The 56,617-nt window shown below is 48.3% G+C and carries 55 protein-coding genes, 1 tRNA gene and 1 pseudogene (1 of these 57 cut by a window edge); 34 read left to right on the top strand and 23 right to left on the bottom strand.

Annotated features, from left to right (window positions below; translation table 11 throughout):
- Window positions 1-291: the end of a type II secretion system ATPase GspE gene (gene gspE / locus CSQ88_RS06465; protein WP_099397287.1), read on the top strand. 1,167 nt of this gene lie to the left of the window's left edge; only the last 291 of its 1,458 coding nucleotides appear in the window; its start codon lies beyond the left edge, outside the window; the stop codon is at window positions 289-291.
- Window positions 292-420: 129 nt separating this feature from the next.
- On the opposite strand, the gene CSQ88_RS06460 is transcribed toward gspE, so the two are convergent.
- The gene (locus CSQ88_RS06460; protein ID WP_099397286.1) at window positions 421-639 is read right to left on the bottom strand and encodes a hypothetical protein; all 219 of its coding nucleotides are present in this window, start codon (window positions 637-639) and stop codon (window positions 421-423) included.
- A 107-nt stretch (window positions 640-746) separates the two neighbouring features.
- Between CSQ88_RS06460 and CSQ88_RS06455 the strand changes: the two genes are divergently transcribed.
- The 6 genes from CSQ88_RS06455 to CSQ88_RS06430 all read left to right on the top strand — a co-directional run bounded on the left by CSQ88_RS06455 (window position 747) and on the right by CSQ88_RS06430 (window position 4,442).
- Complete coding sequence (locus tag CSQ88_RS06455; RefSeq protein WP_099397285.1) at window positions 747-1,064, top strand: PilZ domain-containing protein; 318 nt, start codon at window positions 747-749, stop codon at window positions 1,062-1,064.
- On the top strand, window positions 1,061-1,615 hold the full coding sequence (locus CSQ88_RS06450) for an SRPBCC family protein (protein ID WP_099397284.1): 555 nt from the start codon (window positions 1,061-1,063) through the stop codon (window positions 1,613-1,615). Before CSQ88_RS06455 ends, CSQ88_RS06450 begins: the two co-directional genes overlap by 4 nt.
- 13 nt (window positions 1,616-1,628) lie before the next feature.
- Complete coding sequence (locus tag CSQ88_RS06445; RefSeq protein ID WP_099397283.1) at window positions 1,629-2,540, top strand: polysaccharide deacetylase family protein; 912 nt, start codon at window positions 1,629-1,631, stop codon at window positions 2,538-2,540.
- A 56-nt stretch (window positions 2,541-2,596) separates the two neighbouring features.
- Window positions 2,597-2,992 carry a MerR family transcriptional regulator gene (locus tag CSQ88_RS06440; protein ID WP_218963019.1) on the top strand — a complete coding sequence of 132 codons (396 nt, stop codon included), beginning with the start codon at window positions 2,597-2,599 and terminating at the stop codon, window positions 2,990-2,992.
- Window positions 2,993-3,055: 63 nt separating this feature from the next.
- Window positions 3,056-3,820 (top strand): carboxymuconolactone decarboxylase family protein, encoded by a 765-nt coding sequence (locus tag CSQ88_RS06435; RefSeq protein ID WP_218963018.1) that lies wholly within the window; start codon window positions 3,056-3,058, stop codon window positions 3,818-3,820.
- 283 nt (window positions 3,821-4,103) lie between these two features.
- Window positions 4,104-4,442: a hypothetical protein gene (locus tag CSQ88_RS06430; RefSeq protein WP_218963017.1), complete on the top strand. Its 339-nt coding sequence runs from the start codon at window positions 4,104-4,106 to the stop codon at window positions 4,440-4,442.
- A 52-nt stretch (window positions 4,443-4,494) separates the two neighbouring features.
- On the opposite strand, the gene ampC is transcribed toward CSQ88_RS06430, so the two are convergent.
- On the bottom strand, window positions 4,495-5,670 hold the full coding sequence (gene ampC, locus CSQ88_RS06425; protein ID WP_099397280.1) for a class C beta-lactamase: 1,176 nt from the start codon (window positions 5,668-5,670) through the stop codon (window positions 4,495-4,497).
- A 203-nt stretch (window positions 5,671-5,873) separates the two neighbouring features.
- Here ampC and CSQ88_RS06420 point away from each other — a divergent pair, with 203 nt between their 5' ends.
- The 3 genes from CSQ88_RS06420 to CSQ88_RS06410 all read left to right on the top strand — a co-directional run bounded on the left by CSQ88_RS06420 (window position 5,874) and on the right by CSQ88_RS06410 (window position 8,944).
- Window positions 5,874-6,641, top strand: a complete 768-nt coding sequence (locus CSQ88_RS06420; protein WP_180273556.1) for an SDR family NAD(P)-dependent oxidoreductase — start codon at window positions 5,874-5,876, stop codon at window positions 6,639-6,641.
- 92 nt (window positions 6,642-6,733) lie between these two features.
- Window positions 6,734-7,141, top strand: a complete 408-nt coding sequence (locus CSQ88_RS06415) for a hypothetical protein (protein WP_099397278.1) — start codon at window positions 6,734-6,736, stop codon at window positions 7,139-7,141.
- A gap of 165 nt (window positions 7,142-7,306) precedes the next feature.
- On the top strand, window positions 7,307-8,944 hold the full coding sequence (locus tag CSQ88_RS06410) for a methyl-accepting chemotaxis protein (protein WP_218963015.1): 1,638 nt from the start codon (window positions 7,307-7,309) through the stop codon (window positions 8,942-8,944).
- A gap of 54 nt (window positions 8,945-8,998) precedes the next feature.
- On the opposite strand, the gene mnmH is transcribed toward CSQ88_RS06410, so the two are convergent.
- Entirely contained in the window at window positions 8,999-10,042 is a 1,044-nt protein-coding gene (gene mnmH / locus CSQ88_RS06405) for a tRNA 2-selenouridine(34) synthase MnmH (RefSeq protein WP_099397277.1), read from the bottom strand.
- A gap of 151 nt (window positions 10,043-10,193) precedes the next feature.
- Here mnmH and selD point away from each other — a divergent pair, with 151 nt between their 5' ends.
- From selD to CSQ88_RS06390, 3 genes are all read left to right on the top strand, one after another.
- Window positions 10,194-11,231 carry a selenide, water dikinase SelD gene (gene selD / locus CSQ88_RS06400; RefSeq protein WP_099397276.1) on the top strand — a complete coding sequence of 346 codons (1,038 nt, stop codon included), beginning with the start codon at window positions 10,194-10,196 and terminating at the stop codon, window positions 11,229-11,231.
- A 527-nt stretch (window positions 11,232-11,758) separates the two neighbouring features.
- The gene (locus tag CSQ88_RS06395; RefSeq protein WP_099397275.1) at window positions 11,759-13,075 is read left to right on the top strand and encodes an NAD(P)/FAD-dependent oxidoreductase; all 1,317 of its coding nucleotides are present in this window, start codon (window positions 11,759-11,761) and stop codon (window positions 13,073-13,075) included.
- A 258-nt stretch (window positions 13,076-13,333) separates the two neighbouring features.
- A complete protein-coding gene (locus CSQ88_RS06390; protein WP_099397274.1) occupies window positions 13,334-14,119 on the top strand; it encodes a ferritin-like domain-containing protein in 786 nt (261 codons plus the stop codon).
- Here CSQ88_RS06390 and CSQ88_RS06385 read toward each other — a convergent pair.
- The 3 genes from CSQ88_RS06385 to CSQ88_RS06375 all read right to left on the bottom strand — a co-directional run bounded on the left by CSQ88_RS06385 (window position 14,116) and on the right by CSQ88_RS06375 (window position 16,810).
- Entirely contained in the window at window positions 14,116-14,562 is a 447-nt protein-coding gene (locus CSQ88_RS06385; RefSeq protein ID WP_099397273.1) for a hypothetical protein, read from the bottom strand. The two genes, CSQ88_RS06390 and CSQ88_RS06385, sit on opposite strands and share 4 nt — an antisense overlap.
- Window positions 14,563-14,702: 140 nt before the next feature.
- Window positions 14,703-16,277, bottom strand: a complete 1,575-nt coding sequence (locus tag CSQ88_RS06380) for an ABC transporter substrate-binding protein (protein ID WP_099397272.1) — start codon at window positions 16,275-16,277, stop codon at window positions 14,703-14,705.
- A gap of 152 nt (window positions 16,278-16,429) precedes the next feature.
- Window positions 16,430-16,810, bottom strand: coding sequence for a hypothetical protein (locus CSQ88_RS06375; RefSeq protein ID WP_099397271.1), 381 nt, complete (start codon window positions 16,808-16,810; stop codon window positions 16,430-16,432).
- Between the two features lie 310 nt (window positions 16,811-17,120).
- Here CSQ88_RS06375 and CSQ88_RS06370 point away from each other — a divergent pair, with 310 nt between their 5' ends.
- The gene (locus CSQ88_RS06370; protein WP_099397270.1) at window positions 17,121-17,693 is read left to right on the top strand and encodes a PEP-CTERM sorting domain-containing protein; all 573 of its coding nucleotides are present in this window, start codon (window positions 17,121-17,123) and stop codon (window positions 17,691-17,693) included.
- 35 nt (window positions 17,694-17,728) lie between these two features.
- Here CSQ88_RS06370 and CSQ88_RS06365 read toward each other — a convergent pair whose 3' ends face one another.
- Together CSQ88_RS06365 and rarD are read right to left on the bottom strand one after the other, a co-directional pair.
- Window positions 17,729-20,548 carry an IPT/TIG domain-containing protein gene (locus CSQ88_RS06365; protein ID WP_099397269.1) on the bottom strand — a complete coding sequence of 940 codons (2,820 nt, stop codon included), beginning with the start codon at window positions 20,546-20,548 and terminating at the stop codon, window positions 17,729-17,731.
- Between the two features lie 207 nt (window positions 20,549-20,755).
- Complete coding sequence (gene rarD, locus CSQ88_RS06360; protein WP_099397268.1) at window positions 20,756-21,694, bottom strand: EamA family transporter RarD; 939 nt, start codon at window positions 21,692-21,694, stop codon at window positions 20,756-20,758.
- Window positions 21,695-22,513: 819 nt separating this feature from the next.
- Between rarD and CSQ88_RS06355 the strand changes: the two genes are divergently transcribed.
- Entirely contained in the window at window positions 22,514-23,962 is a 1,449-nt protein-coding gene (locus CSQ88_RS06355; protein WP_180273555.1) for an aminoacyl-histidine dipeptidase, read from the top strand.
- A 51-nt stretch (window positions 23,963-24,013) separates the two neighbouring features.
- Here the strand turns inward: CSQ88_RS06355 and CSQ88_RS06350 are convergent, their stop codons facing one another.
- Window positions 24,014-24,334, bottom strand: a complete 321-nt coding sequence (locus tag CSQ88_RS06350) for a multidrug efflux SMR transporter (RefSeq protein ID WP_099397266.1) — start codon at window positions 24,332-24,334, stop codon at window positions 24,014-24,016.
- Between the two features lie 227 nt (window positions 24,335-24,561).
- Complete coding sequence (locus CSQ88_RS06345; RefSeq protein ID WP_099397265.1) at window positions 24,562-25,311, bottom strand: cytochrome c5 family protein; 750 nt, start codon at window positions 25,309-25,311, stop codon at window positions 24,562-24,564.
- 146 nt (window positions 25,312-25,457) lie between these two features.
- Here CSQ88_RS06345 and CSQ88_RS06340 point away from each other — a divergent pair.
- Window positions 25,458-25,534, top strand: a tRNA-Arg gene (locus CSQ88_RS06340).
- A gap of 258 nt (window positions 25,535-25,792) precedes the next feature.
- On the opposite strand, the gene CSQ88_RS06335 is transcribed toward CSQ88_RS06340, so the two are convergent.
- Together CSQ88_RS06335 and CSQ88_RS06330 are read right to left on the bottom strand one after the other, a co-directional pair.
- The gene (locus tag CSQ88_RS06335; protein ID WP_099397264.1) at window positions 25,793-26,413 is read right to left on the bottom strand and encodes a hypothetical protein; all 621 of its coding nucleotides are present in this window, start codon (window positions 26,411-26,413) and stop codon (window positions 25,793-25,795) included.
- Between the two features lie 188 nt (window positions 26,414-26,601).
- Window positions 26,602-27,387 (bottom strand): M949_RS01915 family surface polysaccharide biosynthesis protein, encoded by a 786-nt coding sequence (locus CSQ88_RS06330; protein WP_099397263.1) that lies wholly within the window; start codon window positions 27,385-27,387, stop codon window positions 26,602-26,604.
- Window positions 27,388-27,678: 291 nt separating this feature from the next.
- Here CSQ88_RS06330 and CSQ88_RS06325 point away from each other — a divergent pair, with 291 nt between their 5' ends.
- From CSQ88_RS06325 to CSQ88_RS06315, 3 genes are all read left to right on the top strand, one after another.
- A complete protein-coding gene (locus CSQ88_RS06325; RefSeq protein WP_099397262.1) occupies window positions 27,679-28,482 on the top strand; it encodes an ABC transporter substrate-binding protein in 804 nt (267 codons plus the stop codon).
- A gap of 220 nt (window positions 28,483-28,702) precedes the next feature.
- On the top strand, window positions 28,703-29,437 hold the full coding sequence (locus CSQ88_RS06320; RefSeq protein WP_099397261.1) for an amino acid ABC transporter permease: 735 nt from the start codon (window positions 28,703-28,705) through the stop codon (window positions 29,435-29,437).
- Window positions 29,434-30,117, top strand: coding sequence for an amino acid ABC transporter permease (locus tag CSQ88_RS06315; protein WP_099397260.1), 684 nt, complete (start codon window positions 29,434-29,436; stop codon window positions 30,115-30,117). The genes CSQ88_RS06320 and CSQ88_RS06315 overlap by 4 nt, the downstream gene beginning before the upstream one ends.
- A 171-nt stretch (window positions 30,118-30,288) precedes the next feature.
- Here the strand turns inward: CSQ88_RS06315 and CSQ88_RS06310 are convergent, their stop codons facing one another.
- Window positions 30,289-31,032, bottom strand: a complete 744-nt coding sequence (locus tag CSQ88_RS06310) for a helix-turn-helix transcriptional regulator (RefSeq protein WP_099397259.1) — start codon at window positions 31,030-31,032, stop codon at window positions 30,289-30,291.
- Between the two features lie 161 nt (window positions 31,033-31,193).
- On the bottom strand, window positions 31,194-31,451 hold the full coding sequence (locus tag CSQ88_RS06305) for a hypothetical protein (protein WP_099397258.1): 258 nt from the start codon (window positions 31,449-31,451) through the stop codon (window positions 31,194-31,196).
- Between the two features lie 209 nt (window positions 31,452-31,660).
- Here CSQ88_RS06305 and CSQ88_RS06300 point away from each other — a divergent pair, with 209 nt between their 5' ends.
- The 4 genes from CSQ88_RS06300 (at window position 31,661) to CSQ88_RS06285 (ending at window position 36,780) form a co-directional block, all read left to right on the top strand.
- The gene (locus CSQ88_RS06300; protein WP_218963013.1) at window positions 31,661-32,188 is read left to right on the top strand and encodes a DUF3302 domain-containing protein; all 528 of its coding nucleotides are present in this window, start codon (window positions 31,661-31,663) and stop codon (window positions 32,186-32,188) included.
- The gene (locus tag CSQ88_RS06295; RefSeq protein ID WP_180273554.1) at window positions 32,181-33,332 is read left to right on the top strand and encodes an HlyD family secretion protein; all 1,152 of its coding nucleotides are present in this window, start codon (window positions 32,181-32,183) and stop codon (window positions 33,330-33,332) included. The genes CSQ88_RS06300 and CSQ88_RS06295 overlap by 8 nt, the downstream gene beginning before the upstream one ends.
- Window positions 33,333-33,344: 12 nt before the next feature.
- A complete protein-coding gene (locus CSQ88_RS06290) occupies window positions 33,345-34,733 on the top strand; it encodes an efflux transporter outer membrane subunit (protein ID WP_180273553.1) in 1,389 nt (462 codons plus the stop codon).
- A gap of 613 nt (window positions 34,734-35,346) precedes the next feature.
- On the top strand, window positions 35,347-36,780 hold the full coding sequence (locus CSQ88_RS06285; RefSeq protein WP_099397254.1) for a P-loop ATPase, Sll1717 family: 1,434 nt from the start codon (window positions 35,347-35,349) through the stop codon (window positions 36,778-36,780).
- Between the two features lie 473 nt (window positions 36,781-37,253).
- Here CSQ88_RS06285 and CSQ88_RS06280 read toward each other — a convergent pair whose 3' ends face one another.
- The gene (locus CSQ88_RS06280) at window positions 37,254-38,426 is read right to left on the bottom strand and encodes an OmpP1/FadL family transporter (RefSeq protein WP_099397253.1); all 1,173 of its coding nucleotides are present in this window, start codon (window positions 38,424-38,426) and stop codon (window positions 37,254-37,256) included.
- A gap of 111 nt (window positions 38,427-38,537) precedes the next feature.
- The gene (locus CSQ88_RS06275) at window positions 38,538-40,583 is read right to left on the bottom strand and encodes an alkyl/aryl-sulfatase (protein WP_099397252.1); all 2,046 of its coding nucleotides are present in this window, start codon (window positions 40,581-40,583) and stop codon (window positions 38,538-38,540) included.
- Between the two features lie 200 nt (window positions 40,584-40,783).
- Here CSQ88_RS06275 and CSQ88_RS06270 point away from each other — a divergent pair, with 200 nt between their 5' ends.
- Window positions 40,784-41,425: a TetR/AcrR family transcriptional regulator gene (locus CSQ88_RS06270; RefSeq protein ID WP_099397251.1), complete on the top strand. Its 642-nt coding sequence runs from the start codon at window positions 40,784-40,786 to the stop codon at window positions 41,423-41,425.
- A gap of 402 nt (window positions 41,426-41,827) precedes the next feature.
- On the opposite strand, the gene CSQ88_RS06265 is transcribed toward CSQ88_RS06270, so the two are convergent.
- From CSQ88_RS06265 to CSQ88_RS06250, 5 genes are read right to left on the bottom strand one after another with little or no spacing between them, the layout of a single operon-like run.
- On the bottom strand, window positions 41,828-42,337 hold the full coding sequence (locus CSQ88_RS06265; protein ID WP_099397250.1) for a VOC family protein: 510 nt from the start codon (window positions 42,335-42,337) through the stop codon (window positions 41,828-41,830).
- A 9-nt stretch (window positions 42,338-42,346) separates the two neighbouring features.
- Window positions 42,347-43,126 (bottom strand): transporter substrate-binding domain-containing protein, encoded by a 780-nt coding sequence (locus CSQ88_RS06260; RefSeq protein ID WP_218963012.1) that lies wholly within the window; start codon window positions 43,124-43,126, stop codon window positions 42,347-42,349.
- Between the two features lie 9 nt (window positions 43,127-43,135).
- Entirely contained in the window at window positions 43,136-43,444 is a 309-nt protein-coding gene (locus CSQ88_RS23330) for an AAA family ATPase (protein WP_257212502.1), read from the bottom strand.
- 9 nt (window positions 43,445-43,453) lie between these two features.
- The gene (locus tag CSQ88_RS23325; protein ID WP_257212501.1) at window positions 43,454-43,888 is read right to left on the bottom strand and encodes an ATP-binding cassette domain-containing protein; all 435 of its coding nucleotides are present in this window, start codon (window positions 43,886-43,888) and stop codon (window positions 43,454-43,456) included.
- Entirely contained in the window at window positions 43,885-44,568 is a 684-nt protein-coding gene (locus CSQ88_RS06250; RefSeq protein ID WP_099397249.1) for an amino acid ABC transporter permease, read from the bottom strand. The genes CSQ88_RS23325 and CSQ88_RS06250 overlap by 4 nt, the downstream gene beginning before the upstream one ends.
- 382 nt (window positions 44,569-44,950) lie before the next feature.
- Here CSQ88_RS06250 and CSQ88_RS23635 point away from each other — a divergent pair.
- From CSQ88_RS23635 to CSQ88_RS06220, 6 genes and pseudogenes are all read left to right on the top strand, one after another.
- A pseudogene (locus tag CSQ88_RS23635) lies at window positions 44,951-45,589 on the top strand (peroxiredoxin).
- A gap of 564 nt (window positions 45,590-46,153) precedes the next feature.
- On the top strand, window positions 46,154-46,753 hold the full coding sequence (locus CSQ88_RS06240) for a YSC84-related protein (RefSeq protein ID WP_099397248.1): 600 nt from the start codon (window positions 46,154-46,156) through the stop codon (window positions 46,751-46,753).
- Window positions 46,754-46,962: 209 nt separating this feature from the next.
- A complete protein-coding gene (locus tag CSQ88_RS06235) occupies window positions 46,963-48,183 on the top strand; it encodes a paraquat-inducible protein A (RefSeq protein WP_257212500.1) in 1,221 nt (406 codons plus the stop codon).
- Window positions 48,140-49,930, top strand: a complete 1,791-nt coding sequence (pqiB, locus tag CSQ88_RS06230; RefSeq protein ID WP_218963011.1) for an intermembrane transport protein PqiB — start codon at window positions 48,140-48,142, stop codon at window positions 49,928-49,930. The genes CSQ88_RS06235 and pqiB overlap by 44 nt, the downstream gene beginning before the upstream one ends.
- Window positions 49,927-50,481 carry a membrane integrity-associated transporter subunit PqiC gene (locus CSQ88_RS06225; protein ID WP_099397247.1) on the top strand — a complete coding sequence of 185 codons (555 nt, stop codon included), beginning with the start codon at window positions 49,927-49,929 and terminating at the stop codon, window positions 50,479-50,481. Before pqiB ends, CSQ88_RS06225 begins: the two co-directional genes overlap by 4 nt.
- A 58-nt stretch (window positions 50,482-50,539) precedes the next feature.
- The gene (locus tag CSQ88_RS06220) at window positions 50,540-50,803 is read left to right on the top strand and encodes a DUF5710 domain-containing protein (protein ID WP_099397246.1); all 264 of its coding nucleotides are present in this window, start codon (window positions 50,540-50,542) and stop codon (window positions 50,801-50,803) included.
- Between the two features lie 182 nt (window positions 50,804-50,985).
- Here the strand turns inward: CSQ88_RS06220 and CSQ88_RS06215 are convergent, their stop codons facing one another.
- Window positions 50,986-51,486 carry a DUF3016 domain-containing protein gene (locus tag CSQ88_RS06215; RefSeq protein ID WP_180273552.1) on the bottom strand — a complete coding sequence of 167 codons (501 nt, stop codon included), beginning with the start codon at window positions 51,484-51,486 and terminating at the stop codon, window positions 50,986-50,988.
- A gap of 516 nt (window positions 51,487-52,002) precedes the next feature.
- Here CSQ88_RS06215 and CSQ88_RS06210 point away from each other — a divergent pair.
- The 3 genes from CSQ88_RS06210 (at window position 52,003) to CSQ88_RS06200 (ending at window position 54,705) form a co-directional block, all read left to right on the top strand.
- Window positions 52,003-52,458: a hypothetical protein gene (locus tag CSQ88_RS06210; RefSeq protein WP_099397244.1), complete on the top strand. Its 456-nt coding sequence runs from the start codon at window positions 52,003-52,005 to the stop codon at window positions 52,456-52,458.
- 188 nt (window positions 52,459-52,646) lie between these two features.
- Window positions 52,647-53,627, top strand: coding sequence for a 23S rRNA (adenine(1618)-N(6))-methyltransferase RlmF (rlmF, locus tag CSQ88_RS06205; RefSeq protein WP_099397243.1), 981 nt, complete (start codon window positions 52,647-52,649; stop codon window positions 53,625-53,627).
- 271 nt (window positions 53,628-53,898) lie between these two features.
- Window positions 53,899-54,705 (top strand): hypothetical protein, encoded by an 807-nt coding sequence (locus CSQ88_RS06200; protein WP_143449432.1) that lies wholly within the window; start codon window positions 53,899-53,901, stop codon window positions 54,703-54,705.
- 163 nt (window positions 54,706-54,868) lie between these two features.
- On the opposite strand, the gene CSQ88_RS06195 is transcribed toward CSQ88_RS06200, so the two are convergent.
- Complete coding sequence (locus CSQ88_RS06195; RefSeq protein ID WP_099397241.1) at window positions 54,869-55,414, bottom strand: hypothetical protein; 546 nt, start codon at window positions 55,412-55,414, stop codon at window positions 54,869-54,871.
- Between the two features lie 869 nt (window positions 55,415-56,283).
- Between CSQ88_RS06195 and CSQ88_RS06190 the strand changes: the two genes are divergently transcribed.
- Window positions 56,284-56,508: a hypothetical protein gene (locus CSQ88_RS06190; RefSeq protein ID WP_099397240.1), complete on the top strand. Its 225-nt coding sequence runs from the start codon at window positions 56,284-56,286 to the stop codon at window positions 56,506-56,508.
- Window positions 56,509-56,617 lie beyond the last annotated feature (109 nt).

Raw genomic sequence — 56,617 nt, 5'->3', positions numbered from 1 at the left:
ACGCCAGATACTTTAACCACCGAGCAATTAGGCAGCGACAAGCCGGTTTACCGCGCTGTAGGCTGCTCTGAATGCAAGCAGAGCGGCTATCGTGGCCGTAGTGGTTTGTATGAATTGCTGGTGATCGATGAAAATATCCGCAGCATGATGCACGAGCGCGCTACCGAGCAGGCAATCAAACTTTACGCTGGCAGCCAGGGCATGCTTAGCCTGCGTCAGTATGGTGTGCGCCGGGTACTGGAAGGTGAAACCACGCTGGAAGAAGTCTTGCGTGTCACTCGGGATGTATAAACATTAAAAGGCGCACCCTATTTTGTGGTGCGCCTTTTAATGATGGCGGGTAATCATAGCTAACCCCGTATTTTACAAGGCCGTAAGGCAATTCTGGCCGCGTATTCTCTGCAGCTGGCACACTGTTTGTTAAGCAAAAGTATCGATTTTATTGCGATATTCACCCAGTACTTCATTCATTGCATTTGAGCGTTGAATGCTGGCCAAGCCCACATCCGTGGCAGCTTCAGATTTTTTAGAGACTCTGTTGGCAATTTGTTCCAATTGTTGCGAGGTCTGTTGCGAGGTCTGTTTTAGCGCTTGGTTCAGGTTTACAACGTAGGATTTAATTGCAGAAATATCCGACATGATCACTCCTCCTTGGGGCATTCTCGAACTAAGATTGTGAATACGGCATGAAATAAGTTTAGCTGATATTCTTTATTTTTCGGTCGCCATCCAACAGGATTTTCTGCATGAAAGCCGGTATGAGTGATCACAATAAACGGGATGCATTACGTGTGCCCGTTGAGTGTAAAGTTAAAATCCGGCCGCTTGATTATGGGCCTGCGTATTATGGCGTCTGCACAGATTTAAGCGTTACAGGTTTAACGGTGGAAACCAATTATGTGCCAAGGCCAGACGAAAAATTTGATTTATTTGTGATGCCTCCGCTGGAGGGGGCAGGGCCCAAAGAGCCTCTGGCGGTAAGAGTGAAAGTAGTGCGTTGCCACCAGATAGAGCAGGGGGCGATGTATGAGCTGGGCTTGTTCATATTAAAGGTGATTCGATGAAATTTGCGTTTTTAGCACTTCTGCTTAGCTCGATTGCAGTGGCCAGCGAGGTCAGGGTAGATGCGCGTAAAGACGCAGATATAGTCAAAATTGATGCCGAATTCACGGTGCCGGTCAGCAAAGAGCAGGCATGGCAAGTGATGGTTGATTTTGAACATATGCCACAGTTTTTGCCGCAATTAATCAGCAGCCATATTGTCAGCCAATCGGGCAATCACCTGCGCGTATCCCAGGTATTGAGCGTGCCTTTAAGCTTGTTTAGTTATCATTACGAATCGGTGCGGGATATCGATTTAAAACCCCTCAGTGAAATTCGCGCGACATCGGTGGGCGGCAGTGAAGCCTATAAAAGTGTCGCACTACTGAAACCAGCCCCAGGGCAGACCATGATAAGCTATCACGCAGAATGGCAGCCGCAATCCAGCCTGCTTGCTGGCTTTGCTCTTGATACCATGCGTGATCAGGTTCGCCAGCAGTTCACCGCGATGCAGCAAGAAATGCTTAAAAGGCATGATCAGCAAGCAGCCGCCTCTGTCCCACAAACTCATTAAAAAAAACATCTGAATGAAACTTCTCGCTTTAAAAATTGATGTCGATACCTACCGCGGCACGCGTGAAGGCGTGCCCCGCCTTGTAGAATTACTCCAGCGCCTGGGCGCAGATGCCACCTTCTTATTCAGCCTGGGGCCAGATCACACCGGCCGCGCCATTAAACGCGTGTTCCGCCCCGGCTTTATGAAAAAAGTATCACGCACCTCGGTGGTAGAGCACTACGGTATTCAAACCCTGCTTTACGGCACGCTCTTGCCCGGCCCGGATATTGGCCGCCGCTGCGCTGATATTCTGCGCAGTGTGGCAGCAGGTGGTTTTGAAGTCGGCATTCACACCTGGGATCACATCAAATGGCAAGACTATGTAGCAGGTGAATCCGCCGCATGGACGAGGGAACAAATTGATTTAGCCGCTGTGCGCTTTGCCGAAGTATTCGGCACACCAGCCAAAACCCACGGCGCGGCAGGCTGGCAAATGAATCCGGAAGCCTACCGCCACCAGCAGCGCATGGCTTTAACTTACGCATCAGATACGCGCGGCACCCATCCATTTTGGCCTGTGGTAAAAGGCGAGCCAGTGCGCTGCGTGCAGCTGCCCACCACCTTGCCAACGCTGGATGAATTGATCGGCGTGGGTGATTTAACGCCAGATAATGTGCACGAACACCTGCTCAAACTCACCGCCGCAGAGCCAGAATTCGGCCATGTTTATACCCTGCACGCCGAGCTGGAAGGCATGAAATTACTGCCTACTTTTGAGCGCCTGCTGCAAGGCTGGCTGGATCAAGGCTATAAGCTGGTCTCAACTCTTGAGCTGTTTAATGCCCTCGACACCGCCAGCCTGCCTTATCACAGCGTAGAAATGGGCGAGCTGGCAGGGCGCAGCGGCACGCTGGCACTGCAGGGGCCACGGTTTCCTGCCTGATATATCGGCCTGCTCACTTTTCGCTTGCGCTGGAGTGCACTCCAGCTTTTATGCTGATGTCCATGGTGACCTTATCCATTTCTGAAGTTGCAATACGCAGTGGTTTATCGATGGATACGCTGCGTTATTACGAGAAAATTGGCCTGATCGATGCGGTGCCGCGGGCTTTAAATGGCCAGCGCCGTTATCGGGAGGACGATTTACGCTGGATCGATTTTTTGCTGCGTTTACGTGCTACCGGCATGGGCATCGCTGATATGCAACGCTACGCCAGCTTACGGCGGGAAGGGCAAACGCTGGCCAGTGTGCAGCCGCGGCGTGAGATGCTGGAAGCGCACGCTGCTGCGCTGGCTTTGCAAATTGCCAGCTTGCAGGAAAACCTCTCGCTATTGCACAGCAAAATCGCCACTTATCAGCAAATGGAAGCGTCACTCTCTTCAGAGCAGCATTAGCAACTGTATTTACCGGCCGTGCCGGTGTGTTGCTGAATGCGCTCTTCACTCAGGGAGAATGGCATGCAGCAGTTATCTGGTTGGAAAAAACTCAAAGAAGTAGACGATCAGGCAGGCGAGCGGGTGGTTAATAGCTTGCGTGATATTGCGCCCGATCTGGGCCGATATATTATCGAATTTGCCTTTGGTGAAATCTATTCCCGCCCCGGCCTGACTTTAGCGCAAAGAGAGCTGGCAACGGTGGCCATGTTGTCCGCCATGGGCAATGCAGCGCCGCAGCTAAAAGTACATTTAGAAGCCGCCTTAAATGTGGGGCTAAGCCGCGAAGAAATTATCGAGGTGCTGATCCAGACTGCGGTGTATGCGGGCTTTCCTGCGGCGCTCAATGCCGTGTTTGCAGCAAAAGAAATCTTTGCCCAATACCACGCACCAAGCCGTCCACTGGCTCCTCTGGCCGTTGCCAAAGCGTTTGTCGCAAGCTTTATTGCTGGTCAGCCGCCTTTAGATTATTTAAGTGAGGCCATAACCTGGCATATTCCGGGTGACCGCCAAATTGTGCCATGGGCCGGGCATTGGGAGGGGCGCGCCGAAGTTGAGCAATGCCTGAAGCAGATCGCAGCAGCCGGGCAAGCCACACAATTTGTGATTGATCGCTGGTATGACGGTGAAAACGAAGCCCTGGCCCGCGGGCATTTTGCATGGCAATACAAGAATGGCCATGCTTATCAGGGCGCATTTGTGATGCGCTTTGTGGTGCTGGATGGCGAAATTCAAAGCTATGAGATGTTTGAAGACAGCTTTGCTATTGCAAAGGGATGGCAGGCTTAGGGCTTTGGGTTAGCGATGTGCTCAGACTTTTGCATTTATTGCGTATATGTCTCAAAGATTTATTACGCAATGAAATGCTAATTCAGAGTGGGTAAGCTATTGCTAGGGCTCATCTTGACTCCGTGTTCCAAGATTCCATTTTTTTGCATACTTGTTGAGCATGAGTTGATGCTTGGCGTGGCTGACACGGATTTGGTTTAACGGCGATTAAGCTCTGACGCTTAATAAGGATGATATGCAGACCTCACTTTTGCTTGCTGCTGTCGTTGCTGCGGCTACTGGCGTGATTCATTCTTTGATGGGCGAGATGCTGATTTTTCGCCATGTTCGGCATGGTGGGTTTGTTCCCTCAGAGGGGGCGCCGCCGCTGCGCAAGCGGCATATCAGAATTCTCTGGGCCACTTGGCATCTGGCATCCGTATTTGGATGGGCTTTTTCAGGTATTTTGCTCAGCCTTGCCATGGGATACCCGGCTTCCAGTTCACTAATTTTAAGCGCAGTGATGGCGGCTAATTTTGGGAGCGCTCTTCTTGTTTTTGTGGGTACAAAAGGGCGCCATCCTGGGTGGATTGCACTTTTGGCTGTGGCGGTATTGGCCTGGCTGTCAGCAAATACTGGATGATCATTTTTGAAAAATATCCTGCCTGTATCGCTGACAGCAATTGGCCCGGTGTTTATTGATTTGGATTTTGATCCAATTGTCCGAGTATTTGATAAGCCGCCGTCACCCGTGATGGAATTGGGTAGTTTTTATTAGCCAGGATCACAATGCCTATTTTCCTGGCGGGAATAAATGCCGCGTAGGCAGCAAAGCCATTGGTGGAGCCGGTTTTATTGATCCATGCATTAGTTTGTGGGGCTAAAGGCGGGTTGATTTTATTGGCCGCATTAGCCTGATAGGCCATAGCATCTTTATTGCCCTCTAATAGAGTACTTAATTTTTCCGGATAAGCGTATTGCTCCCAGATTAAGTCTTGGGTTAGTGCTCCGGATTTAAAATAGCCGCTGTGAGTATTGATCAGCGCTTGTTGTACTTTATGGTTTATTTTGCCAATTTGCATATTGGCATTCACAAATTGAATCATATCTGCCGGGCTGGATTTTATGCCATAGGCTTCGGATGCTAAAACACCTGGGTTAACCCGGACTGGTGCGTCTTTTTTATTATAGCCCTGGGCGTAATTTTTCATTTGTGCTGCGGGCACATTGATATAGCTATTTGTCATTCCCAGCTCAGGGAATAACTTCTTTTCAATCGCATCTTCAAAAGAAGTATTCATGCTTTTAGCGGTAATTACGCCGAGTAGGCCAATGCTGGGATTGGAATAAACGCGATATGTGCCTGCAGCATATTCAGGCTGCCAGTTTTTATAATAGGCCATCAACTGATCATTGTTTTTAATCTCATCAGGCACTTGCAGTGGCAAGCCACCGGCAGTGTGTGTGGCCAGATTAAGCAGGCTGACCTTATCAAAGGCACTGCCGCGTAAATCAGGTAAATGCTGGCTGACGCTATCACTAAAAGAAAGCTGGCCATTGATTTGGGCGTATGAGGCCAGTGTGGAGGTAAAGGTTTTACTAATCGAGCCAATTTCAAACAATGTATCCTTGCTAACTGCTTGTTTTCCCTCTTTTGATGCTACGCCATAATTATAAAAGTAATTCTTGCCATCAATACTCACTGCAACCGCTATTCCGGGGATATTGAATTCTTTTTGGATGGGGGCGATTGCCGTGCTGACTGTTTTTTGAATATAGGCCTGATCTGTGTCTTCTGCTGCATGGCTTAATGGGTTAATGCATCCCAGTAGTGCCATTGTTTTTATTAAATGTATTGTTTTATTGCGCATCATTTATTACCTTCGGGTGTGATGATCATTGCATATTAAGGGGCTGTATGGCGATATTTATTAGTCAGCTGTTTTTTCTGTACTTAAATAAGCTGCATATAGTATTAAGGGCTGAGCAATTTGGTAAATATGCTCATCTGTATCCTGTGTAACCTGGCTATCGCTTATATAATCTGATGATCTCAATGTCATTGTGTGATCCCATGCAAAGTCTTCACGGCAAAGTGGTGCTTATTACGGGTGGAACAACCGGTATAGGTTTAGCTGCAGCAAAAGCTTTTTTGAAAAATGGCGCTAAGGTGGTGGTGGCCGCGCGAAACAGTGAGCAAGGGGCAGCGGCAGAGTCAGCGCTTCGCGCCATGGGGCAGGCTGTGTTTTATGGCTGTGATGTGAGTGATCCATTATCAGTTGAAGCACTGGTGCGTTTTACTGTGGAGCATTTTGGTCAGCTGAATGCGGCGGTTAATAGCGCCGCATGCGATTTTATGCCTGCCGCCACGCATGAAATGAGCTTTGAGATGGCAAACAGTGCGGTATCGACCGATGTCTTAGGTGTGTTTAATTGCATGAAATATCAGATTGAAGCGATGCTGCCGTCAGGTGGCGGCACGATCGTGAATGTGTCATCGGTGAATGGCTTATCCGGCGCACCGACTGCGGCCATGTATAGCGCCGCCAAGCACGCGGTGATCGGGCTGACCCGCTCCACTGCAAAAGAATATATCGGGCGGGGCGTGCGGATTAACGCCGTTTGCCCGGGCGCAACTGAAACACCACGCCGCACGCGCAGAACAGCACATCTGACAGAGGATCAGTTACTTGAACATCAGGCGCAGCTGGCCCAGGCGATTCCAATAGGCAGGCTTGCCCAGGCGGATGAAATTGCCAATGCCATTCTCTGGCTCAGCTCCGCTGCAGCATCTTATGTTGTGGGGCATAGCCTTGTGGTGGATGGGGGCTTACAGGCTTGAGGTGGAATAGCGGCTTGTGTGGATAAGGGTTAGGTCATCTTCTAAAGATCGTTTACTTATTAATTAATTATTTATTTATTGGTGACGAAAAGATGGGGGCAGGGCTTTCTTCGGAAGATTTACTTATACGTGCACCCGTGTGGGAAGCGCTGTCAGATTTTTGGCTGGACACAGAGTTGCAAGATTTTCAGTTTGAATACATTGCAAGGGTTATTGCTTCTTCGCCATATTCTATGGAAGAGGTACGTGCTATTCATGACTATGAGGTTGCTCCAGCCGTTTCAGCTAATCTGGCCAGCATTACTGGGGAGTGGGCTGGGTTTGATCCTGATTGCTTATTTGCACGCTGCAGCCTGTTTGCGGCTCGCCGCGAATCACCGTGGTTTCGTTTAAGAATTTGGCTGCAGAAGCCTTATTGGAATTATTTTATTTCCAATTATTGGAAGCAGATTATTCCTCTGGTTCAGCAGCTTCGCAGTGCAGAGGGCCGTTTTTTCTAAAATACGGTCGTCAAGATTATCTATGAAGATTTGTGGCTGCTCCTGCCGTACGTGCTTTCTCTTAGTCGTAGATTTACAACAAATTATAGAAAGACTGACTCTTTCAATCCTTACATCGGCATAATCCAGTGAATAAGTAATTAATAATAAACACGGGGGGATGTAATGATGGGGCAAGCTGGCATGACTTTACGCACCAGGCTGGTGTGGGTGGCAGGGATTACTTTGCTGGCTTTTATTTTGTTGGGCGGTTTGTTGTTGTCACATTTTAAAGATGAAATGCTGAGCAGCCGTAAAGATAAAGTGAGAAATTTGGCCGAGGCAGCGCAAACAATCGTGGCGCATTTTGAGCAGCAGAGCCGCGATGGAAAAATGGATCAGCCCGCAGCTCAAGCGGCGGCATTACAGGCTTTAAGAGCGATTCGTTACGATAAAAAAGAGTATTTCTGGGTGAATGATCTTAGCCCCAAAATGCTGATGCACCCCATGAAGCCAGAGCTGGATGGTAAGGATTTATCGCAGCTGAAAGATCCGAATGGCAAAGCGCTGTTTCTGGAAATGGTGCAGGTGGTTAAAAGTACTGGCGCTGGGTTTGTTAGCTATCAGTGGAGTAAGCCAGGCAGTACCGAGCCGGTGGATAAAATTTCCTATGTGCAGGGTTTTACCCCTTGGGGCTGGGTGATAGGCACCGGCGTGTATATTGATGATATCGATGCTACGTTTCACGGCGAATTATGGGTGATTTTGCCACTGGGTCTGTTGTTGATGGGCTTTGTGGCGACGGCCTTACTGATGCTGGGGCGCTCATTATTTAAGCTGCTTGGCGGCGAGCCGCATGCTGCGGTGGCGCTGGCCAGAAGTGTGGCCAATGGCCATTTAGATCAGCTTGTGGCCTGTAAAGCGGAGGATAAAGACAGCCTGATGGCCAGTTTGCGGGATATGCAGCAAACCTTACGCACCATGATTGCTGAGGTGATCAGCGGTGCCGGGCAAATGAGCGCGGCAGCCAGCGGCCTGAGCCAGAGTGCAGCCGAAGTGGCACGGCGCTCGAATGAGCAAAGCGGATCGGCATCCTCGATTGCTGCGGCAGTGGAAGAAATGTCGGTGTCGATTGATCATGTTACCGCCAACACAAGTGATGCCCGTGGCTTGGCTGAAAACGCCAGAGAGATGTCCGGGCGCGGGGCGGTGGTGATTCATCGGGCAACATCCGAGGTGCATAAAATTGCTGAGCTGGTGAAAGGCTCGGCAGTTAGTATCGAAGAATTAGGCCGCCAGTCTGACAAGATCACCTCGATTGTGGGCACGATTAAAGACATTGCCGATCAGACAAACCTGCTGGCGCTGAATGCGGCCATTGAGGCGGCAAGGGCGGGCGAGCAGGGCCGTGGTTTTGCTGTGGTGGCCGATGAAGTACGCAAGCTGGCCGAGCGCACCAGCCAGTCAACCGTTGAGATTGCCGCCATGGTCGGGCAGATTCAAACCGGCACCCGCGAAGCCATTGTGCAAATGGAAAATGGCGTGCAGCAGGCCAACGCCAGTGTGCAGCTGGCCAATGAAGCAGGCACCGCAATTGAAGAAATACGGCTTGGAGCAGAGCAGGTGCGCAGCGTGGTAGACAGCATCAGCAGTGCGATTCGTGAGCAGAGCATGGCCACCACAGAAATCGCTAAAGCGGTGGAGCAGATTGCCCAAAGGGCAGAGGCTGAAGCACAGGAAACTCAGCTTAGCGCCCGCTCTGCACAAGATTTACAAAACTTATCGACTCATCTGCATCAGTCGGTACAGCGGTTTAAGTTATAGATATTGAGTATTTTGGGATGCAAAAAGGGGAGGCCTCTGGCTTCCCCTTTCGTTTTACGCTGCTAAATCCATAATCAATTGCCTTGTACACTCATTTAAATCACCCGATGGGTCAATCAGCAGCGGCCTTGCATCGCTTAGCTTGAGGTAATTACTCTGGCTGCTGCGTTTGTAGGCTGGGTCGTAGTGTTTGCTGATCAGCTCAGCAAACAGCTCTGCTTTTTTGCCCTCATCGATCAGCTCGTTCCAGTGTGCCAGCACCACTTTGCCATGCGTTTCAACCAGCCGGGACAGCCTAGTTTTAAAGTTGGCCGGGTAATCAAACAGGCTGGCGTAGTCATCGCATAAAAAACGGATCCGGTCTTCAAAGCGGGCTTGCACCAGGATGCAATCGGCGGCACGAATGGCTAGCATCAGGCTGGCGGGCAGCTGGATTTGGCCTACGCGTTTACTTTCGGCCTCCACAAATACCGGCCGGGCAGGGTCAAACCGAGCAAGCTGGCGGATCAGCTGGCTGTCGAAGCTTTTTTGCGAGGGCTGGCTGGTCGCAGGAAAGCTGCCAAGGACAGATCCTCGGTGCCTGGCAAGGCCCTCCAGATCCAGCGTTTGTGCGCCGTTTTGGGCCAGCGCATGCAGCAAACGGGTTTTGCCGCAGCCAGTGTGCCCCGCCAGTACAATAAAGCGTGAAGCCGCAGGCAGTGTTTCTAAAAGCTGCAATACCTGGCAGCGATAAGCTTTATAGCCACCCTCTAATTGCCGGGCTTTCCAGCCAATAAGGTTAAGCCAGGTGGCCATCGATCCGGAGCGCTTGCCGCCACGCCAGCAGTAAATCAGCGGCCTCCAGTTTTGTGGTTTGTCTTTAAAAGTGCTTGCAAGGTGAACGCCAATATTTTTGGCAACGAGGCCCGCGCCCAGCTTTGTGGCGGCAAAGGGGTCTTGTTTATAAAGAGTGCCAACAATCACGCGCTCTTCATTGCTGAGCACAGGGGCATTGATTGCACCGGGGATATGATCATCCGCAAATTCAAGCGGGGTGCGTACATCGATTATTTCTTCAAAGGCGGGCAGGTCAGCCAAGCTTACCAATAAATTTTTCACGTTATTTCACTTTAGGCTCGCGATTAGTTGAATTGTCCCACGCCCGTGCCAGCGCCGTGGATAAATCCGCGCTTACTGCATTTATCCCGCGCTCGTCAAAGTAAGGGCAGGCTGATAAGGTAGGCCATAAATATTTGTTCAGGAGTATGTAATGAGCACAAAGTTAACGTCTTTATCGCATGGTGGTGGCTGCGGCTGCAAAATCGCCCCGGCCGTTTTATCAGAAATGCTGTCTAAGCTACCCGCAGCGGCCATGTTCCCCAAGCTTTTAGTGGGCACTGAAACCTCGGATGATGCCGCCGTTTACTGGCTCAACGATGAGCAGGCCTTGGTCGCCACCACCGATTTCTTTATGCCGATTGTGGATGATGCTTTTGACTTTGGCCGTATCGCCGCCACCAATGCGATTTCTGATATTTACGCCATGGGCGGCACGCCGATTATGGCTTTGGCGATTGTCGGCATGCCCGTCAATTTGCTGCCGATCGAAGATATCCAGCAAATCTTGGCCGGTGGCGTGGCGGTATGTAGCGATGCGGGTATTCCGATTGCGGGCGGGCATTCGATCGATGCTCCCGAGCCGATCTATGGCCTCGTGGCGATGGGCTTGGTGCATCCTAAGCAGCTTAAAAAAAATAGCGATGCCAAAGCGGGCGATGTGCTGATCTTAGGCAAGCCGCTAGGCATCGGTATCTTAGGCACGGCCATGAAAAAAGGCCTGCTGGATGAGGCCGGCTATAAGCAGCTGATTGATACCACCACGCAGCTCAATAAAGTCGGCAGTGATTTGGCTAAATTGGCGGGCGTGCACGCGCTGACCGATGTAACAGGCTTTGGCCTGCTTGGCCATCTTTTAGAAGTTTGCCGTGGCGCTAAACTGACTGCCAATGTGGTGGCCAATGATTTGCCACTACTCTCTGCCGCTGTTGGTTTTGCTCAGCAAGGCATAGGCCCCGGCGCGATCGAGCGTAATTTAGCAAGCTTTGGGCTGCATGTGGATTTTGCCGAGCAAGTGCCGGATTGGCAGCAGCGCATCATGGCCGACGCACAAACCTCCGGCGGCCTGCTCGTGGCCTGCTCTGCTGAAACCGTGGATGAAGTGATGGCGCTATTTAATGCACAAGGCTTTGCACAGGCTGCGGTGATCGGGCAGCTTGCTGAGGGCGAGGCGAGGGTGTTGGTGGCTTAGGTTTCAATTATTTGGTGGCTTAGGTTTCAATTATTTGAACAAAATCCAAATCTTGAACAACAGAGTGCACAGAGGACACGGAGAAAACCAAGAGAATAATCAGTTTTTTTATAGGTATCTATTTTTAGCTTCCCTCTCTTTAGTGGAGAGGGGGTGGGGGCTATGTGCTAACCAAATTGTTTTTTTATTAGCGAACAGCGAAATACATAACAACCACGCTCTTTACATAGGGCTTTTTATCGTCCCATTGAAACACGCCGGAGCGAGGAAGAAGCGGGGCGGGGGATCGCTTGGGAGCGAGGAACGAGCCAATCCTGCTCGCCGCCGACTCGATTGTCCGCAGCGCAGGGGACTTCGTGGTTTTGACTTTGCTTAGCGCACATGGGGGCAGGGCGCGAGGGTTAGTTGGCGCTTGTAAGTAGCGTATTCCACCCATGTAATCAAGCCTCTTTAAATGGTTGTTTTACATGCCCTTTTCATGACAGCTTCACGCATAATAAGGGCAGTTAATCAACGGGAGGATGGCTATGACTGCATTGCAACGCATCGTCATTGTAGGGGGAGGTGCTGGTGGTTTAGAGCTGGCGGTTAAATTAGGTGAAAAGCTGGGCCGCAAGGGCAAAGCGCATATCACTCTGATCGATGCGGCACGCACTCATATCTGGAAGCCCCTTTTACATCAGGTGGCAGCAGGCACTTTAGACAGCCATGCTGACGAGCTGGAATATATCGCGCTGGCCCGCTGGCATCATTTTGATTTTCGCCTTGGCCGCATGACAGGGCTGGACAGAGAAACAAAGCAAGTGGTGCTGGCCCCAACGCTGGATGAGGAAGACGGCAGCGAGCTGGTGCCTGAGCAAACCATTGCTTACGATGCGCTGGTCATGGCGCTGGGCAGCCAGACCAATGATTTTGGCACACCGGGTGTGGCAAACCACGCCATTATGCTCGATACCCCGGAGGCCGCAGAGCGCTTCAATAAACGCTTTATTAATAGCTGCTTACGCGCGCAGGCAAGACGTAAACAGGCTGGTGAAGGGCGTTTTACCGTCACTATTATTGGTGGCGGTGCCACAGGCGTAGAGCTGTCGGCCGAGCTGCATATGGCGACGCGCATTATGAGCAGCTTTGGCTTTGCCAATATTCACCCTGAGCGCGATTTAAAAATTGTGATTGTGGACGCCGCGCCAAGATTATTGTCGGCCCTGCCAGAGCGCTTATCAGATGCCGTGGCACTTGAGCTGCGTAAAATGGCGGTGGAAATTCACGCCAACGAGCGGGTGGTGGATGTGTCTGCTGCCGGGGTACAAATGGCCTCAGGCAAATTTATCCCTAGCGATCTGGTGGTTTGGGCTGCGGGGATTAAAGCGGCAGATTTCCTGAAAGAGATCGCCGGGCTGGAGAGCAATCGTCTGAATCAACTGGTAGTCAGCCGCACATTACAAACTTCGCGTGATCCAAGTATTTTTGCACTGGGTGATTGTGCAGCCTGCCCGCTTGGCGATGCAGGCGCCACGGTGCCGCCGCGCGCGCAATCCGCGCATCAGCAGGCGATGTTACTGGCGAAAACCATTCCGCTTTATTTGGCGGGTAAGCCCCTGCCAGAGTTTAAGTATCAGGATTACGGCTCGCTGGTTTCCCTTGGGGAATACAGCACCGTGGGCAGCTTAATGGGCGGCATCGCCAGGGGCAGCGTATTTATCGAGGGCCAGTTTGCCAAAATGATGTACTGGTCGCTCTATAAAAAGCATCAGGTGGCGGTGAATGGCTGGTTTAAAACCTGGCTGGCCACATGGGGCGAATACATTGATCGTGTGAGCAAACCAAGAATTAAGCTGCATTAAGTATAAATGCAGCTTGCGTTTAGCTTATTTACATCGCTGTTGTAAGCGATGTAAATAAGCTAACCCAACACTTGAAAGAACGTTGGGTTACACGATATATCGCTGAGTGAGGTAAACCTTACACGCAGACCGCTAACCCAAACTACAAGTGCTGATCTCTGTGTCTGCAGATCTTTTTGAGAGCTGGCGCACAGACGATCTATTTGCCAAGCCACGCCCGACTGTCCAGAATACGTTCTTTGCTTATCGTTGCCTGTTATGAAATCCATCCGCCATCAAGCCTTGCTCGCGCTGCAAATGGCCAGTCACCAGGATAAAATCGCCCTTGTGCGTGCGATCGAAGATCTGCACCCTCTTGCTTGCGATGAACACATTATCAGTACAGAACAAACGCCGGGCTTGAGTGATCGCCCGCCTTTAGTGCCGCCTGTGGATGTGCCGCGTCGTAAAATCAGCACGCCAGAAGGGCATGCTGCTTTGATCCATGCGCTGGCGCATATTGAATTTAATGCGATTAATTTAGCCTTGGATATTCTTTGGCGCTTTGCCGGCCAGCCCGAAGATTTTTACCGCGACTGGCTGAAGGTAGCCCGTGAAGAGGCTTATCATTTTGAGCTGTTGCAGAACCATCTGCTGACGCTGGGCTACGCCTATGGCGATTTCACTGCGCATAACGGCTTATGGGATATGGCAGAAAGAACCAGGGATGATTTACTGGCAAGGCTGGCGCTGGTGCCCCGTACTCTGGAGGCGCGTGGCCTCGATGTGACGCCGCAAATCAGGGACCGGCTCAGGCATTGTGGTGATAAGGCTGGCGCTGCTATTTTGGATATCATCCTGAGGGATGAAGTGGGCCATGTGGCCATTGGCAATCGCTGGTATAAGGCGCTGTGTGAAGAGCGGGGTTTGGATACGATTGCGGCCTATGAGCAGCTGGCTTTGCAATATCAAGCTGCAAAGCAGCGAGGGCCGTTTAATTTAGATGCGCGCAGGGCCGCAGGCTTTAGTGAGGCCGAGTTGTCAGCCTTACAGTCCGCGGATTAATGTTTGGTTTTGGGGCTGACCGGAGCGGGCGGCGGTGGAGGCGGCTCAGGCTTGTTGCGCCGCAGTTTGGGAATGAGTTTTTTAAGATCAAAAGCACCGGTTGCCACCACACCCAAGCCACCTGCAATGATTAATACATACCACAAGATCAGCGTGCTGCCCGCAGGCTGCATCAGCGTGCTGGCATAAAGCATTAATTCGGCTGCTGCGGCTGCAGCCAGTAAAAGCAGTAAGCTGGATAAAAACCAGGCCAGCAGCCGCAGTTTTGCAAAGCGGGGCGTCAGCGTCAGCAGAAAATATCCGCCAATACTAAAGACAGGGAATAAGAGCCAAAGGCCTATTCCCGGTGTGATTTCAAGAATGCCGAGCGGGGCGATCAGTAAGAGGCAACCCGCTAATAAGCCAAAGACAATCAGCAAACTGCCAAATAATAGTAATGCCATTGGGTTATACCCCATTCCAGATAGCTGCTATTTGTCTTTATAGACCAAGCACCCAACGCTCATACTTTTCATCTGAAAAATAAGGGCGGTTAAAACTCTGTTTTAATGAGTTTTAACCGCCCTTATTGATGTCATAAAATTTACTTCACAATCACATTACTAAAATCCTGGCGGCTGAATGGATTGATTTTATAGCCGCTGATATTGGGTTTAGTCAGCACAGCGGCAATTGGATGCGCTAATGGAATCCACAATGCCTGATCATGAATGATTTTTTGCGCTGTTTCATAAAGCCTTGCTCTTGCCGCCTGATCGGCTATTTTTTTGCCATTGCTAATGAGCTTATCCAGCTGCGGGTCGCAATAGCGGGCAAAATTCAGCCCTGATTCTACGGATGAGCAGGCAAATTGCGGTGTTAAGAAATTATCCGGGTCTCCATTATCGCCACTCCAGCCCATAAATAAGAGATCGTGCTCGCCGGCCTTGGCGCGTTTAATCAGCTCGCCCCATTCAATTACTTTCAGCTCGGCTTTCACACCGATTTTAGCCAAATCAGCCTGCAGTAATTCCCCGCCTGCCCGTGGATTAGGATTAAGTGTACTGCCTGCCGGGCGTATCCAGATAGTGGTGGAAAAGCCATTGGGAAACCCTGCTTCCGCCAGCAATTGCTTTGCTTTAGCGGGGTCATATTTGTAATCTTCTAAGTTGATATAGCTCCAGGTATTGGGCGGATAAGGGCCATCTGCGGCGGTGGCTGTACCGTCAAAAACCTGCTTTAGATAGGCTTTTTTATCAAAGGCATAATTAAGTGCCTGGCGCACTTTTACATTATCAAAAGGTTTGTGCTGGCTGTTAAAAGCAATAAAGGCGGTAGAAAATGCAGGGGTTTCTATCACTTGTATGCTTTTATCCTGCCTTGCCGCCAATACATCCTGTGGTTTGGGTGAGAGCGCAATCTGGCATTCGCCTGCTTTTAATTTTTGCACCCGCACGCTGGCATCAGGGGTAATGGCATAAATCAATTTATCTATTTTAGGTTTATTGCCAAAGTATTGGGCAGAAACATCAAAGCGAATTGTGCTGTCTTTTTGATAGCTTTTTAATACAAAAGGCCCTGTGCCGATTGGTTTAGTATTTAAATCACCAGTTTTGCCTGCTGCCAGCAATTGATTGGCATATTCGGCCGAGTAAATCGAGGCAAAGCCCATGGTGAGCAGGGCAGAGAAAGTGGCTTCGGGCGCGTTTAATTCAAAGCGCACCGTTTGTGCGTCTATTTTTTTAACGGCCTTGATATGTTTGGGTAATTGAAAAGTTTGCGCATGGGGATAGCCGTTGGGCGCACTCTTATGCCAGGGGTGATTGCTGTCCAGCATGCGGTTAAAGGTAAAGACCACATCGTCGGCATTGAGCGCGCGTGTAGGTTTAAAGTAATCGGTGCTATGAAAAGAGACATTCTTTTTTAAGGTAAAGGTATAGCTCAGGCCATCAGGGCTGATTTCCCATTTCTCTGCAAGGCTGGGCACCAGCTTACCGGTAGCGGCGTCATAATCAATCAGTCGATTAAACAATACGTCAGCAGATGCGTTGGTGGTGGTCAGTGAATTGTATTGCACAACATCAAAGCCATCCGGGCTGGCTTCGGTGCATACCGTGAGCGGCTTGGCTTCTGCGGTAACAGCCCAGAGTAAAACAAAAAGCGATGAAATCAAACGCATGGCAGATTCTCGATGTGTTGCGATGCTTAGATAATACCGTGCTATCTATGGTTTAAAAATAGCTTTTTTCGCATATCGTTAGTTAAAAAAAGCTTTTTTGACTCTAACCAATTATTTCGAATCACAATCAATAAACTTACTGCGTATGTTTTTTAACACAACTCCTTAATGGCTAAACCAAAAGAGCTGTCTTCGTTCTTTTTGATAAAATCCCGCCCGCCACGTAAATTCACAGAAAGCTCTGCGCTGCCCTGATCATCAAATAAAAAGGTTCTAATCGGAGATACTGTTTTTTTGCTGCAATTAATTTGTAAATCGGCCTCAATGCGGGTGATATGGCCATTTTCTGTTTGCTTAGGCTCGGATAAATCATTTCGAATACGGGTGGTGATAATGTCACCTTTACGAATTTGGGTATCAAGTACAGAAATCAGATTGCCATTGGGCGTATTGCCTAATTCCCGCCAATGGCTGGCAAAGCATGGATGAGCAAGGCTCAGCATCAGCAGGCTTAGCAGGGTAAAACGTTTCATAATTTGTGCCATGTCAGTGTGAACCGTCTAATCATAAAAGAATGGCAAGATGGTTGCGTGCGGCAAAGTACCTGAGGGGAAAAAGACCACCAGGGACTTTGAGTATACATTTCAGTTTGCTTAGCATTTTTTGTTTTTTTAATATTTTGTCATAAATTTTTTTTTGCTTGCATAAGTCATTGCTTATATTTCAATGTGTAAATTCAGATGGTAAAAAATTAATTGCTGCTATGATATTTCAATAAGAGTAATTGATTTTATATTTATATGTAACTTTATAAATATATTAGCGTAATCTTCTGGAGGGGCCATGAATACTTTTAAATCTTTTGCACTAGCCGGCATATTTGCATTATCTGCTTTATTATCTGCACCTGCGGCCGCTCAGCTGATTGATTTTGATACGCTGGGGCCAGATAGTGCCCCGATTGCAAATGGCTATGCGGGCTTTAACTGGTCTAATTTTGCTTCTTTAGCAGGGGCATATATTCCGGGCTCTGGCTTTGAGGCGGGTGTGGTTTCCGGGCCAAATATTGCTTACAACGATGGTGGCACTGCGGCCTCTTTTTCCAGTGATACGGCATTTACGCTGCTTGATCTTTACGTCACCAAAGGTTATGAATCCGGCATTACGCGCTTTCAGGGTTATGTGGGCGATACGCTGACTTTTACTCAGGATGTTTTTTCAACGACAACTGCCCCCACGCATGCAGTGTTTAACTGGGCGGGCTTAAGCAAAATTGTGCTTACTTCTGAAACAGGCGTTGCATATTCTGCCATTGATAATATTCATATTGCTGCAGTACCAGAGCCGGAAAGCTATGCCCTGATGGGGATGGGCGTGTTGGGATTACTGGCCGCCAGAAGGCGTAAAACCAGATAAATAAAAAATGGCCGGTTTAAAACCGGCCATATTTTTTAGCGCTGTAATCGAATCAAACTTGGGTTTAAACCATCAGACAGCGATAGTTCAAATTGCCCCCCGGCAGGAACGCCTGCCAGATCAATCGCTATTTTTCCGCCTTGCACCTGATGCGCAAGCAGCTGGCGGGACTGCCCAAGGTGCATCACGCTCAAATAAGGGTAGCGTTTGCTATCCCAGTTCATTACTAGCTTACCTGCTATTTCCTGCCACTGTACTTTTGCACCACTTGGGTTTCCGGCCATTGCACCCGCCCGTGTCTGGCCTTGCTGGCTGCCGATTTTCTTGCCTTTATGCCATACCTCAATGCCTGTTAAAGCGCCTGTTTGGGGGATGCTGACAAAAAAGTGCGTTACAGCGCCTTGGGCATCGGCAACTTCAACCGGGTTAAAGCGCTGAATAATCGCTTTGCCATTGCTTTGAATTAAATGCAGCTCGTAATCGCCCTGGGTAACCGCTTTGGTATTGCCGCTGCGAAGGGTGATCGGATCAAAGCTCACGCCTGTTGCACTGATGCTGCCAGAAATATCCATCAGCTTCATTGGGATAGAATATCCCGCTGCCATTGGTGCAAGAGCGTAGTTATGCTGCTCTAGGAATTCCTGAACCTTTGCGTAATTGTAGTCAGAGAACCAGCTGCCATTGCAATAGCCCATGATGTCTGAATTACTATTTTCATCCAGTGTGAGCAGGCGATTGCTTGTTGGATCAAAAGGCAGTGTGTCGCCAATTTTTCCACCCGCATAAGGGAAGCTGCGGTCTGGGTTGCCTACGCCACCGCAAGGTGCGTGGGGTCTGCTCAGATTGTGGCCAAGCTCGTGGCCCATAGTGGTTAAATCTTCATCGTAATTTGCATCAAGGCCAATGGCCGTGGTGTTTGCATTGCTTGAGCTGGTTGGATTGACATAGCCAAGCCCTGCAATGCCGCCGCTAAAATTGGGGTCTGGCACGAGGCCATAATAGTGACGGCCACTGCCTTCTTTGATACGTAACTGGCTCAGCTCTGAAAGAGCACGGCTCCAGCCTGCCGAGCCTGTGTTTGCTTCATCAATGCTTTTCATTTCTGTGGTGGAGCTGACTGTGGTCAGTGTATACGGGCTGCGAAAGCTGATTTTGAGCGAGCTTCCAGCCAGCGGGAATAACCTGCTCAGCATTTGCCGCACAGAGGCCTCATCAGGCGCTTTGGCGCTAATGCGGTTGCCCTTGCCATCGTTATTAATTTGTAAGGGCACCAGCACCAGATCCATATTCGTGGCCAAGCCCACGGCCGGGCTGATGCTTTTGCTGGAGCCGTTGCTTACTTTTTGATCAGGATCGACATCTACCCGCAGGTTCAGCCCTTGTTTGATCCATTTTTCAGGCAGTTTTACATTAAAACTTTGATCAAGCTGGTTGCGGGCAACGGATGAAGGCACAAAAGCCGGCCCGCTCATTTCTAAGGGCTGCCCCTGGGAAACGCCATTCAGTGTGGCACTGAGCAATACGCGCGGGCTGCTCAGCTTATTGGCGCTGGTGGTGAGGCTGGCACGAACAATTGTCGTTTTACCAAGTACCAGCCGCTGATAGCTTTCTCCCACTAATTGTGAGTAGTTTTGTACTACGGCTACGCTTTCTAAATTAATGGTTGGCTTCACCGGGGCCACTACGGTTGGCGGAAGAACAACTAATTTAAAATTGCCGGCAGATACCGTTTGCGTGCCCGATTTTAATACCACTTCTCCATTGCCATTCGCAGGAATTTGCACCAGCAGCTGCGTGGGCGTTTTGCTGATGATTTTTGCGCTGATGCCTGCCACGCTCACACTCGTCACCGTGTCTAAGCCCTGGCCAGAAAGCGTAATTTGGCTGTCGGCCTGGCCGCTTAAAGGGCTCATGGCACTGACGCTGACTAAGGGCGTCACTTCAAAACGGGTATTACTTTGTAAGCTGCGTTTCCCCCAGATCAGTGTGATCGGGCCGCTCTGTGCATTGTCAGGAACGCTTACGCTCAGCTGGCCTTCGCTGCGGCTGCGAATAACCGCAGTTTGTTTATTGGCAAATATCACTTGTTCAATTTGCTCAATCCCTTGGCCTTGCAGGCTGATGGTTTGTCCGGGTAAGCCCGCAGCCGGTAGCAAAGCAGGCTGGGCAACGGTTTGCCAGATTTGAATGGCTTGCGCCAGAGTGATCATGTCGCCGTTTTTGTCTTCAAGGCTGATAAACCCTGAGCGTGCGCTTGCAGGGATGCTGACGATATATTGATTATTAGTCTGGCTGACCTTAGGCAGAATCACGCCGCCCAGACGAATACTTTTTACCTGATTTAATTGCTTGCCACTCAGCACCAGCGTATCGCCGGTGTTAAGTTCTGTGCTTGAAAGCGTGTCGACCCCAGGACCTGCAATGGTGATTTTTTGGGCAGACTGAATCACAGAGCCCTCTTTTTGCAGCGTGACTACGCCTGATTGGGCTTCAGAAGTAATGGTGGCTTCAATTTGCTGGTCGGAAATAACTTTAAATGGCAGCTCTGCCTGATCAATTAATACTTTTTTGACCTGAGACAGGCCAAGCCCCCTGATCATAATCGTGACACCTTCGCCCGCTTCAAGGGGGCTGATGGTATCGATGTTAAAAGGTGATGCAGGAGGAAGTACGGGAACGACAGGGGGTGGGGTAGTGCCTACCAGCCCCGTAGAATTGCCCGGTGTGCCAGGATTGACCGGCGCATCACTGCCGCCCCCTCCGCCGCCACATGCGCTGATTGTCAGTATAAGGCTTACGCTGAAAAGTGATCGTATGGTTTGCTTGGGGGCGAGTTTTGCAATGCTTGAAAACACAGAGAATCCTGAGGCGTATTTAAAATGAGCTCAGTCGATCAGGGATGGTTTCGTATGCCGAATGAGTGCCCAGGATTCTATGCAAATCAAACAATTGTTTATGTAACACGTACTACGTAAGTAATTTCTAATATGTGGATTTTAAACAGATGCGAATATGGTTTTATCCAAATCTGATAAGCAGATTAAATTAAAGAATGATTCAGTTTAATGCCCGTTTTCAGGAGCTTTTTTTTCCTGAGCACTGATGTTGATGCCGGATTTTCTTTGCTGGTGCAGGGTGTGTGCGCTTTGCCAGCAGGTCAGCATAATACCCAGCCAGATTGGAATATAAGTCCCTAAGCCTGCAGCACTGAAGGGCTCTCCAAGTACAAACAGCGAGATAAAAAAGAGTAAAACCGGTTCAACATAGCCCAAAATACCAAGCAGGCCGATTGTCAGTAATTTGCTGGCCATTAAATAACACACAAATGCTGTGGCCGTCATGATGCCAAGGCAGGGCAATAAAACCCAGAGCATGGGCGTTGTGTGCAGGGCGTCTGTTGCAGCAGGGTGCAGATAAATCATCAGCGCCGCTACGGGTAAAATAAACAGGGTTTCTATTAAAAAACCACTAAACGGGTCGAGGTGTAAGGCGCGTCGTATCATTAAATAAGGCGGGTAGCCAAGCGCGGTTACTAAAGTTACCCAGGAAAAAGCGCGCGTCAGCCATAATTCATGCATCACACCGAGTAGTGCAAAAAAAACAGCCAGCCATTGCAATTTGCTTGGGCGTTCTTTGTAAATAAAAAAACCGACCAGCACCATCACAAGCGGTAATAGAAAATAGCCGAGTGATACTTCTTGCAGGCGCCCCTCTAGGGGAGCCCACATAAACATCAGTTGCTGTATGGCCAGTAAAAGTGCATTTACAGGAAGAGCCAGCCACAAAATCGGCTCGTGCCTGAAGCGCTGCAAGGTGCTGCGCATTTTTTTACCATGTTTTAGCAGGGCTAAAAGCAGCAACATAGCCGGGACAGTCCAGACTACGCGCCAAGCAAAAATGTCTAAGCCTTGAAGAGGAGTGAGCTGAGTGCTGTACCAGCCTAATACAGAGAAAACCAGCGAGGCGATGAGGGAGAGAAATAAACCTTGGCCAGACAGCATAGGTGATCTTTTTGCAGTGAAAATGGATGTTTGGTGTGTTTTTTTGCAATAGGGGAATCTAAAAAAGCAGCCCCCTAGTTTTTCTGAGAGGATCACCAATGGCCGGGCTGATCCTGTGAAAAACACTGCTGATAATACCACTTGTCATGAGATGTTAGCAGTGTCTGTTATCCCTTCTTTTAAATGGAAAGCCGCTTCATATATAATGCGCGCCTGCTTTTTGATGAATAAACAGGCTGCTCAGCGATTTATCAGAGAATGGTTTTTTAATGCGGATGCTCATCATTTATAAGAATAATAATGTTTATGCAGGTTCTGAGATAAATTGTCTCTTCAGTGATTTAAGAATTTATTGGCTGGAAAAATAAATAAAACAGATATAAAGTGAAATTGAATCAGCGATTTCTGCATCCGGTTTTTGTCAATTGGCTGCAAGGGAAAATACAGTCTGGTAAAAGTTCTTTTTCTGTTGAATGTTTAGCATTTTTTCTGCATGACGAACCATTTCGTCTGTGGCATGCTGTTGTTTTGAAGAATTTGCAATTAAAACAGAGCCAGGGGCCGTTGTTGTGATTCTTGATTTTTAGCAGCATTTATTCAGAGTAATTAATCATTTACTCCCTGATTTTTATATAAATGGCCTGTATCATTTGTCATTTTTTTGTAAACAGACCGTTTTCAGAAAATTATTTATTAGAAAACAAACGGGCCTCCTTGCATACTTATTATCCAAAGTCGCCGCAGATTGCTTAGAAATTCTTTATAACCCCGTTTGCCTGCCCGGCAATTTGCTGTATCTGTCATTGACTGAGATTAATCATGGTAATTACTGATCTTGCTCCAAACCTATTGTGGTGTCATTTTGATACGATTTGCCGCTTTCCACGGCCATCCCGGCATGAATCGGCCCTGCGTGATCATATTCAGGCCTGGGCTACAGCGCGTGGCTTGCATGCACAGCTGGATAAGGGCGGAAACTTAATTATCCGTAAGCCAGCCTCTGCGGGCATGGAAGACAGGCAAGGCGTGGTACTGCAGGGGCATCTGGATATGGTTGCACAAAAAAATGCCAGCCATAGTCATGATTTTATGAAAGATCCTATCCAGACCCGTATTGAGGGGGGCTGGGTGCATGCCGAGGGGACAACCCTTGGTGCAGATAATGGAATTGGTGTGGCTGCAGCACTGGCCATGCTGGAAAGCAACTTACCTCATGGCCCGCTGGAAGTTTTACTGACGATCGATGAAGAAAGCGGTATGACCGGCGCGCGCGCGCTGGAACCGGGCATATTGCAAGGTCAGTTGTTATTGAATCTGGATACCGAAGAATGGGGCGAAGTTTACGTTGGCTGTGCGGGCGGGGTGGATATCAGCCTGTCGCGCAAACTCAGCACCGAGCCTCTTGCCGCTGGCTTTGATGTGTTTGAAATTTCTTTAACCGGCCTCGTGGGCGGGCATTCAGGGGTAGATATTCACCTTGAGCGCGGTAATGCAATTCGCTTGCTGGCACGGGTGATTAATGCAGCCTGCCGTGATATTGAGGCCAAATTAGTTTCATTTAATGGCGGCACTTTACGCAATGCCCTGGCGCGTGAAGCCTTTGCTAAAATTTCGGTAGCGGCTTGCGATGCCCCGCGTCTGGCTGAAATTGTGGATAGTCATCAGGCTTTATTCCGTGATGAATTAGCTGGCACCGATCCTCATTTATCTATTGCCCTCAAACCATCTGTGGCCGATCTGGTGCCGGTGGCCGCTCATGCACGTCTGGCGCTGGATATGCTGCTGGCACTGCCGCATGGCGTGCGCTGCTGGAGTAAATCTTTACCTGGCGTAGTAGAAACCTCAAATAATCTGGGTGTGGTCAGTGTTGATAATGGCCGCTTTGAGGCCGTATTAATGGTGAGATCGCTCAAAAATATCCGCATGCGTGAGCTGGCCGATGCCATTACTGCAGTGGGCCGCTTGGGGGGATGCCTGGTTGAAGAAGAAGGCGAATACCCTGGCTGGACGCCTGATCTGAAATCGACTGCTTTAGCGCTTATAGAAAACGTATATCAGCAGCGCTATGGTGAAAAGCCAAAAGTTCAGGTTATTCATGCTGGCCTGGAATGCGGCTTATTGGGCGCTGCTTATCCAAAGATGGATATGGTGTCTTTTGGCCCTACCATTCGCGGAGCACATTCCCCTGATGAGCGCGTTGAAATTGCCTCTGTGGCTTCTTTCTGGGAATTGCTGGTTGATACTCTGGCTGCAGTACCAAAAGCCTGAGTAAACGCCATGCAAAAAGGCCAGCTTATTTAAGCTGGCCTTTTTTTATGATTAACTCGCCATTTTCAGGCCGACTACGCCGCTGACAATCAGGCATAAAAAGAAAATTCGGGTAGAGCCCAGCGGATCACCAAACAAGATAATCCCGCCTATTGTTACACCCACAGCACCCAGGCCTGTCCAGATTGCATACGCAGTACCTGCAGGTATCCCTTTCATTGCATAAGACAGCAGCGCCATATTTAAAAACGAAAGGGCAACAGAGCCTGCAATTACCCAAGGATTGGGGTTTAATTGAACATACTTAAGTGATAAAGCCCAGACAATCTCAGTAAATACAGCAACACCTAATACCAACCAATAACTAAACATAAAAAGTGCCTTGCACACCACGGGCTGACAGATCACACCATATCGGAAACCCGGAAGAAATACGGTGCGGGCCATACAGATTTAAACGAGCGATTGCCGAATTAAACCAATGGCATAGACAAGCCGTTATTTTCGGTGAAGCAAGGGGAAGCAACAAGGGAAATTATTACTCGTAAGGCAAAAAAAGCGGGCAATCAATGCCCGCTTTTTATTTCCAGACAGCAAGCTTACTTACTGCTATTGATCAGATACTGTGCAGCTGCAGTAAATTCTGCATCAGAGCCGCTATAACCGCCTTTCGGTGGCATCGCGTTCAGGCCTTTTGTTGCAATTGCAATCGCGCTGTCAACACCATCTTTCAAGCGTGGAGCCCATGCTGCTTTATCGCCAAACTTAGGCGCGCCTGCCAGACCCGCTGCATGGCAAGCCATACATACTGAATCGTAAATTTCTTTACCTTTAGTCGCAGGGTCAACCGCGCCGCCAGCTGCTGCGCCTTCCACTTTAGGCTCTTCAAACTTAGCGCCGGCTGCATTGCTCATATAAGCCACGGCACGTTTGACTTCATCATCTGTTAAATCAGCTGCGCCGCCTTTTACCGGCATGGCGTTAAAGCCTTTGATCGCATGAGTCCAGAGTGTTTCAAAGCCTTTAGAAATACGGGCACCCCAGGCACCAGCATCAGCAAACTTTGGTGCACCGGCTAGGCCAGTGCCATGACAGGAAACACAGACTGCTTCGTAAACCGCTTTACCGCTTTTTGATCCGGGAGGGCCACCATCTACAATCTTGATGCTGCCCACTGGCTGCAAGCGCGCTGAAACTGCCTCAGTCGTCATGGTCGAGCGAGTGATATCAACACCACTGCCTGACGTAAACAGCTTGATAAGCAGATAAACAAATAGCGGCACCCCAATCACTGCCGCCAGAATCATGCCAGCAATGCCCTTTGACGCTTTCACGCTGCTACCGCTCATTGTCATCCCTTTTTATGTAAGTTCATGAGTTGGAAATAAAACCATATACGATTGAGGGTGATTATACCGACATTTTGCAGCAAGGAACAAAGCCTGCACGTAGACTGGGGCGCATAAACACGTTATTATGCGGTCCTTCCTGTCGTGCGCTCATAGCTCAGTTGGATAGAGTGTCAGTTTCCGAAGCTGAAGGTCGTAGGTTCGATTCCTACTGGGCGCACCAACTAAATATCAATAAAATCAAGGTTTACGGTTATCTGGCTGAATTTAAACTGCATGAAAAAGTGGTTTAAGCTTACACTTTACCTTGATTTTTTTTGCTCTGATGTATTTCCTCTTCTGCCTTAAATCTAGGCAAATTTCTTGTTTTTCTCTTTTTATTTTTTCCTGATCTGTCGTTATTTATCTTGTTTCTTGTAAATTTACATGTGACGGATACGCCAAGGTCGGGTTATTTCTATTGCATAGAGCAGGCAGGGGCTTACCTGTAGATATGCAGATCCAGCCCGACTGATGCCCAGCCCCGGCTGAAGTAGCCGCCGGAAAGGTATTGGTCTTTATTGGGGCCGATCAGGATCACGCCATTGGGATCCATAATACGGTCAACTCCGGTGTGCACAATAAAGTGCCCTTCGTAATAAGCGCTTGAGAATAACGGGCATGCAAGGGATTTGCTGATCATGCTGATGGTCAGATAATTAACGCCTAAAACCCCGCCCGGAAGGGCACAAGCGCAGCCGCAGGACCAATTCAGATTGCAGCTTGTTTGTAAGCCTAAGCGTAATGCAGGGTACCAGGGGCGGGTAGACCAGTTGCTTAGCATTTCTGTTGGGGCGTAAATCCGTGCATGGGGGTGCAGCCTTTTAAGATAAGCCGCTATATTGGCGGGTGTGCTGCCAAGGTTATCAGTACAAGAGCAGGTACGTGTGGCGTCCATGGCCAAGCGGATTTCATCGGCAACCGTCCCCCCCAGCAGAACATTTGGATCAACTGGGATATTCAGATCTTGATTTGCCAGCCAGTGTGAGACAAATACAGCGCAGGCCGCACCACATAAAGGGCCGTTTCCCTGATTGATTGGGTTGTTGATATTAAAAGGCATTTCTAACTCCTTGTGTCAGATATTTGAATGAATTGACAAAGTAATCAGAAGTATAGGTGACAGTATTTGTTTATCGGCCCGCACACAGCTTCGTACCTGAATAAAGCGTGTTTAGGGTTTGCTTATTATATTGGAAGAAAAGTGTTCTGCTTCTTTGGGATGTGCTGCTGTTTCTAGTCCTGCCTTGTTTACAGGCTCTTACGCCACTCTGCATCCTGCTGCTGCATCAATTTGTGCCACTGCTGGCGCATGGCGGGAAGAAAAGCCGGGGGCGCTCCGGCAAAATCCTTTTCATCTGCGTAGCAGCCTGGTAAAGGCAGCTCGTCAAAGCCCGCTGTCTTCTTGCTGTTAAGCAGAGCTTGCTGGCTGCTGAGGCTGCAGTCAGCAAGTAGTGGAGTACCTGACAGCTGCCCTGTATCTTCATCCCGCCATGTCACACCGAAACGGTCTGTGCCCCGCAACCCGTATTTAGCCTTGCCTGCATGCAAAATAAGCTTGTAACTATGCGGGCTGACATCGCTGGTGCAGGTCTGGCTGTATCCAAGTATGGTTTCCATTACCCCGTCACTATCCAGATCGGCCACGCGGGTTGCGGCCGGATCAAATGCTGCAGCCACATCAAACATGCACTGCTCCACACCGTCCTGAAGCAGCCATAGCCGCCTTGGTTTACCGGCACTGAGTACGTAATGGGCCGCGTAGACATGTGCATCACGCACATCATTAGATCCATCTTTTGATGGCTGAAAATCACCCTCAGCCTGGCTGAGCAACAGCAGATTATCGCCACTTTTATCCTGCCAGCGTAATGCCTGCAGCAGCTTGCCCTGAATGCTGATTCCGGCGGGAATATCTTTCACTTTGCTTAGCAATGTAAGTGGGGCAGAAGCAGGGCTGCGATCTGCCTGCACCGGCTGGCTGGGTTGCTTGCATGCTGTAAGGGCCAGAAGCGCTGCCGCTAATAAAAATCGCATCTGGATATTCTCCTTATGCCAAAACGGATGATCCAAACTTTCATGATTCTTGTATCAAAAAAGCGCTTTGAGCGCATTTTACGCAAGATCAGCTAAAGCCACGGATCTCATCAGGGTGTAAAGATCGCGGGGATTTAATATTCAATATAGTTATATAAATCAAATTTTAAAGTCTTATTAAATATTTAGACCATCAGGCATGATGCATTCATTGCGGTTGATTACCAAATTCTGAATCTTAAATCCAAGATTCACCTCAGTTTTCAATAAAAATTGATAAGAGAATAAATCATGAAACGCTCACTATTACTAGCTCTGATCCTTACAACTATTGCCGGCCCAGCCTTGGCTGATAAGCTGGACGATATCAAAAAAGCGGGTGTACTCCGTGTAGCCGCTTTTGACAGCAACCCGCCTTTTGGCTTTGTAAACGAAACCAGCCGCCAGCTGGTGGGTTTTGATGTGGAAATCGCTCAGGCGATTGCTAAAAAGCTGGGCGTAAAGCTGGAGCTGCTGGCAACGAATCCGGCCAACCGCATCCCATTGCTGACTGCAAATAAAGTGGATTTGGTAGCAGCTAACTTTACGGTTACCGAAGAGCGCCGTAAGCAGGTTGAATTCAGCACACCCTACTTTGCCACCGGGCAAAAATTTATCGCCAGAAAAGGTGTGCTTAAAACTCCTGAAGATATCGCCAAGCTGCGTATCGGTGTAGATAAAGGCACCACGCAGGAAACCCTGCTGCGCGAAAAATACCCAAGCACTCCTGTAGTGGCTTATGACGATACGCCTTTAGCTTTCACCGCGCTGCGTAATGGCAATGTGCAAGCCATTACCCAGGATGACGCCAAGCTGCTGGCATTGCTGGCCAACGCGCCGGACAAAACCAAATACGAGATTTCCCCTTTTGCATTAACGCGTGAATATCAGGCCATTGGCATCCCGCGTGGCGAAGAGCGCCTGAGCAAAGAGGTGAACGACGCCTTGCTGGAGCTGGAAAAATCCGGCCAGGCGAAAAAGATTTACGATCACTGGTTTGGCCCAAAAAGCCGCGCAGCCTTACCGCGTGATTTTAAGATTGGTGACAAGGTTTAATTAAGCGATTCTCTCTCTGAGCCTTGCAAACATGGTGTTTGCAAGGTCGCTGGAAGTATTTTTTTGTAGGCGTAGTAAACAGGTATTTGTAATTTTCGGATGAAGCAGGAAGTACCGTAATGAGCTTTACCTGCGTTTTAGACATTGTTTTATCTCCTGGTATCGACATTTTTTAGCGCAAGGGTTCGCCCTTGCGCATTTTTTTATTGGAGTAAGGGAAATGAATCCCCCCGCATGGCTGGGCAATGGCTGGCTGGATTGGCCGCATATTCTGACGCTGGGCCTAGGCTTGCTGATTACCTTATTACTTTCTGTGGCTGTGATTTTCACCGGCACTGTTGCTGGCGTGCTGCTGGGTATTGCCCGGCATCAGTCAGGCAGCCGGATTCTGGCACTGCCACATCATCTGATCCGCAATATCCCGCTGCTGGTGCAGGTGCTGTTCTGGTATTTTGCCGTGGGCTCCTTGCTGCCCGAGGCGTGGATGCTCTGGCTCAATAGCCCGCATGTGCTCTGGCAGGCCGGGGATATTTTTCTTGGGCTGCCCTCGTTTGAGTTTATCGCCGCGTGGGTGGCTTTATCTTTTTATGCTATGGCGTTTATTGCCGAGGATATCCGCTCTGGCATGAATGCCGTAGGGAAGGGGCAGTGGGATGCTGGCCGGGCCTTGGGGCTGCGCCCACTTGATGTTTTACGCTGGGTAGTCTGGCCGCAGGCGATTAAAACCGCGTGGCCACCGCTGTTAGGGCAATGGCTGAACACCATTAAAAACACCTCACTCACCATGGCGATAGGCGTGATGGAGCTCTCTTACCGCTCCCGCCAGATCGACGCCCAAACCCTGCTTACATTCCAGTCTTTTGCCGTGGCCAGCGTGTTCTATGTGCTGCTGATTGTGCTGGTGCAGCGCACTTTAGCTGGCCCCGTGGCCAAACCTGTGCGGAGGTGGGCATGAATACCGCCGTAATTAGCAATAATCTGCTGTTCTTTTTTGTCGGCGCTTGGCCCAACGGCCCGCTGGGCGGCATCGCCCTGACGCTGATTCTGGCATCCAGCGCCGCCATCCTCGCCAGTATTTTAGGGCTGGTTTGGGGCATCAGCCTCACGCTAAGCCAGGGCTGGCTGCGGCGAATTTTGCTGGCCGTCTGCGAGCTGCTGCGCGCTATTCCGGTTTTGCTGCTGATTTTTTGGTGCTACTTTTTACTGCCGATTGCCTTTGGCATCGATATCCCTGGCGTGCTCACCGTGATTGCCGCGTTGTCGCTTGTTTCTGGCGCCTATCTGGCTTACACCGTGCAATCGGGCATACGCGCCGTGCCGGATGGCCAGTGGGAAGCCGCTCACGCCAGCGGCCTGAACCGCTATCAAGTCTTGCGCCTCGTCATCCTGCCGCAAGCCCTGCGTATTGTGCAGCCCTCTTTTGTAAATCAGTGGGTGGTGCTGGTGAAAGACACCTCGCTGGCCTATATCGTTGGCGTGGCCGAATTTACCTTCGTCGCCAGCCAAGTCAACAGCCGCGAGCAAGTCTACCCGCTGGAAGTCTTCGGCTTTATTGCGCTGGTTTATTTACTGCTCTGCAGCGCTGTGCAATGGCTGGGAAAGCGGGTGTTGGCTGGGCGTTTGGGTACGGCCTGAATGGAGAAGTGAGGCTTGAATATCTCGTTGGCGTTTTAACTTACGCTTGTATCAATTCCAGCTTTACAATCTATAAAGCTGCTTTTATCGCAATCTGTACCGGCGAGCAGGCTGCAGCAATATTGTTAATCACAGCTGCCGGGCTTGGGCTGAATAAGGCACGCAGCTGCTTCAAGCGGGCTGGCGCTTCAGTGCATCAAATATCTCTGGTCCCCAGGGGCGCATGGCAATCAGCAAACCCATGGTCAAACGCTCACTATTATCAGGAGCGTTGAGCGCGTCCTGGTGTAAGTCGGAAAATTCCTGCAGTAATCGGCTGATACGCTGCTGAAAGCGCTTGGTTTCAGCTTCGTTTAAGGTGGCCTGCTGAAAACGGATGAGCTCGTTTGAGCTTTGAAAATCAGATTCTAAAAAGTTGGCTTGAACATAAGAGCGAAAAAATTGATGGATCGGGCCACCCGGAAGCCATGAAAATCCCCTTGCAATGATCAACTTAACCTTGTTTTCTGGCTGCAAACGAATCATGCCAAGCCGGTCAAGCTCTAACAAATAGCCAATACATTCTGATTCGCTCAGGGTGTAGCTGCTTACAATTTGATCCATTGTCCAATGCTTAAGCACACACACGGCAACCAAAACCCGTTTTGGGTCTTCCACGATGTATTTTTCCTGAGCTTCTGTTAGCTGGGTCAGCTTGCTCTGCGTTTGGCTTGCCGCCAGTACCAGCTCATCCAACTCTAAACCGATGAAACTGCAGATCGATTCTAAAGTGCGCAAATTGATGCTTTGCCGGGAAAACTGACGCTTAACGCTTGCCTCGCTCAGCTCTAAATGCCGGGCAAGCTGCGCATACGTTACGTTTTTTACTTTAAGCAAACGCTTCAGGGTTGTGATCAGCTGATGAGTTTGGGACATGATGGTAGCGTTTTTTAATACTCAAGGTTTTGTATTATGCCAAAACCAGCAAAGAAGTTTTATTTTTTAACCGGCTCACGTAAAGTGTCGCTGGCCCTTCAATCTATCCATATGTAAAAAATATGCATAAACCTTATAAATAAGGTGGCTGTACTGCTCATTTACTGAGCCAAATTTTTAGCTGGCAGAATAAAACCATCAGTCTGCATAAAAAGCGCTGCGTGTTTTTTTAAAATATACGGCGTTGCAAGCCAGCTAAATTTCACCATGGCCAAAGAAACAGTGAGCACGCAGGCATGTTTGGTGAATAGTCCACCATTTATTAAACCCTGAGGGCCTGACGATGAAATAACTTCTATTTTTTTAGGAACACAACTTTCAGCGTTTAGCCATGCAACAGAGTATGCAACACCAGACATCAATTTTTTATAAATTTCATCTCCATCGAAATTAAATATATTTTTATAAAAAAGAAATTAATGCATTTTTTAAAGTTAATAAAAATTAATTTTATTTTTTTCAAAAAATTTGTCTAGAAACAAAGTTTTTATATTTGGTAAAACGATGAATAATGCATTAATTTTGTCTTATGCTAGTATTTGTAATTAACTTAAAGAAAAGGACTTATATGCCAAAACTACAACGATGGGTTGGTAGTGGAGGGGTAGCCCTCTTCTTATCGCTCTTGCCCACATCTGCCTGGGCTATGGCCGGCATGGAAGAAGCCATTGCCGATGTAATGGTCTGGGTTGTTTTAATTGCAGTGCCCATTGTGGCCATATATTTATTCTGGAAAGTACACGTACTGCCGGAAGTCTTTGCTGAAAAACATAATCATCCGCAAAAGCACGCCATTCAGGTGCTTTGCCTGTTGTCGCTGGCGGTTGGTGGCTTGCTCTGGCCACTTGCGTGGTTATGGGCGTTTACCAAACCCACCTCTTATAAACAGGCATATGGCACGGATAAACACGATGATTTTTTCCGCAAACCCAACGGCGAGCACAGCGATAAACCTTTAGATCTTGCCATCGTGGATGATGAGCTGCTGCTGTTAAAAGAAAAAATGGAAGGCTTAACTCAGCAGCGCGAGTTAATTCTGGCGAAGCAAGCGCCTGTGCCTGAGGCCATTCTGATCGAGGAAGATACCCGTGCTTGAAATTATCATTGGTGGTTATGCTTTTTTGGTTTGGCTGTTTTGTATCAAACTAAAAATTATTCCGTGGAATATCAAAACGCAGGTGGGGGCTGTGACTGGCGCGCTTGCGCTGGCCGCCACAATTATATTTACCATTAATGTGGTGACGCCTTCATCAAGTGATGTGCGCGTGATTAATCATGTGGTTGAGGTGATTCCCCGCGTGCAAGGCACGGTGACCCGTGTTGCAGTGGAAGGCAATCAGCTGATCAAAAAAGGCGAGGTGCTGCTGGAAATCGATAACACGCCTTATCGCTTAAAAGTCAAAGAACTCGAAGCCAAGCTGGCCGATGCAACGGCAACTTCGAAAACGCTGTGGCAGGATCTGGATAGCGCCAAAAGCAATCTGATTGCAGCACAGGCACATCTTGATCTGATGAGTAAACGCCTTGGCGAATCGCGCGAGCTGGCTAAGCATGGGGCGGGCCCGCAATTTGATGTTGAAAGCTTTACAACCGAAGTTAAAAAAGCTGAATCTGCTGTCGCCAATGCCAAAGCAGGTGAAGCCAAGATTCAGACCAAGCTAGAAGGCGTGGTAGGCCCTGATCTGGCCAGCGTGGCGCAAATCAAGGCTCAGCTGGAAGCGGCGCGTTATGATTTGCAATCTACAGTGGTGCGTGCGCCCGCTGACGGCTATGCCGTGAATGTATCCGTGCGGCCTGGTAATTATCTGGTGAGCATGCCCTTTAAACCTGCGCTGAGCTTTGTTGAACATGAGCAGCGCATCTTGGCGTTTTTTGAGCAGAACGAGCTGCGCTATGTTAATCCGGGCGATAAGGCTGAAATAGCTTTTAAAAGCCTGCCTGGCGATGTTGTGCATGCAAAAGTGGATTCAATTGTCTGGGCAAATGGTCAGGGGCAGCTGGTTCAGGGAGGCGTTGTTCCTAATACGCCTGCTGAATATCTCTCTGCACCTTTGCCGCAAAAATATGCTGTCAAGCTGACGATAGAGCCACGTGAAGGCGATGAAAACCTGTTTATACCGATGGGTGCACGCGGCGGTGCTGCCATTTATACCGATAAGCTGGCTGCGCTGCATTTGTTAAGAATGGTGATGATTCGTGCGCAATCTAAGGTGAATTATCTTGTGCTGAAGCTGCACTAAGGAATGCGCCTGATGAGAAAAGAAATGATTAAATTAGGGCTGGCCGGGTTTTGTGCACTCACACTCGCAGCTTGCGCGATTACCCCGGCCCCCGATCACGCCGCCCTGAAGCAGGCTGCTTTGGCAGAGCTGCAGTTTCCGGCGAATTGGAAATTTGCCCGCAGTGCAGGTGAATTTGATGCAGCGGCTCTTGGTTTTGCATTACCCACTGAAGTGTTGCAACTGATCCGTGAAGCTCAGCAGAATAATCCTGATCTGCGGCTGGCGGCTTTACGTGTGGAGCAATCGCACAGCGCAGTAAAAGCCGCCGGAGCCGCACTTTATCCAACCTTAGGCGTGGGTGGGCAGGCAGGGGATGCAACGATTCCCAGCTCGTCGCTGGCAATGAATGGCCTTGCGCTGGTCACCAATTGGGAGATTGATGTTTGGGGTAAAACACGCAGCAGTCAGGCGGCAAGCCGTGAATTATCAGTGGCTGCAGAGCTCGATACCCTCTATGCCCGTCAGTCTGTTGCGGCGGCTGTGGTCAAAGCCTGGCTGGCTGCCGCCGAAGCTCAGCAGCAGATTCAGTTGGTGCAGTCTATGGTGGTGCTGGCAGAAAAGCAGCTGGCATTGATTGAAAGCGCTAAAAAAATTGGCCGCAATACCCAGCAGGATGTGTTGAATAACCAGATCCTGCTGAAGAATTATCGCCAGCAATTATTGCAAAGCGAGCAGGCATTCAGCTCGGCGAGGCGAGCTCTGGAAGTATTGCTAGGCCGTTATCCAGCGGCAGAAGTGGCGGTGGCTCATTCACTGCCCCGTGAGCTGCAGCCGATTCCAGTGGGCCTGCCTTCTGATTTAGCCGAAAGACGCCCTGATATCCGTGCCGCCGAAAGCCGCTTTCGTGCTGCTTTTTATCAGGTGGAAGCAGCTAAAAAAGCCAAACTTCCTTCTGTCAGCTTAATGGCGGGTTTGGGCGTGCTGGATAACAGCCTGCTGGTGCTGCAAAAAGACTTAAGCAACCCGCTTTGGGGCGTGAATAGTCGTCTGCTTGCTCCCATTTTTACCGGTGGCGCGCTGGATGCGCAGGTAGAAGTTAAAACGCTGCAGCAGCAGGAAAGCACGGTGAATTACGCCAAGACGGTACTCAATGCCCTGGCTGAAATTGAAGGGGGCCTGTATGCCGAGCAAAAGCTGCTTGAACGCGGTGATTTGCTGGCTGCTTTACTAGCCGATCAGCAAAAGCTGATCGATTTGCAAGGCGTGATGATTAAAGTAGGCAAGGGCGATCGCTATCAGCTGCAACAATTGCAACTTAATCTGGCAAACAGCCAGATGTCGATGCTGCGTATACAAAACGAGCGCCTGATTCAGCGCGTTAATCTCCACCTGGCATTAGGAGGGATTTATCCCGTCTAGTGGCTAAATCAATCCGGGGTATATCTGCACACATCGAATTTTCGCATCATCGCTATTCATATATTGTTGATTGCATTGAATACCAATCTGGCAATTTGATTCGTGCAGAGCCTGCCCTGGCGTATTAAAAACACACCCCAAATTTGGACACCCGTCCCGGATTTGGGGTGTTTTTGTATCTAACTACGAAAGGCAATTGAAATATGAATGATTGCCCCCTCCCTGAATTAAGCAAGCGTCTTATATTCAGCAGGTTTAAAAGACGGCTATATGCGAGCTTTACAGATATTTCGAAATCTTACCCAATTTATCCACCAAATTCATGAAATGTCACCACCCCACTTAGCAATTGCGCGATAATTACACAAGGGCTAATGCGCTGTTGTAATGATTGGGGTAGACTGTGCGACGGGCTGCTATCGGCCAGAAGCGGAAATTGAATTTGTAGGTTGGCGCTAAGCTTGCCAAGCCCAACCTACGTACTAGTCATGATAAAAACAAAAAATGTAGTGAGATTTTTAATAAACAAACATTAGTCAGCTTCATTCAGAATTAATATGATAGTCAAAAAGCACAAAAAATAATTTATTATAAACCACCTGGATAGAAAAAAATGAGCATTGAGCTACTGGAAGAAATAGAAAATTGGAAGCTAGAAGCAAAATTAGAAGATAATGAGAGATACTTTTATCACACAAGAATAGTGCATAAAATTTTAAAAGGACAAAAATTATACGTAGTCGGAAGAAAAGGAACAGGAAAAACCGCGATCAGTGAATATTTGAATTCTATTTCAGAACCCAATTACTTTGCACAAAAGCTGACATTCAAAAATTTTCCATTCAATAAACTATACGAACTTAAAGACAAAGGGTTTACTGCTCCTAATCAATACATCACACTGTGGAAATACGTAATTTACTCAACAGTCTGCCAGTTAATGAAAAACAACCCAAGTATTGATCTAGATTCTCGAGATAAATTACGTGATATTTTTAATGATGATATTGAGAATGCACTTCCAAATGCCGTTGAGCGCTGGACAGGATTTAAATTCGACTTGAAGATCCTAGGGAGCGGAATCGGTTTCGGAAACAACAAAGAAACAGTTGAGTTTGATGGAGATAATTGGATTAAACGCGTTGATATTTTAGAGAGGTTTCTTTTTAATCAAATCGGCGTAGATAAATATTTAATTATGTTCGACGAGCTTGATGAAGACTACAAAGACATTGTTGCTTTAGAAAAGTACAATCAATACACCGAGCTATTGACTAGTTTATTTAAAGCGGTTCAGGACATTAGAGCACGTTTTAAAGATCATAAATTTTTTCCTGTTATTTTTATTCGTGATGACATATATGACATAATGCAAGATCCAGACAAAACAAAATGGATCGACTATAAAGTAGATCTTGATTGGGATGAGGCATCAATAAAAAATCTTTTAGCATTTAGAATTGCAAGGGCAATTGATCCAAATGCAAAACCACAAAATTTTGATCGCGTATGGAGTCAGCTTTTTATTCGTGGACTGGTAAAATATGGTCACAAACAGTTAAGAGGCATGCCCCCGTTTGAATACATAACAAGAAGCTCTCTCCTTAGGCCTCGTGATTACATTCGTTTTTTACAGGTTTGTGCAGGAATTGCATTAGAAAATAATTCACTAATGATAAAACCTGATTACTTAAACGAAAGCGACAAATCTTTTTCAAATTACTTAAGAAGTGAATTGGAAGATGAAATACATGGAATAATTCCAGACATTCACAGGATACTTGATATATTTACAATATTAAGAAAGCAAACCCTAAAAATAGAGGAATTTAAGGTCGAGTTTGATAACGCAGTCAATCAAGGATTAATAAAAACCAGAGACTACCAATTTGTCTTACAAATGTTGTTTCATTTCAGCGTCATAGGTAACCAACCTAAACAGGCAAGCCATCAAGTATTTCGTTATAAGAATAAAGAGGCTCGACTAAATATGAAAGAAAATATAATTGTTCATCGAGGGCTGTTTAGGTCATTGCAGATTTTATAATAGGCAGTGCGTAGGTTGGGCTAAATGAAATGCAGCCCAACACCAACCTACAGATCACTTCCGCTGTGGGTCGGGTGCTGCCACTCAAGCATTCTGGATAAATTGATAAAATTCGCAGTCATTCGTCAAATGACAAAAAGCGTGCACATGCATGCACTTGTGCTGCTGCACCAGCAGCACGCTGCTATTTTGTAATAGGAATAACAGGATGATTTGCTGCTGGATGGTTTTATTACGCGCCCGATATCGCGGCGTTTCTAAAACAATCAGCTTATGAAAAATGGGCTTAGATCAATTCAGCGCTGAGCAGAGCGGGCCTGTTATTTTTAACAATTCATGATGATCGAAATGGGTATTTTTCTGGCGTAACACATCAGGCACATAGATATACCCAATTTAAATGACAGGCCCGGCTTATGCTTTAAATCTGTGCGTTTACAGATTTGGCTTTATTGAGCAAAAGAATGAATCGCTCAGAATTTTTTGCTGTAATTGGCAGTGATGAAATACATTTTGGGGGAATGATAAGCGCCACTTAAAAGAGGGCTTTGTACGTAAGAGCTATCAAAATGCACATACTCAAACGCCACGCCTAAGCTATCTGTTTTATTCAGCTGATATTGCCCGCCAAAGCCAAAGCGCCATGCCTCACCGGATGGCATGGTCAGCGAGGTGTTTTGCTGGTCTTTGTAAAAGCTGCTGTCATAGGCAATACCGGTATTTAAGCGTAATGCAGGCGTGGCCTGATATTGCAGGCCCAGCGCGGTATGCCAGGTGTCTTGCATACGGTCTGCATTGGGCGCTTCATTATTGCCGAGCCAAAGCTGATTATCGTTATACGCTCCCCAGTTTTGCCAGCCCAGATTGGCCATCACCGCCCATTGGGGGGCCAGCTGGTGAAAGGCACTGAACATCAGTTGCTGAGGCGCATTGATGCTGCCATTCACCGGGATTTGCCCGCCCAGCGGGTTATTTATATTGCTGTTGAAATTGTATTCAGTTTCGCTGGTGTAAGAGAGGCCCAGGCGGGTGGCGGAATCAGGCTGATATAAAACCCCCAGTTTGATGCTGGTGGACCAGTCGGTGTCGTTCAGCTCCACATCGCCGCCGGGTGTGCTGCGTGTTAATGAAAAGACACCATAATTGGCGTTAATACTTCCGCCAACAGACCATTGATCATTGATTTTATAAGCAACGGTTGGCTGAATGGTCATGCCGACTAAGGTGCTTTTTTTAATGAGGCGGCTGCCCGACCAGTCACCAAAATCCAGCCCAAGCCCAAAGTTGCCATATACGCCAATCCCCACTTTCAGCTGCTCATCCACGCTGTGGCTGTAAAAAGCACTCATGCCAGGAAACCAGCCCACTACATTGCCCGCTTCATTGCCACTTAATGCCCCGCGGCCGTCCTGCTGATATTTGGCATCGCCATATAAACCTTGCAGGCCAATCGTCAGCTGATCGCCTTCCAGCAGGGTCATACCCGCCGGATTGGTGGCAATCGTTGTGGCATCCTGTGCTCGTGCGGCGCTGCCCGCCCCGGCGAGGCCCACATCTTCGGTGCCCAGCTCATACAAATACAGCCCGCCAGCCCAGCTGCTGCCGCTTAATCCGGCCAGTAATAATGCTAATAATTGGGGTTTCATTAAACAACTCCTGATTGCAGGGTTTACCTGCGCACTCAATTAAAACCGCCGCTCCAGCCTGGGCTGAGAACGGCGGTTGCGTAATCATTTCACATCAATCAGCCTGCTGCTTTATTTGGCTTTTTTAGTGCCCGGCAGAATCTCAAAGCGAGGGTCAAATTTTTCCTGGGTGCTCATCAATTGCTTCAGTACCGCTGTATTACCAGTCAGCTGTACTTTGCCATTTTGGGTGAGCTGCTCAAAAGTGGCGCTGCCAGAGATAAAGGTTTCCAGGTCACTGCGATTGATGGTGATGGTCAGATCCGCATCTTTTGCGGTGAAGCCTTTAATATTGCTGAGGGTGGAGTTGCTCATTTCCAGCACGTATTTCTCACCATTATCCGGAGTGATAAAGTTAATCTTGAACTTCATGCCGTCTGCTTTTTTGCTGTTCATGGTGACGGCCAGATAATCCAGCAGCAGATCAGTGGACATAGCACGCGCCATATCCGGGCTGGTTGCACTTGGAGAAGCCCCTTCCGGAATACCATTACGCAGCTCATAGGCGCCGGCGAGGAAGCTGTTTCTTAAGGCAACACTTTCTTTCTGGTAGCCCAGCTGCTCATATACATCGGCCAGCAAATCTTTAGCCGCAGTATTCTTTGGCTCTGCCAGTGTCAGCTTATTCAAGATTTCAACGGCTTCCAGATACTTGCCCTGGTCATGCAGTTTTTTGGCCTTGGCCATAATCTTTTTACTGCCCCCCATCATTTCCACATAAAGCGGGGCAGAATCACGCGGCGATAAAGGCATTAAAGTAGCCGGGTTGGCATCCCAATAGCCAAGGTAGCGGTTGAGCACCGCACGGCTGTTGTGCTCTTCAGAGCCATGATAAGAGTGGGCCGCCCACTGGTTTTGCAGCGATTGCGGCGGTTTGTACACATTATGAATTTCATTAATGGTGACGCCTTTATTGGCCTGATGCAGCACTTCATTATTCAGATTGGCGTAAATATCACGCTGGGTGCGCATGACTTCCTGCACACGCTCTTTACCCCAGCGCGGCCAGCTGTGCGAAGCAAACATCACATCGGTTTTATCGCCAAACAAATACAAGGCGTTATTGATGTTTTTGGACCATGCCAGCGCATCCCGCACCAAAGCGCCGCGCAGGGTGTAGATATTGTGTACGGTGCCGGTGATATTTTCAGCCGCCCAGAAGGCTTTAAACTGCGGGAAGTAGGTATTCATTTCTGAAGGTGCTTCGGTACCCGGTGTGTTTTGGAACACCATTTGCACACCATCAACGGTGATCTCTTCAATATCCTGGCTTACCGTGCGGGTTGGCGGAATCAAACCCAAATCGCCTGCGGCAACATTCTTACCAATAGCCTGATCAACGTGACCAAATGGGCTGCGTGGTAACAGCGTGCCGTAGGTCAGCAGCATGCGTCGTGTCATTGCATTGCCGGCATACACGTTTTCAGAGATGGCATGTTCCATAAAGCCTTCAGGAGCAATAATTTGAACTTTGCCGCTGATGACATCTTTTTCATCAACCACACCACGAGCGCCGCCAAAGTGATCGCCATGTGAATGTGAATAAACCACAGCCACAACCGGCCTTTGGCCCAGTTTTTCATTCACAAAGGCCAGCGCGGCACGGGCGGTTTCTTTGGCTGTTAGCACGTCAAATAAAATCCAGCCGGTGTCACCCTTAATAATGGTCATATTCGCGAGGTCAAAACCGCGTACCTGATAAATCTTACCCGGCACAACTTCATACAGGCCGTAGCCCATATTTAAAATGGCCTGGCGCTGCAGGGAAGGGTGAATGCTGTCAAAGTCTTTGCCCTGCAGCAGATAGTCATAGCTGCCTATATTCCATGCGACGTGGCCGGCATCAGCCATGATTTCTTTGTAAGAAGGGGCGGCAATAAAGCCTTTTTTGGATTCTTCAAAATCACGCGTATCTTCAAATGGCAGGCTGCTGCGTTGCGCTTCGATCAGCGCTTTGGTGTACTGGGAAGGCATCTTGCCTTTTGCATCAAAGTGCTTGCCCAGCGCTGCATTTGGGTCTGTTGCTGCCACCCCGCCACCGCCAGCTGCAATAGAAACAGCGCTGACCCCACCCATGAGTGCCATAGACAGTACAAGTGATAGTGTTTTGATTCGCATGATATTTATCCTCTGGAAAGTCATTTTTTAACTCCGGGCAGCCTTCTTTATAAGCTGTGGAGTAGTCAAGCAAAGCAATTCACCTAGCCAAACAAAAAGCTTAGCGATAAAATTAGTACAGATGAACTATTTGTCGCTAATTTAGTACACTTGAACTAATTAGGTCAATGCAAAAAAGTACCGAATAAAGAGGCTGTTTGATGTCAATACAAAGAAAATCCAGGTCGCCGGATCTGCCAGGCGATGCGGCCAAAAGCAGTGTTTCGCAAAATACGATTAACCATATTCTTGAGTGCGCGCAGCAGGTGCTGATTGAGTTTGGCAATGCCAAATTTACAACCAGAAGGGTGGCCGAAGCGGCGGGAATTTCACCGGGCAATCTGACTTATCATTTCCCTAGTAAAAATGAGCTAATCAACGCGATGGTTGCGAAAATACTGGAGAAATACTTTATTCATTTGGAAGAATCGCTTTCCCCGGAAGGGCAACTCTATGCAGAAGGCCTGAGGGGGCTGGTGCGCTGGATGATGATGGATGCCATTCAAAATGAAACGACGCGCACTTTCCGTGAGCTATGGGCGATGGCGCTGCATGATGAGCAGATTTGCCAGACAGTGGATGCGTTTTATGATGCCATGATCAAAAGATCAGCCGCTTTAGTCAGTCTCAGATACCCCGCAGCCAATACCCTGGCGATCAATGAGCTGATCCATTTATTAGCCATTGTGATGGAGGGCAGCAATGTGCTGTATGGCACCTGCAATACGCGAGCCGTTAGCTTTGAGCGCATTATCGAAATGACTATGCCCATAGTTGAACAGATTGCGCCTCAGGGCGTTTGATGCAGTTTCTTGTGTAAAGCAGCGCCCCCGGCTGGTCATGGTAAAGGCTGCGCTGATCGCCCTGAGGATATTTGTCCAAAGGGCAGAGGGCTTTGCCAGGCGATAAAACCCCGGCAAAGCCCGGTGTACTACAGCAGAGGTGGTGTGGGGATGTTTTCCAGTACGCCGGTTTCGTTCACATATTGCTGCCACTCTTGCATCAGCTCCGCCAGGATATCGGGGCGGGCTTGGGCCTGATCGTGGATTTCGCCCGGATCGATATCCAGATCGTAAAGCTGCCATGCTTCCGGGCCAGCGGGGGCGGGAATATAGACTGCTTATTCTGCGCCGTTTTTTTGTTTGGGCAACATTCCGTGGGCCGGATTTTTGCCCAAACGGGCGTCATGTTAAATCGGCGTGTATTTATGCAATCTCTGCAAAGCGCTGCAGTTCTTTTTCCAGATCAAGCGTTCCGCTTGTTTGTGATTTATCTTCATCTGTAAGCAGATGCGGCGGCACAAACCAGGCCACTTCAAATAAGAGCCCGTCCGGATCATGGCCATAAATGCTTTTGTGCACACCGTGGTCTTCTTCCAGACCTAATCGCCCCTGGGCCTGCAGTAAATCGCGGATGCGGCTTAATTCGCTGAGTTTGTCCACTTCCCATGCCAGGTGATAAAGACCGGCAGGCGGCTCGCTTGGGTCGGCTGCTTCATAGCGCGAGCGAAACACGCCTGCGCGCTGCTGCCCCAGGTTTTTGCTGAATAATGCCAGGTCATGATCGTTATCTGATTCTGCTGCCTGGCTAAAAACGGCTTTATCGGGTGAATCGCTGGGTTTGAATTTAAAGCCCAGTGTGTCTTTATAAAAAGCGCTGCTTTGCGCTACATCGCTCACATACAGCACGGCATGGTTAAGGCGTTTGATTCCCATCTGGCTTCCTTAGTTTTTTTTAGTGACGTCGGCTTTAAGCCATTGCAAAGAGATTTTTTGTAAGATGCCGTCTTTTTTTAGCTCGCCCAGTGCTGCGTCTACCTTGCTTGCCAGCGCCTGGCCACGGGCATTGCGTGCAAAGGGCAGGCCAATTTCGTCATAGGCAGCAGGCTCACCCAGCAGTTTCAGCGGCAGTTTGGCGCGGCCAATGGCGGTACGTACCGCTACCGCGCCATTGTAATAGCCATCCACTCGGCCTAAAACCACCTCGTTTAATTCGGCAACAGGATCTTCATCAAAGGTTTTGATGGTGACATTTTTTCCTGCCAGCAGGCTGCGTAATTTACGCTCATCTGCCGTGCCAAAGCCCACGCCTATCGTTTTACCAGCCAGATCCTGAATGCTTTTGATGCTGTTATTGTCTTGTTTAATTACAAAAACATCGCCGGAAAACTCATAGGGCTGGCTGAACTGATATTTCTGCTGGCGCTCTGGGGTAATGCTGAGCTGATTGGCGACAGTATCAATCCGGCCAGAATCAAGTTGGCCAAACAGGCCGACAAAATCTGCGACTTCCCATTTCACCTGATAGCCGATTTTTTTGGCAACAGCCTCAACAACAGCAATATCAAAGCCTGTTACTGCGCCTTTTTCCTTGTATGTAAAAGGCGCGTAATCGCCACTGGTACCCACGCGCAATACATTGTTAGCGTCGGCAGAAAACGCATTCTGGCTGATGGCAAGGCTGACTGCTGCAATGCCGTACATAAACGAGTGAGGCAGATACATAAAAACTCCTTAGCTAATCACGGGGGAAGGGGTCAGTTGCTGCAAAAAGCGGCGGGTGCGTTCGTGGCTGGCGTCATCCAGCACGGCTTTAGCCTGGCCACGCTCGATAATTTGCCCATCGGCCATAAATAAAATCTGATTGGCAACCTGGCGGGCAAAGCTGATTTCATGGGTTGAAATAATCATGGTGATGTCGCGGTGCGCCAGGCTCTTGATTACGCTCAGCACTTCGGCCACCCGCTCCGGATCCAGCGATGAGGTGGGCTCATCAAATAAAATCACTTCAGGATCCAGCGCCAGAGCTCTGGCGATGCCCACCCGCTGCTGCTATCCGCCCGAAAGCGTGGCCGGGTACTGGCTGGCTTGTTTCGTTAAATCAACCCGCTCGAGTAACTGAAAGGCCCGCTCCCTGGCTTCTGAACGGCTGAACCCCTTGGCGCTGATTAAGGGCAGGGCGATATTGTCGAGCGCGGTTTTGTTTTTAAACAGGTTGTAGTTTTGAAACACCATTGCCGTAGCCTGGCGTAATTGCTGCAGCGTTTTGCCTGGCACCCGCTGGCTGCAATCGATATTTAAATCACCCACACGCAGTAAGCCCGTATCGGGTGTTTCTAATAAATTCAGGCAGCGCAGCAGGGTGGATTTACCCGCGCCGGACGGGCCGATCAGCGCCAGTACATCGCCCCGTGGCACTTCAAATGAGATTTGCTGCAAAACGGCCTGTTTGCCAAATGATTTACTCAGCCCGCTAACCTTAATCATGCGCTGGCTCCTTGCTGATAAGGGATATTCAGCCGGGCTTCAAGCCGCCGCTGTGCTGCGCCAAACAGCACGGTAATCGCCCAGTAAACCAGTGCCACGGCTAAAAAAGCCTCCATATAGCAGTAAGTTAAAGAGGCATACTGCTTGGCCTGGGCCAGAATTTCGGTCACGCCAAGGGCAAAAACTAAGGAGGATTCTTTCAGTAAGCCAACAAAGCTGTTCGCCAGCGAGGGCACGGCTACTCTGGCCGCCTGGGGCAGCACCACATGATATAAGCCTTGCAAGCGGCTCATTCCGGCGGATAAGCAGGCATCCATTTGGCCGCGGTCAACTGCATTAAGTGCGCCGCGTATAGATTCAGATAAATAGGCCGCCATATTCAGGCTCAGGCCAATCAGCGCGGCGCTCACTGATTGCAAGGCGCTAAATACCGGAAACAATTGCGGCAGGCCGTAATACAGCACAAACAGCTGAACTAAGAGCGGCGTGCCGCGGAAGAAAGAGATATAAACATGGGCCAGCTGTGCCAGCACGGGGATTTTAAAGCGGATCAGCAGTGCCAGTATGGTGCCCAGCAACAGCCCGGCCAGCATGGACGTCAGCGTAATTTGCAGGGTAATGGGCAGGGCCTGGGCGATTTCCGGAAAGCTTTTCAGAAAGCCATCAAAGTTAAAATTCATCAGTTTGTCAGCTCATAAAAATGACGGAGGAGGCCGCTGCTGCAGATAACCATGCGGCTGAGTAATGGCTTACGTAGTTGACTGGCTTAAATAAAGCTGGTGTTGGGAGCAATGCTTTTTTGCTGTCTTCAATTTATCATAATGATTAAATATCAATATGTAATTAAAACTTACATTTATATAGTATTTTGTTATATTGATGGGGTTGTATGAGCTTGGTGGTATTTGGCTGCTGCAAGTTTTATGCATGAAGGGTTTTAAAATTTATAACAAAAAGTAATAATGATATTATTATATATTACTTTTTGTTTTTAAAACTTTAGGTAGAATCAGGGCAAAGCAAGGCGTGTTGCTGATGCTGTTTAATCAAAGGAATGATCAAATGACACTGCGTTTAGGTGATGTAGCTCCCGACTTTACACAGCAATCGTCTGCAGGCGAGATTAGCTTTCATGCATGGGCGGGGGATAGTTGGGTGGTGCTGTTTTCACACCCGGCTGATTTCACGCCGGTTTGCACCACCGAGCTGGGCAAGACCGCCAAGCTGGCTGAAGAATTTAAAAAACGTAATGTAAAACCACTGGCGGTCAGCGTAGACACGCTGGAATCGCATGTGGCCTAGATTAACGACATTAATGAAACGCAAAATACCTCGGTTAATTTCCCGATTCTGGCCGATGCCGATCGTAAGGTGGCCGAGCTTTACGACATGATTCACCCAAATTCTTTGGCCAATCTCACTGTGCGCTCCGTGTTTGTGATCGATCCGGCCAAAAAAATCCGTTTAACGCTGACTTATCCAGCCAGCACAGGCCGCAACTTTAATGAAATTCTGCGTGTGATTGATTCCCTGCAACTGACGGATCATCACAAAGTAGCCACACCTGCTGATTGGGTGGATGGCGACGATGTGGTGATTATTCCTTCCCTGCAGGATGCAGATGAAATTGCCCAGCGCTTTCCTAAAGGCTATAAAGCGATTCGTCCTTATTTGCGCTTAACGCCACAGCCAAACCGTTAATTTAGCCTCATAACAAAGCCCCCGTTTTTATAAGAAAAGCGGGGGCTTTGTTGCGCCTAATCGCGGGAAATTAAGGGTTTACATGCTCTCCCGTAATCACCAAAATAACCGGGGATAGTGTGTTTTAAGGTTAATTCCATTTTTTTTAAATGGATGAATAAATCTGGTTCTTTAAAATATATTCGTCAGGCTGATGGTTTTAAGAATAAGCATAATTTAATCATAGTCAGTATTTTTTTGATTGCTATTCTTATATTAATAGTGCCGTATCTTTGATTTATTTAAGATGTTTTCCTTCCTTTTTTATCAGATAAAAGCTATTTATTGCACAATGAATGGATGTGCAGATTGAATGCTTTGTGACATATTTACGCCGTATATAGGGATTAACCGACATACCTTTTTAATTTTTTGTGATTAACTGGTAATCGCTTTAAACATGTTAGCGTGTCTGCCTGCTGATGCTGGGGCTAATAGTTAAAAACTGAATCATTATTAAATACTTAAATACGATTAATTTTTGTAAGTAAGTTTCTTAAATTTGATGAAATCAGGAGTTTAATTATGCAACTAAAATCAATTATATTTGCCGTGAGTTCACTGCTTGCTTTACCTGTGCTGGCCGATTCAGCGGTAAAACAAAACAGCGCCGCATCATCTGCTGAGCAAAAAACACCTGCAGAGCGCAGGGCAGCAATTGATCAGGCGGCGCAAGACACGCTGGCTCAGGTTTATAAAAAATTCCCAAGTGCAAAATCGCAGATTGCTAAAGCATCAGCCTATGCGGTATTTCGCACCGGCGGGTTTCAGGCTGTCTTTGTAGGGGCGGGCGGGGGTGACGGGGTAGCTGTTGCCAGCGGAAAACGTACCTATATGGATATGCTGCAGGGTAAGGTAGGCTTAGGGCTGGGGGCGAAGGAAACCCGCGAGGTTTGGGTGTTTACCAGCAATAAAGCTTATAACAAGTTTGTAACCTCAGGCTGGAGCGCCAGTGGTGAGGCCGGCGCAGCTGCCAAGGCAGGTAAAACAGGGGGGCAGATTGCCGGTGCTAAGCATTTAGGGAAGGATGTCTATGTTTATCAATTCACCGAAAATGGCTTAACCGCCGAAGCCACTGTGAATGGGGCTAAATATATGGTGAATAGCGATCTGAATAAAAAATAAGCCAGTACCGACGCTTACTTCGACGCTTACTTTGCAAGCCTGTCATCTGCCTTTTATGCATATAGGGCAGATTAGGCAGGCTTTCAGCAGGCATCCGTGCTGATTTTTATGGGTATTGATTCAATTTGTCAGAAAAATTTAAATCTCTATTGAAGCGCTTTACCAGGCAGTACGCTGTTGCACGATCTTTGGATCAGCAGGAGCCGGGTTTGCCTGCACATGAAATACACTGCGCTCAGTGCGATTTACTACAAAATATGGATGAATTGCGCGCCGGGCAAGGTGCAAGCTGCGTACGCTGTGGCCATCATCTTTGCAGTGTGCCGCCGCATCCCTTTGATACTCCGCTGGCCTATGCGCTGACTACGCTTATTTTACTGATCTTAAGCTGTGCTTTTCCCCTGCTTAATTTGCATATTGCCGGTGTGGAAAGCCAGATGACCTTTTTTAGCAGCGCCAGATCATTGGTCGAGGCCGATTTTGGCATTGTGGCCAATGTGTTGCTGAGCTGTGTGCTGCTGACCCCCGCTCTTTTTTTATGTGCAGTGATTTATTTATCGCTGGCGCTGAAATGGTCTGTGCACTGGCCCGGGCTTCGCAGCGTGCTGCGGCTGGCCATACGGCTGGAGCCATGGATGATGGCGGATGTCTTTGTGATTGGTATTCTGGTCAGCCTGATTAAACTGGCCGCACTGGCGCAAATTGGCCTTGGCTTATCATTTTGGGCCATGTTGCTGTTTTCGCTAGCGCTGATTAAAACCGTTACCGTATTTGATGTGCACTGGTTTGGTTTTCAGCTGGATCAATTAGCGGGCTTGCCCGCCCAAAAGCTCAGAATGAATGGGGCAAAAGCCTGCACCGTGTGCGGCTTTTTTAATGCCCGGCAAGCCCGGAAGTGCGGGCGCTGCCATGCCCGCCTTTATGATCGCCGCCCGCACAGCTTATCAATGACCTGGGCCTTGCTCATTACCGCCATGCTGCTTTATCTGCCTGCCAACCTGTACCCCATGATGATTACAGAGTCTTTTGGCGAGCGTACGCCTTCCACCATTCTGGAAGGCGTGCTGCTGTTGTGGCGTATGGGCTCTTATCCTGTGGCGACGATTATTTTTGTGGCCAGTGTGGTGGTGCCGCTGGTGAAATTTATTTCCATCGTGGTGCTGTGTATTGCGGCTCAAGGCAAATCAAAGAGAAGTGCGCTGCACTACACCCGGCTTTATCGCATCACCGAGCTGATTGGACGCTGGTCTATGGTGGACGTGTTTGTGGTAGTGATTCTGGTGGCTTTAATCCATATGGGTAAATTGATGTCGGTATTTCCCGGCGTGGCCGCGGTTTCTTTTGCAGGCGTCGTGGTGTTTACCATGTTGTCTGCATTGAGTTTTGATGTGCGGCTGGTTTGGGATGCTCAGAGCAGGGCAGACCCGTAAGCCAGCAAATTTAAATCAGCAGGATGCACGTTTATGGGCAAGGCCCAAGCATGACAGGATAAAGCGTATGGAAGAGCAGGCAGAAAATAAGGTGGAATTACCCAAGGCAAAAATAAGCTGGCTGCGCAGGATATCTTTAGTGTGGCTGGTGCCGTTTGCCGCGCTTTTGCTGGGGGCATGGATGGTGTTTGATACATGGCGGCATCAGGGGCCGGAAATCGTGTTGTACATGCCTAATGCCGAGGGAATTGAAGTGGGCAAAACCACCGTCAAAGTGCTTTCGGTGAATGTGGGCAAGGTGACCGATGTGCAGCTTGATTCTTCAGGCCACCGGGTGCGCGTTACGGCAAGGCTGGATGTGGAAGCGGGTAGCTTGTTAAACGAAGACAGCCAGTTCTGGATGGTAAAGCCAAGGGTGGATCGCAGCGGGATCAGTGGCTTATCCACGCTATTGTCCGGCTCTTTTATTCAGCTTAATCCGGGCAAATCCAGCAATATGAAAAGCGCTTTTACGGTGCTCAATGATCCGCCGGTGACGGCTGCCGATGTGCCGGGTCTGCGCTTGCAGCTCTCTGGCCGCAGCGTGAAGGTACTGAGTGTGGGCGACCCGATTTTGTATCAGAACTTTGAAGTGGGCCGTGTAGAGAAAGCTGAGTTTGATCCAGAGCAGCGGCAAATGAATTACCGCCTGTTTATTCAGCGCCCCTATGATCGTCTGGTTACAGAGAACTCACGCTTTTGGGTGGCCAGTGGTGTGCAGCTGGCACTCAGTGCAGATGGTATTAAGCTCAATGCTGGCTCGCTGGAATCGGTATTGTCTGGTGGCGTTGCTTTTGGTGTGCCGGAAAATATGCCCTTGGGCGAGCAGGTTAAAGATCAGAGTGCGTTTACTTTGTTTTCTGATGAAGCCAGCTCGCTGGAGCGCCAGTTTGAGCGCCGCCTGCCTTATATCGCGCTTTTTAGTGACTCGGTGCGCGGCTTAAAGCCCGGCGCTCCGGTGGAGCTAAGGGGGCTGCGGATTGGTACGGTTGCTGCGGTGCCTTATGCCATTCCTAAGCTGGAAAATAAAACCCGCAAATATCATGGCATTCCTGTGCTGATTTATTTAGAGCTTGGGCGTTTGGCTGCTGGGGCAGAAAACGAGAGCGATGATTACTGGCGTAAAGTCATTGCCACCCAGGTGGGCAGTGGGATGGTTTTAAAGCTTAAAAATGGCAATATGCTGACGGGTTCTTTATATGTTGACGTTGATTTTAGTGGCAAGCCGCAGGCAAAAGTGTTGGATAAATACGCCGGCCTGCCCATACTGCCTACCGGCGATGGTGGTCTTGCCCAAATTGAAAACAAAGTTATTGCCTTGCTTGATAAGCTCAATGGCCTGAAGCTGGAAGGCGTGCTGGAAAAGGGTAATAAAACACTGGATGAAACCGGCAAGCTTGCTGGTGATATCCGTGTTCTGGTTAAAACGCTGGATGATTTTGCCCGTCAGCCCCAGGTACAAGGCTTGCCTGAAGAGTTGCAGCATACTTTAAGCAAGGTGCAGGACACTTTAAATACCGTGCGCAGCACCATGGATGATTTCTCCGGGCAATCGCCCGCCTATGGCGAATTAAACCGTGCCCTAGGCAGCTTAAATCAAGTATTACAAGAGGCGAGGCCCGTGATTCGTACGCTGAATGAAAAACCAAATGTGCTGCTGTTTGATCGCAAGCAGGAAGATGTTCAGCCGAAAGGGGCCAAGCCATGAAACTGCGTGTCGCCCTGATCGGGCTGTGTTTACTGAGCGCGTGCAGCAGCGTGCCCGTTACCCGTTATTATCGCCTGCCCGATGTTGCCCTCCCGCAGCAGACAGCCGGGCCAGAGCGGCCGGTAGTACTGCTGGATATCCGGCTGGCTGATTTTTTATCAGCGGGAGGCATTGCTTATCAGCAGGGCGAAGTGGGTATTACGCTGGCCCAGCAAAACTTATGGGCAGAAAGGCTGCAAGAAGGTATAAAGCGCGTCCTTGTGGCCAGAATGCAGCAGCAACAACCCGGCCAGCTTTGGCTGGGATCGGCGCCTGATGCCAGAGTGAATACGCTAAGCCTGGAAATAACGCAGTTTAATGGCCGCGATGATGGCAAAGCCGTATTGGCAGGGCGCTGGTATTTGCGAAATGCAGCGCAAAAGTTACTGATGCAATCGTCTTTTCAGCTTGAAGTTGCCCAAGAAGGTGCAGGCTACGAGGCGCTGGTACTGGCTTTGGCTGAAGGCTTAAATCAATTAAGCCAGCAAATAAGCAAGGAATTAATTTTTTAGCTAAAACTGATTTAAGCGGTTTTATCAGATTAAATAAAATACTAAAGAGCGATTAAACATGCGGGTGAATTTAAAAGTGCCTTTTGCTGAAAAAGACAGCGCAAAGGCTTTGGGCGCACGCTGGGATGCGGCTAAAAAAGTGTGGTATATCGTGGATAAGGCCGATCTGAGCCCATTTTTGCAATGGATAGATGTAAATGCAGCGCCTGCTGCCGCTTCTTCGCCTGTAAAACCCGCCACCAAGCCACTGCCCATACAGGAAGGGGTTAATTACGGTGAGCCGCCCTGGGACGTTACAGACCACGACATTATTTTAAAATAAATGGCCAATTCCCCCCCCCGGCGTCTGGGGGAGAATTGAGCTGTATTGATTTATGTATTTGCTAAGGCTGCTATTGCCGTTGTTTTTGGCAAAAAACCTGTTGCCTAGCGCTCTTTTTGATAAACCAAGGAATGAAGATTTACCATAGCGGGATTTGTTGCCAGCTTAGCCCCCGGGGGGATTTACTGAGCAGGAAATGTCTGATCCTTTTGTAGTTTGGCAAACCACTTTCTGATCATTTTTTCTTCGTATTCAAATTCTGTTCTCTGGCTGGATCGGCCCACGCCCGACATAAAATTTAAATCACGCAAGTTTTCTGCACCGGAAACAATCTGGTCTTTATAGCTAAAGACATAATTAAATGTGATTTTGGGGCTGTAGATTTCTTTGATAATACGAATGTCATTATACCGGCTGCCAGGGCGGGGATTAATCTCACCGGCCAGATCAAAGTCTGTTACTGTGATTTCCAGCTTTGCATCACTGGGTAATTGCGCAGCCAGATCGGTAAATACTTTATCAAAATGTTTAAACAGCCTTTCTTGAAAACGATCCTCACGCTCATGCGAGGCGCGGATATCGCTGTATTTCTCAGGGTTTTGCCATGTGATTTTGGCCTCTCCGGCCCATACATTACTTACTGTCAGTGCCAACAGGCTTAAACTCAGTAATATTTTCTTCACTTTTGAATCTCCGATGATCGATATGTGTCGATGGATAACTGGATTTAATTTGTAAATAAATACTTTTAAAACAAAGTGTTGCCAGAGTTTCATGCCGGATAACTGAATGGGCTGATTTAAATATCAGTAAATAGCAGGCTCAATAAGCTGCTATCGTGATTATAGGCACTGATTGATCTGCTTATCGGGCCAATAATGGGATAAACTTAATGTTGTTTTTGTGGCTGAACAAGTAAATTCTCCACACTGATCTGAAATTTTCTTTAGCAAGTCGCTGTTTGTATGACTGAATGCTTCAAAATTACACCGTATTTGTAAGGTCTGGGCACAGGCTTCTGATGATTAAACAACACAATCCGGCTGTCATTGGATTGGTTGACGCTTTTTAAAGTTGCCTTATTAAAAACAGAGGGATTAAACCCGCGCTTAGGGATTTAAATAAGCCAGGTTTGATTCATCTTGCCAATCCGGCCTGCAAACGATGCAAGTATTTAACGAACTAAGGAAGTCTTCAATATGGATGTTCTGTACTATTGGAAAGATGTAAAAGCAGACATGGCTGCCGGGCATATTGGCTGGTTTCGTTCATCCCGCGGCAAATTGGCCGAGCTGAGCGAAAGCTTCCCCGATCGCATCTGGGTCGTTAAAACACCAACAGGTAAAAAGGGTAGTGTGCAATTACTGGCCTGTGTTCGCTGGAGCGATAAAGCGGCAGTGAAAGTGCCCTTGGTGGATGTGCACTCAACCATATTCTACGACCCTGCACACGCACAAAGCATGTGGTTTGAAGGCTCAGAGAGTGATGAAGCCGTTGAGGCAACCAGTAAATGGCTGCGCGAGCATTTTTCTGCCGCAGTACGCGCTAATTTTCAAGGTGATAACGGCATTCACGCCTTGCGTGGCGATACCTTGCGCCAGCTGGAAAAAATAGCCCAGAATTTTGCAACGCGACCATTTTTGGCCACTGAATAAAGATTAAATTCGCGGAGCTTGCCTCCGCGAATATGCAAAAGCCATTGCCGCACGAATGCAGTGGCCATTTTTGAGTTTTACGCCTCCGATTATCCCGCCCAACAGATCTGAATGCCGGTTTACATATTGGCAAGCCTTCATTTCTGTTAAGGTTCGGCCAATGATTACCCCGTACGGCAGCAGCTACAATGTCTGAAAAAAAAGAATTCCCCGCTATAAAAAATAATCTTCACCCGCGTAACCCGCATCGCGGCCGCTATGATTTCCCTGCGCTGATTGCCAGCTGCCCCGATCTGGCTCCCTTTGTGGCGCCGAACGCCTACGGCGATGAATCGATTGATTTTGCTGATCCGGCGGCAGTAAAAACGCTGAATCGTGCCTTACTCAGCCACTTTTACGGCATTAAAGAGTGGGGCTTGCCAGAAGGCTACCTCTGCCCGCCGATTCCGGGCCGCGCAGACTATATCCACACCATGGCCGATCTTCTTGCCACCAGCAATAAAGGCGTGGTGCCGCGTGGCGCTGCCGTGCAGGTGCTGGATATTGGCGTGGGCGCTAATGCCATCTACCCCATGCTGGGCAAAGTGGCTTATGGCTGGCAGTTTACCGGCAGCGATACCGATGACCTGGCGCTGGATAATGCCTATGAGATTTTTGAGCGCAATGAAGTCTTAAAAGACGGTCTTGTTTGCCGCTACCAGGCCGATGCAGAAAACATCTTTGAAGGCCTGATCAAGCCAGCCGATTTATTTGAATTCACCATGTGCAACCCGCCATTTCATTCCTCTGCTGCAGATGCTGCGGGTGGCACACGACGCAAATTACGCAGCTTAGGTACTGGCCACGCCAAGGGCAAAGGTCTGCCGCCACCGGTACTCAATTTTGGCGGCCAGAGTAATGAGCTGTGGTGCGAAGGCGGCGAAATGCGCTTTGTACGCACCATGATCTCGCAAAGCCGCCCGTTTAAGCAGCAGTGCCTGTGGTTCTCTACCCTGGTTTCCAAGCAGGATAATCTGCCGCTGGTATATCAGGCGCTGGAAAGAATCGGCGCGATTCAGGTTAAAACGCTGGATATGGCCCAGGGCAATAAAATCAGCCGCGTAGTGGCGTGGAGCTTTATGACTGAAGCCGAGCAAAAACTTTGGGCAAAAAGCCGCTGGCGCAGTTAACAGCCGGTTTATTTTTGCCCAAATAAAGCCCCAATTAAAAAGCCGCCAGGATAATACCTGGCGGCTTTTTTTGGGGCTATTTATTCCGGTATAAAGTCATACTGCCTGAACTTCACTTTTTTACTGGCATCTAATGCTGAAGTGTATTTTTTCAGCATATTGGTTTGATCAATTTGCTTATTCATCGTGGCCAGCATAAAAGATGCAAAGGATCACCAGCTTTGGTCAATGTGATCAGGCCGCAATAAATTGATAATAAAAGGTAATAAACATGAGGCCAATTTCTATCTCCACAGCAGCAGCGGCGGTATGCGCTGTTTTACTTTCAGCCTGTGGAGGAGGGGGAATATTTGACGATTCAACCACACCTGCTCCTGATCCTTGGAATGGGCCGAAGAACTACCTCTCTTATAAGCCAGAAACCGGAAGTAATGCGATTCCTGTTACAGTAAAAAGTACAAATGGTGAGGTCTTTCTGGATAGGCAAAAGCGCAATTTTCAATCTAAGCAAGGCAGCTTGGGTTTTATCTTTACTGCTGGCCGTCCGTGGAATCTGGATGGGGATAACTTTACCGGCGGCTCTGAACAAATAAGTGGTAATCGTATTGATTTCTTGCTCTATGCAGATCAAAAATCACGCGCAAATATAGGTAATGGGTCAAAAGGTATAGCTAATCCGGCAATGGATTTTATTTCTTTATGCTCGCCTGATCAGCAGTATTTTTTGATTAATGCCGCTGCAAACCGCCAGTACGACAGCAGCCTGTTTGCAGGCAAAAGTTTTCTGAGCAAGCGTTATGAGCGTGGCAGCTGTTCAGAAGAAGGCAGCAGAAGGGCAATGGTATTTGATGCAAGTGGCGGGGCAAGCATTAAAAATGGCAATAAGATCGAAGAAATCTTTTCAGTGACAGAGCTGAATAAATTAGCCATGGGGCAAAGCCTGCCCACACTGGATAATACGGGTTTTCGCAATATGCAGTTTTATCAGCTCAGAGATCTAAACGGCATACGTTACGTTATTCAGGAGTTGGTATCCTATCCAAATAGTACTAAAAATTATATCCGTATCTGGTACTAGGGGGCACTGACGTTTCATTTATTGCGCTGCATTTGCTCTGTTTTACGGCGCAGCGCAATTGTGAAGGAAACGCCAACAGACCCTGAGATTTATCCGCTCACAGCGACAAAAGCAATTTTATGATCAAATAAAAAAGACGCTTAGAAAATAAGCGTCTTTTTTATTATTGAATGGCGTAGATTGTAAACTGCGCGACACGGCTTAGCGGGGTTGCTGCATCAAATCTGAAATCAACATAGGCTGCATCATCAGCAGCAAGATTTTGCTCTACTTTCTGGCTGCGCCCAATTTCTGAGCCTTTATCATCTGAAGCCCGTAATTGTAATTTACCCTTAAAAGCCTGCGTACTCTGCACATAGACTTTTAAACCCTTCTGCCCCTCTGCATTTTTTTCCTGCAAAACGGCACGCTCGGCTTTTATCTGCTGGCTTTTAGCGCTGTCGCTTAATTGAATCTTAAAATCAGCCTCTAATGAATCCACGCCCTGAGCCATGCCTTTTACCACACCGCCAATGCCCTGAGTAAGACTGCGCGCAGCATCTTTACCATCTTTTTGCAGCGCATCCCCCAGCCCCTTGGCCATGGCCGCCTTATCTTCAACCAGCTCTGCGCCCTTGCTATGCTGCTCTTTTAATTCTTCCTCACGGCTTTTGCCACAAGCACTTAACAGCATACCCATCACCAACACCACCAAAATACGACTCTTCATAAAACATCCTCCTTTGACGTGTTGCTGCTGTGAAAATTGATATTAAAAGGGATTTGCTGGCATTTTATTCAAAAAAATTATAAAAAACAATGAAGTAATCTATTTGGTTTTTTGATGGTAAGAATGTATGATTGTGGTGTGGTGTTTTTACTGTATTTTAATTTTATTGGTTAAAATTAGCAGAGTAATTTCTTGTGTTAATAAATATTAATTAGCATGGGTGGTGGATTGTTTTTTAAAAAATTAATTTATATTTTTGTTATTGGTTTTTTATTTATTTGTTGGAGATTTTTTGTTATTTTTTTAATTTTGTATTTGCGGTAAATATTTGGTGGTTAATTATTTAAATAATCTAAATATTAATTGTTATTTTTGAATTTATATTTAATAATTATAATATTTTTGGCCAAAAGGGCTGGTAGTAAACTTGAAAAAAGTAATCAACTTAACTTGATTATAACGATAATATATTTTGTCTTATGTCAAATGTAATAACTACCCTCATTGCTTCATTGCTTTCCTCCTGCTTGATAAAAACCTCAGCATGACGAAAAAGGAAGTGGCGTTTAGATGGTAGGGCTAGGCGCTTACGCTGTGTTAATCTGCCACGCGTTCAAATATAGCAAATACGTGGTTCATCACTTGGCTGAAATACAGTATGGATATAATCGGCGCTTTGATTTGTGTGCTCAGATTCTGCGTATGCTGAACGCCTAAATCAAGGCTCGCCCGTATGAGCGTTTGGCTGAGCAAGGGACATAATCAGGATAATTTAATTAAAATTGTTGTAATTACATTTAGGCTCTGTTGACGTTTCATTCACTGCCGTGAACGAAACGTCAACAGAGCCTAGTCACAAGGGGAATTGCATGGAAGTTATTCGTTTTGCTTTTCTTTTGATGGGATTGTTTTTAACAATCAACGTCCGGGCACAAACACAGCAAAGTACTGATATGATCATTTTGCGTTCCGAAAGCAGTCAGTGCCTTAAAGTCGATCATGCAGTTTTAGGAGCTAAAGCTTTTGTAGGTCTCTGTGATCTCGACCAACCTCTTCAGCGCTGGGTTGTCCAGAACCCCCCTGTGTCAGGATAGTTGAGATACTCCCTTTTCAGGGATTCTAACTTACTCAGGGGGCTGGTTACTTATCATGTCGCGTATTCCCAAGGCTCGTAAAGATGCCATTTTAAGCAAAATGCTTGCT

Origin of the sequence: Iodobacter sp. BJB302 (genome assembly GCF_002735645.1) — a bacterium.
Lineage (GTDB): Bacteria > Pseudomonadota > Gammaproteobacteria > Burkholderiales > Chitinibacteraceae > Iodobacter.
This window is presented reverse-complemented; position numbering and strand designations above follow the sequence as displayed.

Coding starts and splice junctions, on each gene's coding strand:
- CSQ88_RS06460 (WP_099397286.1), bottom strand. CDS start 639: ATGTCGGATATTTCTGCAATTAAATCCTACGTTGTAAACCTGAACCAA.
- CSQ88_RS06455 (WP_099397285.1), top strand. CDS start 747: ATGAAAGCCGGTATGAGTGATCACAATAAACGGGATGCATTACGTGTG.
- CSQ88_RS06450 (WP_099397284.1), top strand. CDS start 1,061: ATGAAATTTGCGTTTTTAGCACTTCTGCTTAGCTCGATTGCAGTGGCC.
- CSQ88_RS06445 (WP_099397283.1), top strand. CDS start 1,629: ATGAAACTTCTCGCTTTAAAAATTGATGTCGATACCTACCGCGGCACG.
- CSQ88_RS06440 (WP_218963019.1), top strand. CDS start 2,597: ATGTCCATGGTGACCTTATCCATTTCTGAAGTTGCAATACGCAGTGGT.
- CSQ88_RS06435 (WP_218963018.1), top strand. CDS start 3,056: ATGCAGCAGTTATCTGGTTGGAAAAAACTCAAAGAAGTAGACGATCAG.
- ampC (WP_099397280.1), bottom strand. CDS start 5,670: ATGCGCAATAAAACAATACATTTAATAAAAACAATGGCACTACTGGGA.
- CSQ88_RS06420 (WP_180273556.1), top strand. CDS start 5,874: ATGCAAAGTCTTCACGGCAAAGTGGTGCTTATTACGGGTGGAACAACC.
- CSQ88_RS06415 (WP_099397278.1), top strand. CDS start 6,734: ATGGGGGCAGGGCTTTCTTCGGAAGATTTACTTATACGTGCACCCGTG.
- CSQ88_RS06410 (WP_218963015.1), top strand. CDS start 7,307: ATGATGGGGCAAGCTGGCATGACTTTACGCACCAGGCTGGTGTGGGTG.
- selD (WP_099397276.1), top strand. CDS start 10,194: ATGAGCACAAAGTTAACGTCTTTATCGCATGGTGGTGGCTGCGGCTGC.
- CSQ88_RS06395 (WP_099397275.1), top strand. CDS start 11,759: ATGACTGCATTGCAACGCATCGTCATTGTAGGGGGAGGTGCTGGTGGT.
- CSQ88_RS06390 (WP_099397274.1), top strand. CDS start 13,334: ATGAAATCCATCCGCCATCAAGCCTTGCTCGCGCTGCAAATGGCCAGT.
- CSQ88_RS06385 (WP_099397273.1), bottom strand. CDS start 14,562: ATGGCATTACTATTATTTGGCAGTTTGCTGATTGTCTTTGGCTTATTA.
- CSQ88_RS06380 (WP_099397272.1), bottom strand. CDS start 16,277: ATGCGTTTGATTTCATCGCTTTTTGTTTTACTCTGGGCTGTTACCGCA.
- CSQ88_RS06375 (WP_099397271.1), bottom strand. CDS start 16,810: ATGAAACGTTTTACCCTGCTAAGCCTGCTGATGCTGAGCCTTGCTCAT.
- CSQ88_RS06370 (WP_099397270.1), top strand. CDS start 17,121: ATGAATACTTTTAAATCTTTTGCACTAGCCGGCATATTTGCATTATCT.
- rarD (WP_099397268.1), bottom strand. CDS start 21,694: ATGCTGTCTGGCCAAGGTTTATTTCTCTCCCTCATCGCCTCGCTGGTT.
- CSQ88_RS06355 (WP_180273555.1), top strand. CDS start 22,514: ATGGTAATTACTGATCTTGCTCCAAACCTATTGTGGTGTCATTTTGAT.
- CSQ88_RS06350 (WP_099397266.1), bottom strand. CDS start 24,334: ATGTTTAGTTATTGGTTGGTATTAGGTGTTGCTGTATTTACTGAGATT.
- CSQ88_RS06345 (WP_099397265.1), bottom strand. CDS start 25,311: ATGAGCGGTAGCAGCGTGAAAGCGTCAAAGGGCATTGCTGGCATGATT.
- CSQ88_RS06335 (WP_099397264.1), bottom strand. CDS start 26,413: ATGCCTTTTAATATCAACAACCCAATCAATCAGGGAAACGGCCCTTTA.
- CSQ88_RS06330 (WP_099397263.1), bottom strand. CDS start 27,387: ATGCGATTTTTATTAGCGGCAGCGCTTCTGGCCCTTACAGCATGCAAG.
- CSQ88_RS06325 (WP_099397262.1), top strand. CDS start 27,679: ATGAAACGCTCACTATTACTAGCTCTGATCCTTACAACTATTGCCGGC.
- CSQ88_RS06320 (WP_099397261.1), top strand. CDS start 28,703: ATGAATCCCCCCGCATGGCTGGGCAATGGCTGGCTGGATTGGCCGCAT.
- CSQ88_RS06315 (WP_099397260.1), top strand. CDS start 29,434: ATGAATACCGCCGTAATTAGCAATAATCTGCTGTTCTTTTTTGTCGGC.
- CSQ88_RS06310 (WP_099397259.1), bottom strand. CDS start 31,032: ATGTCCCAAACTCATCAGCTGATCACAACCCTGAAGCGTTTGCTTAAA.
- CSQ88_RS06305 (WP_099397258.1), bottom strand. CDS start 31,451: ATGTCTGGTGTTGCATACTCTGTTGCATGGCTAAACGCTGAAAGTTGT.
- CSQ88_RS06300 (WP_218963013.1), top strand. CDS start 31,661: ATGCCAAAACTACAACGATGGGTTGGTAGTGGAGGGGTAGCCCTCTTC.
- CSQ88_RS06290 (WP_180273553.1), top strand. CDS start 33,345: ATGAGAAAAGAAATGATTAAATTAGGGCTGGCCGGGTTTTGTGCACTC.
- CSQ88_RS06285 (WP_099397254.1), top strand. CDS start 35,347: ATGAGCATTGAGCTACTGGAAGAAATAGAAAATTGGAAGCTAGAAGCA.
- CSQ88_RS06280 (WP_099397253.1), bottom strand. CDS start 38,426: ATGAAACCCCAATTATTAGCATTATTACTGGCCGGATTAAGCGGCAGC.
- CSQ88_RS06275 (WP_099397252.1), bottom strand. CDS start 40,583: ATGCGAATCAAAACACTATCACTTGTACTGTCTATGGCACTCATGGGT.
- CSQ88_RS06270 (WP_099397251.1), top strand. CDS start 40,784: ATGTCAATACAAAGAAAATCCAGGTCGCCGGATCTGCCAGGCGATGCG.
- CSQ88_RS06265 (WP_099397250.1), bottom strand. CDS start 42,337: ATGGGAATCAAACGCCTTAACCATGCCGTGCTGTATGTGAGCGATGTA.
- CSQ88_RS06260 (WP_218963012.1), bottom strand. CDS start 43,126: ATGTATCTGCCTCACTCGTTTATGTACGGCATTGCAGCAGTCAGCCTT.
- CSQ88_RS23325 (WP_257212501.1), bottom strand. CDS start 43,888: ATGATTAAGGTTAGCGGGCTGAGTAAATCATTTGGCAAACAGGCCGTT.
- CSQ88_RS06250 (WP_099397249.1), bottom strand. CDS start 44,568: ATGAATTTTAACTTTGATGGCTTTCTGAAAAGCTTTCCGGAAATCGCC.
- CSQ88_RS06240 (WP_099397248.1), top strand. CDS start 46,154: ATGCAACTAAAATCAATTATATTTGCCGTGAGTTCACTGCTTGCTTTA.
- pqiB (WP_218963011.1), top strand. CDS start 48,140: ATGTGCGGCTGGTTTGGGATGCTCAGAGCAGGGCAGACCCGTAAGCCA.
- CSQ88_RS06225 (WP_099397247.1), top strand. CDS start 49,927: ATGAAACTGCGTGTCGCCCTGATCGGGCTGTGTTTACTGAGCGCGTGC.
- CSQ88_RS06220 (WP_099397246.1), top strand. CDS start 50,540: ATGCGGGTGAATTTAAAAGTGCCTTTTGCTGAAAAAGACAGCGCAAAG.
- CSQ88_RS06210 (WP_099397244.1), top strand. CDS start 52,003: ATGGATGTTCTGTACTATTGGAAAGATGTAAAAGCAGACATGGCTGCC.
- rlmF (WP_099397243.1), top strand. CDS start 52,647: ATGTCTGAAAAAAAAGAATTCCCCGCTATAAAAAATAATCTTCACCCG.
- CSQ88_RS06200 (WP_143449432.1), top strand. CDS start 53,899: ATGAGGCCAATTTCTATCTCCACAGCAGCAGCGGCGGTATGCGCTGTT.
- CSQ88_RS06195 (WP_099397241.1), bottom strand. CDS start 55,414: ATGAAGAGTCGTATTTTGGTGGTGTTGGTGATGGGTATGCTGTTAAGT.
- CSQ88_RS06190 (WP_099397240.1), top strand. CDS start 56,284: ATGGAAGTTATTCGTTTTGCTTTTCTTTTGATGGGATTGTTTTTAACA.